The sequence below is a fragment of the Microcoleus sp. FACHB-68 genome (genome assembly GCF_014695715.1).
Lineage (GTDB): Bacteria > Cyanobacteriota > Cyanobacteriia > Cyanobacteriales > Oscillatoriaceae > FACHB-68.
Window position 1 is genome coordinate 1,038,090 of the sequence record NZ_JACJOT010000008.1, and the last position, 57,671, is coordinate 1,095,760.

Here is a 57,671-nt window from a genome sequence, read left to right on the forward strand (position 1 = left end):
CCGGCGATAGCCTTGCCCGTTGCGGTAACGAGAATCGGCTTCAATCAAAATAGCTTCTTCAGAACCGTGCAGTAAAATGTGCTGTTGTTCAGTGGTTAGTTGCTTCCAAGGCGTGTTAATATCAAAGCCAAAAGCTTTACCGGCACTGTAAAGTAAAGATAGATAATAAGAGTTATCTTTGTCTGACCAAGGGGCAATTGCACTGTAAACCGGCGCTTCTAGATCCGGCACCACCATCTCAGGAGAAAATCTTCGCAAACTCCCCAAACCGTGACAACTTGGGCAGGCACCATAAGGCGAATTAAACGAGAACAATCGGGGCGAAAGTTCTTCCATTACCGCCCCATGTTCTGGACAAGCAAAGTTTTCAGAAAATACTAATTCTTGGTCGTTATTTGCCGGCTTTTCTTCTCCATTCTGATTCGAGGGAGTTAAAGGTGAATCGGCTGCCGGCTCATTAATTAAAATTATGGCAATGCCATTAGAGTGTCGCAAACAAGTTGTCAGAGAATCTGTAAGACGTTCTTGTATCCCGGATTTTTTTACGAGCCGGTCAATGACAATTTCAATCGTATGAGTGTAATTTTTATCTAATTCAATCGTGTCAGAAAGTTCGCGCACTTCTCCATTAACGCGGACGCGAACAAATCCTTCTGAAGCGAGACTTGACAAAAGTTTCTTATGGGTGCCTTTTTTGCCACGGACAACGGGGGCAAGAATTTGAAATTTCGTGCGATCTGGCAAGTCCATGATCCGATCGCACATCTCATCAATCGTTTGGGGGGCAATGCTGCGATCACAATGAGGACAATGAGGTTCGCCGGCACGCCCAAATAGCAATCTAAAATAATCGTAAATCTCTGTTACAGTGCCAACTGTTGAGCGGGGGTTGTGGGAAGTAGACTTTTGATCAATCGAAATCGCCGGACTTAAACCCTCAATCGCATCGACATCGGGCTTATCCAACTGTCCCAAGAATTGCCGTGCATAAGCGCTGAGAGATTCCACATAGCGGCGCTGTCCCTCTGCAAAGATGGTATCGAAAGCGAGGGAAGATTTGCCGGAACCAGAGACGCCTGTGAACACAATTAGCTGATCTCGCGGCAACTCCAGATCAATATTTTTCAGGTTGTGCTGCCTCGCACCCCGAATGCGAATCGTGTTTCCACCCCCCTGTTGAGGATCGGGGTTGTGGCCATTTTTAGATACACCAAGCAGGGCGTCTGATTTTTCAGCAGGGTGGGACATGGAGGCATCACGTAACAGTGCTTAATAATTTTAGCGCTGCCTCTCACAGACCTACCTGCATTCACCGATAGAGATTTGGACTAGATGCCTACTTGTGTTGTGTACCATCCGGCATGATTGCTTTATGGAGGTTGGCACCCCTCAGATTGGCACCCTCCAGATTGGCGCTCCTCAGATCGGCAACTGCCAAGTTGGCACCCTCTAGGTTGGCACTCGTCAGGTTGGCATTGCTCAGTCTGGCACCCACCAAGGTAGTATTCGTTAGGTTAGCATTCGTCAGGTTAGCACCCTCCAGGTTCGCATCCCTCAGATTTGCACCCTCCAGATCAACATCCTGTAGGTTGGTATCCCTTAGATCAGCACGATATAGGTCGGCATCTTTTAAAGACGCTTCTCTCAGGTTAGTACCCCTCAATTTGGCACCTATCAGATTGGCCTTCATTAGCCTAACATCCTCCAGATTGGCACCTATCAGGTTGGCACCCATTAGTTTGGCACCTATCAGGTTGGCACCTCTCAAGTCAGCATAGTCCAACTGGGCAAAGTCCAAGTAGGCATCCTCCAGATTGGCACGCATCAGGTTGGCACCCATCAAGTAGGCTTCCATCAGATTGGCACCCATCAAGTAGGCTTCCATCAGATTGGCATCCCTCAGATTGGCACGCATCAAGTAGGCATTCTTCAGATCGGCACCCCTCAATTCAGCATTTCTGAGATCGCAAAGTATACATTCCTTCCTCTCCAGCAATCGGCTGACCAGATGGGCCGGCATGGAAGTTATGAAATTTTTTATAATACCGGCACCACCAACAAGGGTGATAGTTGCTACCCCAATAATAGTGATAGCTAGTTTTCTTTGTTGTAGGGTTCTTCCCAGAATTTCTAGGGCAGTGGCTGTGCCTTTCACCGGCTTTAATGCTTTTAAGGCAGCGCCGGCATTGGCATAACGCTGTTTGAGATTCGGGGCAACCATCTTTTCCAACCAATCAGTGAAGCGGGGATTGATTTGGGAAGTTTTGCTTTTAAAGTTAAAGCGATAGTTGTCATCCATTAAATCGCCAATATCAACGGAACGGGTGCCGGTGAGCAGGCAAATTAAGGTTGCTCCTAAGCTGTAGAGGTCTGATGCTTCTGTGAGACTGCGACCAAATTGTTCTTCTGGCGGCATGAAACCAGGGGTACCGGCAGCTACACTACTCATCGCCAATTCCCCGCCGCGAATCCTGGCAAATCCAAAATCAATGAGATAAGCATTAAATTGCTCGTCAACCAAGATATTTTCGGGTTTAATATCTCGATGGATAACTGAGGGGACACGCTTTTGCAGATAAACTAAAATTTCTAATACAGACTCGGCAATTTGCTTAACTTCTTCGGGTGTAAAGCTATGTCTTTCGGCTAAAGACGGTGCGTTTTTATATTCCTGCACCAGGCAAAAACCGGCTGATGTTTCAAAGGAATTGAGATACTTAGGGATGCGGGGATGATCAAGCTGTTGCAAAACTTCGATTTCGCGCTGATAGGCTTTATAACCCGACCAATCAGAGCCGGTCATTGCAAAGCGGAATTCTTTGATTACAACTTGTTGGTTGTGATTAAGCGCAGTCGCCAAGTAGGTAATGCGTCCTGCTTCCCGGTTGCGCCCTAATTCTCGGATAACCTGATAGCCGTGGTTGGAAAAGTCTGGATGCTCGCCCATGTTGATTTATTATTTTACAGTCTAAAGGGCACGATAACTGGTACAACAGAAGAAGGGATGCTGCCGGCCCTCTTTGGGTGAATGACTTGGTTTGATACTGGCACAGAGTTTTTGAGCTTCAGGGAAATTGCTACTTTTCTTCATAAAGCGTGGGCGATTAGGCATTGGGGTGCGATCGCCACTTTGACACACGCACAAACAAGCGATATTTTCAATGCCAGATGAGATGCCGGTGACAAAGCTGTGCATTATTTAAATCGCCATACAGGGTTTGGAGGCAGCAAATGCTTGTTTTTCCTTCTGCATTTCTACGATTACTTGCCAAAAAATTTCAAAAATTTTAGAGGTAACTTTTATGAGAAAACGGCTGCTTCTTGGATTGTTAGTTTTTACGTTACTTTTAGGCTTAGTGTTTGTTTTATTCAGTTCAAATGAAAATTCAAAACGACCCTTTGCTTTGCCGGCATCTGCTTTAGAAGAACCTTGGCCGGTTCAAAGTGGCCTCCGTATTGCGACACTGAACAGTAAAATTTCAACAGTAAATCGTGTTGTATTAGTTCCTGATGAAGCCACATTCCTTGCTGCAATTAGGCAGTGGAGTCTCGAAGGGCGTTGGCCGGTTTTGATTGAAGATAACAAGTATACACCGATGTTTTTGCAGCGATTTGAGCCGGCTGAGGTGATTCGGGTGCCGGCAGTTAAAGATTCTTTACCAAAGGGTGAAACTTTGCAAAATTCTATGCTTCAAGCTGTCGCGGCTGCTTGGAATGCAACGGATATGGAATCGCTGAAACAAGCCTGGAAGCGTTTAGGATGGGAACCCCCAGGCGTTGTTATTACTTCACAAAATGACCCTGCATGGCCGGCAGCCGTCGCTTTGGCTGCGGATCGTGGTCAACCTTTAGTATTTCTAGAAGATAATTTTGGACAACCGAATGATACCCTAAGTGCTGAACAAATGCAGCGTTTAGAAACGAGTATTGAAAATACTGTTAAACAAACAGGCTATCCTTACAAAAAACTTGGGGATTCTATTGATACGATTACCCTTGTCCGCGATCTTGGTGTGAAATATCAATCTCTTAAAAATGCCAAAGATCAGTTAGCCGTAACGGACGGTTTAGCCAGAAACAAAAATGGTGAACGCTGGGCGGTTGCTGGTTGGATTGCCGGTTCGCCGGCGCGGGCTGTTTATCAAGCAATGTGTGCTATTTTTCTTGAACCTAAAACAGCAATGCTGTATAATAGCTATCAGCAAAAAGGCTCATGGCTCGAATATGAAATGAGTTTAGCAGCCAGTGAGTTAAAAAACATAGGCGTGAAAATTCAAGCGGTGCAGCAACCTCAAGCTGATCTTGAGAAATGGCGGGATTTAACAGCTAGGGAATGGGAATTTGATTTAGTATTTGTCAATTCTAGTGGGGATAAAGCCTCATTCAATGTCGGTAAAGGTCAAGCTGTTGTTGATGATGTTCCCAAATTGAAATTTCCCGCAGCCGTTCACTTTATCCATAGTTGGTCTGCAACCACTCCAGATGACCCCGAAACCGTCGGCGGACGATGGCTAGAAAATGGGGCGTATCTGTATGCCGGCAGCGTTCACGAACCTTTTTTATCTGCGTTTATTCCACCCAAATTAATGGTCAAGCGCATGATGCGTTCGGCCCCATTTTTACTGTCCGCCCGTCAGCTAGAATCACCCCCTTGGAAGGTGACAACAATTGGCGATCCTCTCACAATTTTTACGAAGCAAAGACGCAAAATTCCGCCGACTTATCTCCCCATACCGAAGTAATTACTTGAATTTAACTAGAACTTAAGCGCCTGATTATTATCCACCGGCTCATCTTTCTTATCTTTTTCTTTCAACTCATCTTTCTTATCTTTTTCTTCCAAAATAGTCCGCTTGCTTGCTTCCAACTGTCTTTCTGCCTCTTTTTGTGCCTTGACAGCTTCTTGAAAATTCGGTTTTAACTGCACCGCTTTTTCATAAGAAACAATTGCATCTTCGTATCGTTTCAAGTTAAATAAAGCATTACCCCGGCTGTACCAAGCTTCATAGTTATCTGGCTTGATATACACTGCGCTGTCATAAGAATTAACCGCTTGTTCGTACCGCTTTAAGTTATACAGCGCATTGCCTCGGTTGTACCAAGCTTGGGCATCATTTGGCTGCAACTGAATCACTTTATCATAAGATCCAAAAGCTTCTTCATACCGGCGCAATTGATGCAGTGACCAGCCTAAGTTGTACCAAGCTTCATAAGAATCGGGGTTTAACTGAACTGCTTTTTGATACGGTTCAATTGCGTCTTGATACCGTTTCAAATTATTCAGTGCATTGCCTTTACTATACCAGGCTTGAAAATAGTCTGGTTTTAAGCGAACTGCTTTATCATAAGATTCAACCGCGTCTTTATAGCGATTTAATTTGAGGAGTGAATTACCGCGATTATACCAGGCTTTGTAATAATCAGATTTGAATTCAACCGCTTTATCGTAGGAAGCAACGGCATCTTCATATCGCTGTAAATTATGCAACGCCCATCCCCGATTGTACCAAGCTTCATAATAGTCTGGTTTATTTTCAATCGCCTTTTCATAAGAAGTAATCGCTTCTTCATATCGCGGAACTTTCAGCAGCACTTCGCCTCTTCCATTCCAGGCTTCTGAATAAGCCGGCTGAATTTTTAACGCCTCATTAAAGGAAGCAATCGCTTCTTCATACCGTTTTAAATTATCTAAAAGATAGCTTCTTCCGATCCAGGCTTCTAAATAATCAGGCTTAATTTGAATTGCTTTCTCGTAAGCTTCTAAGGCTTCTTTTTGTTGTTTTAAACTCGACAATGCGTTAGCTTTATCTTTCCACGCTTCCGCATAATCAGGTTTAATTTTAATCGCTTTTGTGTAAGACTCAAGCGCTTCTTCATAACGCTTCAAATTATAAAGGGTGTTTCCTCGACTATATAAATCATTCGCATTGGATGAATGGATAGAATTAACAATAGAAACCGAAGCTAATCCAATGCCTGCTCCTACGACAGCCAGAGAAATTAAAATCATTAACAGCTTCGATTGCGATTTTTTCGCTTTAACCGGCAGCCCCCCGCCTACCGGCTTTGTTGGCAAAACCGGCTTCTTCAACTCTTTAAGTGCTTGCAGCGCTTCCGACGCAGAAGGATAGCGCTGCCGGAAATCATAGCGCACCATTTTATCTAAAACTTCTGCGAGTTCAGGACTAACAGATACCCGTTCTCGCCAAATAATTTCTTCAGTATCGGCGTCTTTTTCAAATTGGTGAGGAAGCAAGCCTGTCAGTGCTTGAATCCCAATAATTCCCACAGCATAAACATCACTGCTTGGTTTAGGGTTCCCATGAGCTTGCTCGCTAGGCATATAACCCGGAGTGCCAATGCTCACACTCACACACGTCTGCCCTGCCGGCTGCACTTGTGTGGTAATTTGTTTAACCGCGCCAAAATCAATTAAAACTAACTTGCTATCTTTATTGCGCCGGATAATATTGCTAGGATTGATATCCCGATGAATTACATTTTGCTGATGGACAAACTCTAAAACTTCAAGAATATCTTGCAATATGCAAATTACCTCATCCTCGCTTAAACTTCCGCCAGTAACTCCATTTTGACCGGGGTTAGAAGGGGAGAGTTCCTTGCCCAAATCGCGCCCTTCAACGAATTCCTGTACTAAATAGAATTCTTGAGCTTCTTCAAAATATGCAAAAAGTTGAGGAATTCGTTCATGTTTCCCCAACTTATACAAAACTTGCGCTTCGGTATCGAATAAACGTCTCGCTGTTTGCAACGTTGCCGGATCGTTTGCCTGCGGCTTGAGTTGCTTGACAACACACTGATGGTTGCCTGGTAGCTGCCGATCTTCAGCTAGATAAGTTTGACCAAATCCCCCGCCTCCCAAATGGCTGATGATGTGGTAACGCCCACTAAGTGTTGTTTTCAGCATGAGATTTGTACAGTATTGGTGGAAGGAAAGCCGATGATTTGCTTGATGGCTGATTTTGATCTTGCCACAAATTACATGAGTGCTGAGTGATGATTTTTGGGCTAAAGGAGTTTTGAGGAATGAGTGCCCATACCTTTAGGTTAGCGAAGCCTTGCCCATACCGTTCTTGTTGGCGAAGCCTCGCCCCATGCCCTATGCCCAATGCCCCATGCCCTATGCCCAATGCCCCATGCCCAATGCCCCATGCCCTATGCCCCATGCCCAAAAAAGCCTACTGCTCTACAATCTCAAATAAATCTTCAATCAGCACATCAAACGCCCGCGCCAGCTTTAGTAAAGCATTCAGATCAGCCATTGTCATCCCAGCAGAGACGGCATAAGTTTTAACCGTACTGTAAGGAACTCCTGAACGCTCAGAAACTTCTTTGAGCGTCCAGCCTTCTTTCGCGGCAAATTCCTTAATTCGCAACTTGACCAATTCGCCTCTTGACATATAGTCGAGATTTCGGCTATTCTAGAAATCATTATAAAAGCAATCACCCTCCGGCCTCGCAAACTGAAGGGCGATCACTTAATCAATACAATTACCCACAAAGTGGGAGTCATCTACAATGATACCAACACCGCTGCAGGAAGCAACGGTTGCTCATGCGCTTTATCGATTTGTTAGCGCCGAAGCCATTGCCCTTCTGCTCAACATTAAACCTGAAAAAATTCTTAAAATCCGCTGCTGGGCGCACGTCATCCTGGTCGTGGGAAAAGGCTTTAGCCGGTTTGTTAGCTACGCAGATTTGCCGCCGGTTGTGGGAGTGAAGCCGCCTACGCCTCAAGATTATCTCCGGTGGCGTAAGCGCTGGCAGAAAAACAATTATCAAGCCCCGGAGTTTTGGGGTGCATTTTACACCCAAAAGCTCAGGCAAACTCGCCGCTTTTCCCAACTCCACGCCTGGTTGCGGTTGATAGAAGCAATCAAATCTTTACTACCGGCATCGGCAGTGCGAGAGCTGCAAAGTATATATACTCAGCAAAATGGTTATTTACAGCCGGCCTAAAATCCCCTTGACCGGCTCACTTACGCCACAAATAAGTTACAATTATTAAGAATATTTAACCCAAACTGCTCCGTCATACCGACAGCAATTCAGTCTCCGACGCAACTATGAGTCTTCCCATTCGCAACGTCGCCATCATCGCCCACGTCGATCACGGCAAAACCACCCTGGTTGATGCCCTGCTTAAACAATCCGGCATCTTCCGCGAAGGGGAAGAGGTACCAGATTGCGTTATGGACTCCAACGCCATTGAACGTGAGCGCGGCATCACAATTCTCTCCAAAAATACAGCCGTCAGATATAAAGACATTCTGATCAACATCGTCGATACACCCGGACACGCCGATTTTGGCGGCGAAGTTGAGCGGGTGCTCGGCATGGTCGATGGTTGTCTGCTCATTGTGGATGCCAACGAAGGCCCAATGCCCCAAACCCGCTTCGTGCTGAAAAAAGCGCTGGAAAAGGGATTGCGCCCGATTGTCTTCGTGAATAAAATCGACCGGGGTCAGGCAGATCCCTACGGCGCGGTTGATAAAGTTTTGGATCTGTTTATCGAATTAGGCGCAGACGAGGATCAGTGTGATTTTCCTTATCTGTTCGGTTCCGGGTTAGGCGGCTACGCCAAAAAAGAGTTGGAAGCCGAAGGGGTGGATATGGAACCCCTATTCGAGGCGATTCTCGATCATGTGCCGCCACCAGTCGCTGACCCCAGCAAGCCGCTGCAATTGCAAGTCACCACCCTCGATTATTCGGAATACCTGGGGCGGATCGTAATCGGTCGCATCCATAACGGCGTGATCAAAGCCGGCCAACAAGCCGCGCTTGTTACGGAAACAGGTGAAATTGTCAAGGGTAAAATCACCAAATTGATGGGCTTTAGCGGGCTGAAGCGGATTGACATGGCAGAAGCATCCGCCGGCTATATCGTCGCAGTTGCCGGTTTTGCGAACGCCAACATTGGCGAAACCATTACCTGCCCCAACGAACCGCTAGCGCTGCCCCTAATTAAGGTCGATGAACCGACCTTGCAAATGACCTTCTCCGTCAACGACTCCCCGTTTGCCGGTCAAGAAGGCACTTTGGTCACCTCGCGGCAAGTGCGTGATCGTCTCTTCCGCGAACTCGAAACCAACGTCGCCCTGCGCGTCGAAGAAACCGACTCCCCCGACAAATTCAAGGTTTCCGGTCGCGGTGAACTGCACTTGGGCATCTTAATCGAAACCATGCGCCGCGAAGGTTACGAGTTCCAAGTTTCGCAGCCGCAAGTCATTTACCGCGAAGTCAGCGGCCAACCTTGCGAACCCTTCGAGTGCTTAGTGCTCGACGTACCCGAAGAAGCCGTTGGCGGTTGCATTGAGCGACTTGGCCAGCGCAAAGGCGAAATGCAGGATATGCGCGTTGGTGGCAACGGTCGCACCCAGCTAGAATTTGTTATCCCCGCCCGTGGCTTAGTGGGTTTCCGGGGTGAATTCATGCGCCTAACTCGCGGCGACGGCATCATGAACCACAGTTTCCTTGACTACCGGCCTCTCAGCGGCGATATTTCTGCCCGTCGGAATGGTGTGTTGATTTCCTTTGAAGAAGGCGTCGCCACCTACTACTCCTTGCAAAATGCTGAGGATCGGGGTGTATTCTTTATCACTCCCGGTACGAGGGTTTACAAAGGCATGATTGTGGGTGAAAACAACCGGCCTCAAGACCTGGAGTTGAATCTCTGCAAGACAAAGCAGTTAACCAACCACCGCGCCTCTGGTGGGGAAGAACTGGTGCAGTTGCAAGCGCCGGTGGACATGAGTTTAGAACGGGCGCTGGAATACATCGGGCCAGATGAACTGGTGGAAGTCACGCCGCAATCAATTCGCCTGCGGAAATTGAGCAAGAAGCTAGCCAGACGCTAAATCAAATAAACGCATCGTAGCCGGTAACTTCAAACCTGCCGCTACATAAACTAAGCCCGCAAATGCGGGCTTTTTTGTTGCGAAGCAACCATTTCACGAGGAAGCTGCTACGCCAATAAGTTTTTCTATTGAAATGCAGAAGTAGTGGCGCAAGAGTGTGTGCGCCCTCTTGACCAGAGAGGGAGAGAGGCATGGGGGATTTCAATTTGCCTCCTTAAAATAGTGAATTAGAGACGCATTAGCTTCACCAGAAACAAGTTCACAGAAAGCTGTGCTTTGCTTCTCTTGTGCTGGAGTAGTAAGTTTTTATACACAGTTAACTGCCGGTTTTTTGCGAGGTTAACGGTTGAGTTAAATCATTGAATACAAACAAGCATAAAACTTTTTTGCGACGTTTTATTCAAGAAATTGTTCCAATTTGTACATTGAAACCCGGCTTTTTGCGTTTGAAGTTGAAAGTGGGAAGTTAAGTGCTTGAAAGATGAGTGATTGCTTCCACTAATTTATTCAATTTCTTTACGTTTGAATCGATCTCTAGCTAGAGAGAGAGGAAGCAAGGTAGATGCTGGGTTAAAAGTACGGAATTGAGATCCAATCAACAGGCAAAAAGTGAAGCCCTATTTCCCTGATTGAATTCAGTATTTTTAAGGTTATTGAGCTTGATAAAGACGGGATTCAGACAAGATTAAATCAGTGAATATACCTGTTATTGAAGGTTCGGCTGCAAATCTCCCTTGGGGCTGATACGGCTGAGCTGGTCGTTAACCTATGATGTTAATCAGCTCAAACAGATAGCTTGCTGAGCAAAGCTTAAAAGTTAAGTTCAGCGTGACTTGAATGTAAAAGGTTCTCAAACTGCTTAATATTAAAGCTGTTCGAGAGGTCGGGGACGATCATCTATAAAACAGAAAAATTTTTTGACGAGTTCTACTAAGGATAATTATGAAACCGAACGATCCAAATAACTACAGCCGTGAAGTTCAGAGAGAAGTTCATACCGATCCTGTAATCCACACACAAAACACCACAACCCGAACCACTGAAACAGTTAACGGTGTAAACCCTGCCAAAAAAGCGGCTTATCACGATGGTTACGTGCATGGGCGAGTTGTTGAGAACTCCCAACAAGCTGAGGTTCAGCGAGTTCGTGAGAACGATACTGCCGCGCGTGGATTGTTACTCGGCATCATCCTCACCTCTCTCATTGGCTTGGCTCTGGGTGCCGTATACTACCAGAATCAGCGCAATGAGGCTCCTAACCCGGCTGTTGCACCCACAACGGCACCTCGCGCCATCGAGCCTTCACCGGCAGAAGCGCCTATTCGCTCTACGGAAAGAGAAACCACAATTATTGAAAGAGCGATTCCCGTTCCTCAGCCGGCTGAGCCACAACCGAGTTCTCCAACAAATATCGATATTACAGTTCCCAATCCCTCAAACCAACAAGCTCCCGTAGAAACACAGCCGGCTCCTAGCACGCCGCCAAACATCAATATCACTGTTCCCAATTCAGTGAACCAAGAAGCTCCCACACAAACTGAGCCGAAAAGCAGCAGTGGAACGGATACAGACACCTCCAGCAATGCTGAGAGTGACGCTTCCCCTAACCGCTCTGGTGCCGCGACCTTAACCCAACCGAGTAACACCTCTGGTGCCGGTGAGCCGGCGAATTCCGGGCAATAAAAGTTTTAACACGCATCCTATCTTGATTACTGCATCTTGATTGTCATCCCAAACTTTAGCCCTTTCTAGAAATAGAGAGGGCTTTTATTTAGCAACAGCGTTTAAGTGTGTAAACTTCTACTTTAAAATCTCAAATTTGCAAGCGCGAACGTCACAGCGAACGCGCCTAAATTTTTACTCCTGGCGCGAGCCACCGGCATCTGTACTGATGCACATTGAAGGACTGTTGAAAGGAGTCAAAGGCAGCGTAACAGTAAAGGTAGTGCCGGCACCCAGTTCACTTGCAACTTCGATCTCTCCCCCGTGCAAATCCACACACCTTTTCACAATTGACAGCCCTAGTCCAGTACCCGGAGTCTTCCCAACATTTTTAGCACGATGGAACGACTCAAACAATCGGGGTAAACTTTCTGGAGGAATGCCAATTCCCCGATCTTGAATTTGAAAAATCACCTTTGCCCCATCACAAACAACATTCAAGCATACATTGCTATCTTGGGGCGAGTATTTAATCGCATTTGAGACTAAATTAGTGAGGATATGTTGCAGCAAGTTTCTATCGAGCATGACAAGGCTGCACTGACCCTCACAAACAAACGTAAATCGGTTTTGGTTCTTAGCAACCGTAGACGGCTCGCTTGCATTGGTGTGCGCCATATCTTCCATCAGAGCAACGCAGAATTCTTGGAGATTGAGCGGTGCTGGGTAGCACTCCATTTTCTCCAAATCAGAACGACTGATAACCAAAACATTGTCTAAAAGTTTGGTCATTCCTTGAGCCGCGTCTTCAATTCGCCGCAAATACCCGATTCTTTTCTCTCGATGCCAGGGTTCATCGTAAATTTCTAGTAACTGTGCACAAGAGTAGATAACGGTAAGCGGGTTGCGAAACTCGTGGGATACCATAGAGCAAAACTGCGACTTAAGAATATTAAGTTCTTCCAGTTGCTTGTTGGCTTCATGAAGTTCTAAAGAAAGCTGTCGGGTTCGCAACATAATTTCCACACGAGCTTGCAATTCTACCTTTTCAATTGGGCTGGTGATCAACTCATCAACGCCTTGCCACAGATGTCGAGTCGCCATTCCCACCTCTGGACGGGAAACGATGAGGAGAACAGGTAGAAAAACCGGCTGCTCAGATGCTTTTCGCTCTTGCAGCCACTGCCTCCACTGCTCCGTTGCCGGCCCGTCCAAAAGGCACAAATCAAAGCGTTCTTCCAGCTGTTGATCCGAATCGGGTAACCCAACCTCGTAAAACGATTCCAGCCACTGTGCCAGCAGCCGGCGGTTTTCTTTGTGTTCTAAGAGCAGTAAAATTCTTGTCATATTTACTCACCCAGCAGGTTGCGAATGAGGCCGAGTAATTGGTTTGCCACGAGTGGTTTTACTAGCATATTACGTGCTCCATGTGCGAAACTCTCCTGCTGAATTGCCGCACTTTGCTTTGGGGAAAGTACCAGAAAAGGAATTTGTGCGGCTTGCAGTTGCTCGCAGTGTTCCCAAATACTCCGGTCAAAACCGGAAATATCTAGTAAAACCACTCCAATTTCTTCTTTGCGCTCTAAAAATTGCTCAAACTCTTCTAAGCTAGTCGCGCAGAGAACTTGGTATCCTTCCTTTCCGAGAAATTTGGCTAGCAGTTCTAAATTACGCCGGTTGCGATCAAGAGCTAAAATCAGCGGAGTTTCTGCCATCATTTATCTCTCTTTTTTGGAAATCCATTCTGGATTACCGCTCAGGAGACCGCGAAGTTCAAGCAGGGGTCTACCGACTTTAATTCCATAGCGTGTGACCTCAATTTCTCGTAAGGCTTTCTCAAAGGAAGACAGTCGTTTTTTGAGTACCCCGATTGCTTTACGCATTTCGCCTTCCATTTCTAGATAACGAAGGAAGACAATGTTATCAGCAATATAGCTCATTCCAATCTCAGTGACGCGAAATTCACCCGTAACAAAGGCCATTTCGTTAACTAAGATGACTGTCACGCCCATATTTTTTAGATATTGGCACAGCGCATGAAGGTGACTAACCAGGTCGTCGCCTCGCAGAGAAATCCGATAGCCTGAGATGCTATCAATCATAACAATGCGTGCCTTTTTCTGCTCTACCTCCCGGCGAACTTGACGGGCGAACTCGTCAGGGGTGTAGTGCATTGGCTCTATGGGGACAATGGAAAGCGTTCCCCGCTTGGTCATGGCGCTGACTGGAATATTAACCGATTCACAGCGCTGCACAAGGGTTTCTTCAGCTTCTTCAAAGGTGTAGACTGCCGAACGCTCGCCTCTGCCGGCAGCTTCTTTCATAAACTGAAGTCCCAGAGTGGTTTTGCCAACGCCGGTCGGGCCGGTGACAATGGTGATGGTTCCCCGTTCCAATCCGCCGTGCAGCAGTTCGTCGAGTTCTGGCACCCCAGACGAAAGTGGCTCCGGTACATAGTCCCTGCTGTAGGCTCCAGGTTGCAAGCGGGGGAATACCGCCATGCCGCCTCCAGTCAAGCGCATTGAGTGCCGGCCTCCTCGGAAGTCCGATCCGCGAAATTTGGTGACGTGAACGGTGCGTCCTTCAGCAGCGTAGTTCAGGTGAATAACGCCATCACTCATAAATTGCAGGTCGTCATCAGGAGCGTTCTCGCTGCCTTCTGAGGTGGACATAATTGTAGCGTTCTGTTCCAAGAGAAAGCGCATAAATGAAAGCACTTGCTTGCGGAACTGAAAGGCATCGCTAGAGAGGAAGCGGAACTGAGTCATGGCATCGAGAAACACCCGATCAGGTTTTAAGCTCTCGACTTCGTCAATAATTTTTTGAGTGGTGGGTTCTCGTTCTACCTCCGCAGGAGAAAAGAGGTCGTAAGTCTGTACCTCAGTAAAAAAGTCTGAGGTTGGACTGAGATCGAGAAAAGCCATGCTTTTCGTATCAACACCCAACTTTTCGGCGTTGCGGCGGATTTGCTCTGCGGGTTCTCCCAGGGTGATATACAGAGCTTTCTCGCCATTTTCAACACCGGCAGCTAGAAAGTGCAGTCCGAGGGTGGTTTTGCCGGCACCAGGGCCACCCCGGACTAGATAGGCTCTGTTGGGGACTAAGCCTCCATAAAGAACTTCGTCTAGACCTGGAATCCCTGTGGATAAGCGGTCTTGAGGCATCTTGGGTTCTTGCTCCTTGTCATATCACACTAATGGTAGCTAAGAACCGGGCTTTCTCAGGTTAGGGGTCATAGCAATTTTTCTAAAGCGCAGCGTGCTACTGGCTAGCGGTAATTAGGCTGCTGTCTTCAATAGAGCGGTTCTCAAATAGACTGGAGGGAAGTCAGAAAGACCTTGGGGACGTTCCCCCCAAACCCCCCATTGGGGAGGCAGTACGGGGTGTGCTGTGCCTTGTTAGCCGGCTGTTGACGATTATCAGGCCGGTCTTTGGCCGGAGTAGACGGCAAAACGATAGTTTTTATACCAGCAGTCAACTTGAACAAAACCCACTTCGGACAACCAATTAAGTTGGTCTTGTAGAGTAGCTGTTTTATCTGCTTTCATGCGCTCGATAGCAACTTCTATATCGCGGTCAGTGCAACCTTTGGCTTTAGCGCCGTTGAGCCAAGCCTGAGCATATTTTTCTTCGTTCTCCGGCGTGGTGCCTAAAGTTTGGTCTGCATTAATGAAATAACCGCCGCTTTGCAACGCACCAAAAATCTTTTGAAACACCCTTTTTAACTGATCTTGCGGTGTATGATGCAGCGCCAAAGCCGAAATGACAACATCGTAGTTCCCGACAATTGGCGCATTGATAAAATCCAAAACCAAGTAATCAATATTGCGATTTGAACCGAAACGCTCTTGTGCCTTGCTCAACATCTGGGATGAAATGTCGGACAAAGTGATGCTGGCTTGTGGAAAGGCAGCCGCAACCAAGCCAGATAGCAGCCCCGTGCCAGCGCCAATGTCAAGTATTTTAATGTGGGCTTGACTGTTGTGAGGAATGAGTTCGAGTGCAGTGCTGTAGAAATCATCAAAACACGGAATGTATTGACGTCGAGTGCGGTCATAATCTTGTGCGGCAGAATCGAAAAGAGCTTTGATGTCCACGATTGTTATTGGCGGTAAATGGGAAGGCGTTCACACTACCCTAATCTTTCTCTCACCACAATAAATTAGCCCTGCCTCCAAAAGGGTTGCGGGCCTAGCGTCAATAGTCTCAAGGGCGATTGTCAATTAGTCATTTATGGGTTTAAACCCTCTTTTTTGTACTGCATTTGCCTTGCTGGGAAGCAATTTGCCTATCTATCTGTGCGAACAACCGTCCAAAATCCTCAATTGCCCCCTATAATTGCGATGGCTTTCCCGCAAACTCCACTCAATTGCGGGGAGACAACGCCAACCGGCCACCCGAAATCGGGGCAGAGAGTGGGTAGAATTCACCTTTACGCTGTTGTTGTGCCATCCCCATCAGGTATGGAATCCCAAACTTTCCTCACCATTGACGATCAACCGATTTCTCTGCGTCAAGCCATTAGTTACCTACGCACCACCGGCGATCTGTCGCGCACGATTCAAATTATTCTGCGGCAACATTTGGTGGAACAACAACTAGAGTCCCGCGCCGGCTTAGAAATCGATCCCCTCCGCATCGAGCAAGCGATCATTAATTTCCGGCTCAAAAATGGCTTAATTGAGCCAGAAAGCTTTGAGGAATGGCTGCAAACCCAGCGCCTCAGCTACAGGGATTTTCGTAAGCAATTGCTCACCGGCATGAAGCTTACTCAGCTCAAGGCGGAAGTGACAGCTTCCAAAGTTGAGGAATACTTTAAGGAAAATAAAACACGACTCGATCAAGTTGTTCTTTCTCGCATCGTTGTCAGCGATCAAAATTTGGCTGAGGAATTGACGCGGCAACTCATTGATGATCACCGGCCCTTTGAAACCTTAGCGAGAGAGCATTCGATTGGCAGTGAACGCCTTATGAATGGGATGATGGGGTTAGTGATGATGGGACAACTGCCAGAGCCAATTCGAGAAGCGATTGAAGGGGCGACGATTGGCGATTTAATTGGGCCGGTGGAAGTTGAAGGGCGCTATCACTTGTTGCGCGTTGAGCAATGGCAGCCGGCCTCCCTAGAAGGGCCGCTAAGACAGGAAATTCAAGAGCAAATGTTTGAGCAATGGGTGCAAGAGCATCTGAAAAATAAAGCGATTAAACTCCACCTTGATGAATCTCCCTCTGGGCTGTCACAACAGAGAATTTAAATGGGAAAATTGTCAGAAAGTGTCGAGGTTGAATGTTGACTCTTGAAAGTTTGGAGCCGGCCATCCAAGCGCCCTTTTCTCACCGCTCATAGAAAAATTTCCCTGTGGAATTTTATATTTAAATACTCACGATCCTCGGTGGAGAAAGCTTAGAATCGGGGATGTTGGGCAGTTGCTCAACACGCGTGTGAGGAGCGCAACCGGAATGAAACTGGCTGAACAAATAGCACAAGATTGGCGATTACGACTGGCGAATGACTGCCCAAACTATGCCACAAGCACCCATGAAAGTATTATCTGTTGGTTAGTGGGTGAAAATGTAGCGCGATTTGAAATCTTAACTCTGCCCGAACTGGCTCTGGCTCAGCAAGCGATGGATTTCCGCTACCGGATTTTGCGCCAGCGCTATCTGGGAGTCACACCGGCTCAGGCATACCGGCATCTCATCCAGCGCTTAGGCAGTTTGGTGCTGCTACGCCAAAAAATTCGCACTTGGGTGGCGCTCAGTCGTGATCGTCAGCGCTCGGTGGTGGATGTGGTGCAAGAGGTTATTCAAGAAATGTTGCAGGGTGATCGCTATATGCAGCAGCAAATTTCTTGGATCGCTCAGTGTACCCAAGAGGCACGTCTGCGTAATGCACTGGTACTCGCGACTACCGAAGAGTATTGTATGCGACCTGTTCGCAACCAACCGCTGCTTGTCTACCGATTTGTTAATTATCTGCGCCGGTGCCAACGCGGCGGCTTAACCCAAGTGCCGGCAGATGAATTGATCCGGCTTGTGTCTGAAGAAGTTTCTCCCTCTGACACAGAGGGTTCTATCAGTTTGTTAGATGTGCAGGCAAGTGTTCAACATCAAGAGGTGCAAGCTTGGGAAGAACAACATCTGCTACGAACCTCTGTTCAGCGAGAGTTTGAAACTTATTTAGCAGAAAATGTCGGCCCAATGGGGGTTCAGTGGCTCAGACTCTATTTGCAGGGTCGTTCTCAAGATGCGATCGCTCAGGAGTTAAAGCTGCCGGTGAAGCAAGTCTACCGGCTGCGAGAAAAAATTAGCTACCATGCGATTCGGGTTTTTGCACTCAAAATTCAGCCTGAGTTGGTGGCGAGTTGGTTAGAGACTTCTTTAAGTGAACACAGTCTGGGTTTAACCTCGGCACAGTGGCAGCAATATTTAAACAGTCTGACTGCAGTGCAGCGCCAATTGCTGGAGTTGCTGAAAGCCGGCGACTCGATTCATGCGATTGCGGAGGCTTTGAAGCTTAAACCTAATCAGGTGATCGGTGAGTGGACTAAGCTATATATTGCGGCTCAAATGCTGCGGAATGTGTCTTAATCGTCACGAATTGCCGGCATTTTGTTCAGTCGCTTTCGGGTGTTTGTTGCAGAGAATCCTAGCTTTGGGAAGGAAGCGTTAAGGTGCATCTCTCCCGTCGCCATCAAGTTTGAGGGGGAAGGGGGTAGAAAAATTTATCAGCTAAGGCACATTTCAATTTGCTCGTTTATACGAACAATTCAACATCGGCGACTTTCTCCCCCCTGTCTTGATTTGGGGGCGCAGATGAATGTGATCCTAGGAACCCTTCTCTGCCTTGATCCGGGCAGATTCATTAAATGCTTCTCTAGCTTAATATTTGGGTGATTCCCAACATTTATATTACAAGCGCCGATTGAAGAGATCGCCTGCCGGCAACACCGATCACTTTTCCTCACAAACCTTCCTCCCCCTAAGCGGACTCGATATTATAAGTGAGAAATCGCAACCCGTTAAGTGAGTTGCTGGCAAAAAATGTATTTTTCACTTCTTTTTTCCATGTTAATTTTCCTTTTCTTTGCTAGATTTTATAACTCTTACATATTAGAATAATAGCAATTTGTCAAGTTAAGTTAATAGTGTTTGAGTGTTCATAGGCCACGTAAAACTCAATTTCAAGATAGCTCGAATCGAAAATACTTCGGGTTAGTGATATTGAAAGCTGAAGTGCGGGGTATCCTAAATGGATAATCCGTAGATTTGGTAAATGCCTTGACAAATGGCAGCTTTTCCTAAAAATCTCTAAAGATTTAAGCCATAAAAACAGCGCCCTGAATTCTTGCAGAAAAGCGTTTTTGAAGGAGATCCGGAAAAGCTGAAACTCCTGGGGAAGTGGTGCTGAACTCGCCCGTTGAATTCAATGCCACCCAACCGGCACCCGCTGGGCGAACCCACAACAAATAGGAATTTCTTCATGGATAATACTCAGGTTTTTAAGTTAATTGACAGTGTTCTTTCCTTAGAGGTTTGCTTGTACCATCAAGTGTTGCCCTTAGCGCGGCAGGAAAAAAGCCTGCTACTGGGGATGGTTGATCCACAAGATGCCTCGGCTTTAAACTATGTCCGCCGAATGCTGAAAAATTTAAATTGCACAGTGGTACCAAGACGGATTTCTGCTGAGGCGCACAAGTCGTTTCTTTCGGCTTACTTGAACTATAAGGGGCAAACGCAAATACAGACTGAACCGGCAAAGGCTTCCGGTTCTGCCACGGTTATTCAAGAACCGCAGCCGGTGGCACCTAAAATGCAAAAGAGTCCTTTACCGCAAAATAGCCAACAAGTGAAGGCGCAAACGCCTGTAGGGCAGCGCCCGCCCGTAATGCCGGCGGCGGCTAAGAAACCGGCAACCACACAGCCGCCATCCGATTTGCCGGTTTTGAAAGTGCAGGCATTTTACTTATCGCGTCCGATTCAGATGCTTGCCAACTTAGGGCCTCAACAATTAATTCAAGAGTTGCTAGGGCGGGTATTATTAGAAGGAATTGGCCGGCTTTATTTAGAGCGACACCCGGAATACGGTCGAGTTCTCTGGACTCAGCAGGGGGTGTTGCAATCCGCAATCGAAAGTTTGCCCTTACCAGTATTTGAGGGGTTAGTTCAAGAATTTAAGCACTTTTTCAATCTTCCCTATATGCCGGTGCAACAAGCCACACAGGTGGAGATAGAACGGCTTTATAACAAAACTCATTTACTGTTGCTATTGCAAGTGACCCCAGGTAAAAATGGTGAAGAGGTAAACCTTCAGGTGTTGCGCGGGGAAGCTTTGAAGTTTTACCAACAGCAAAAAATCGCAGATTTGAGTCAAGATGCGTTAAAGCTGGCGATGCAACTCCAACGTAAGCTGAGTGAAATTGGTAATCGCTTTGATCGAACCCTGACTTCAGAATCGCTTGAGGTGCTACCGGCAATTGATCAGCTGGTTAAAAGCATGGATCGGCAGCTACAGGCACTACATACCTCGCAAGACAATGAAGGGGTGAATGGCGAAGGGTGAGTGCGGATCTCAGTTTTATCCTTGACCCTATGCGCTAGGCGCACACTCCGCTATCACCCTTTACCCTCGTTCGCAATTAAAATGCGCTTCAAATCATCAGGGAATTTGCATCATCAGCTTCGACTGTTGCCAAGCGCCATCGCACAACTAAGCGCTGGCACTCTGTCAAGTTTTTTTCCGGGCTGAGCGCCAAGCCTCGGTCATGCGTCCAAAATTCGTTGTAAACTCGCTCCAGCCTAACTTGCTTCCCGGTATTTCCTCATCCCAAGAGGCGGAGATTACTCCGTAAGTTAGCCCCAAGACGCCTAAGCCAAAGAAGCCCATGCTCACTAACACAACGGCTACATTGGGCAACTCAAACAATTTATTCGTGACAATCCAATAGCTGACAACAAATGTGAACATCCCTAAGAAGGACGGGATGCCACAAAATAGAGCCATGCGAGTGGCCATCCGTTTGCTCACCACCTCTGGGATGGCCGTTTCGTCCCTAGAAACCGGACGCTTTTTGTCAGCTTTTTCAGCGGCGGGTGCTGTGGTTGGGCTGTTTTTATCCGGTTTTTTGCGATTTTTAGCCGGCTCAAACGGGAGGCGATCCCGTGGGGATTCTGATGACATAAGCTGTTTAACCGCGAATGCCCAGGCGAGTGATTAAGGCGCGATAACGATCGTGGTCTTCTTTCAGGATGTATGCCAGCAGACGCTTACGCACGCCGATCATTTTCAGCAAGCCGCGTCTGGAAGAGTGGTCTTTTTGATTTGCTTTTAAATGCTCGCTGAGCCGATTAATCCGGTCGGTGAGCATTGCAACTTGGAGGTCTGCTGAGCCAGTGTCCGTTTCATGACGTTGGTACTCAGACATGAGTTCGTGTTTGCGCTCTTGCGTCAGTGCCATCGATTTCTCGCCAATTTCATATATGCAGCAATTTTTGATTATACCACTGTTTTTTAGGCCGGCAAGGTTATTGCCGGCTCAACCAGGCAATGCTGGCGCGAATCCAGGCTTCGGCATCTGTGTTTTCAGACAAACTGGCGTCTTCAGAGAGGGCAGACAGGGCTTCCATTACCTCTGGACTGGTATATCCCAACGCTAGCAGCGTCATTTCCACATCTTCTTGAAGTGCCGTCGCAACCCCTGCCGGCACCGGCATCGCTAATCCCGATTGCTGCCGCCATTCTGCCAGTTTGGTTTTAAGTTCCAAAGCAATCCGTTCCGCTGTTTTCGCCCCCACTCCCGGCGTTTTCGCTAGCTGGCGGGTATTACTGGTGACAATTGCCTGGACTAAATCTTGCAATCCTAGGGTATCAAGCAAGGCAATCGCTAATTGAGCGCCAATCCCACTGACACTCACTAGCTGGCGAAACAAATCCCGTTCCGCAGCGGAGGCAAATCCGTAGAGTACCTGTTGATCTTCCCGAATTTGTAAGTGAGTGAACACTTGAAATGCTTCTCCGGCTGCCGGCAACTGCTGCACCATGCGCGGCGGGATTTGCAGGTCATATCCCACCTGATTTACCTCTAAAGTGAGGGTAATTCGATTTGCCGTGCTTTTATGAATGCCGGCAACTTTACCTTTGAGATAACTGATCATTCACTCTGTAATTAGATGTCATTAAACTGCTTACAAAACAATAAAAGAGTAGATTTTTCCGGGATTGGAGCTAGAAAATACCCGAATATCGTTTAAACCGAACCTACCCTGAAAATGGTTTGCCTAATCCTTGTAAAATAGTTAAGTTAAAAATTAAATTTTATAATATTTTAACTTTATAAGCTTGTCTTTAGTATAATTTTCCAGATTTTACATTTTCCCATTCTTGAAAAATTTCTAAATTTTCTTCTTTCATAAAACCTCCCTGAATTTCAATAGAGCTATTTCCTAATTGTTTCATTTGCTGATTGGAAATGTTTAGCTCTCTGAAACCGGCATTCTGGGCATCTTCGATGCTGGTTCCGTAGACAATTTTGGAAATATTTGCCCAATGACAAGCACTAAAGCACATGGGACAAGGTTCGCAAGTGGAATAAATCACACAACCAGACAAATCAATCGTATTTAATTTTTTGCACGCTTCTCGAATCGCGTGAACTTCGGCATGAGCGGTAATATCTGTACTTTGCCAAACAACATTATGCACGCAACTGATAACTTCTCCATCTTTGACAATACACGCGCCAAAAGGAGTTGGCCCTTTTGTTAGACCTTCTTTGGCTTTTTCGATTGCCATTTTCATGAATTTTTCATCGGTCATTTTTTAGTTCTCCTCCCTGTTGTTGATGTTAACTATTCCCAAAAGTTGCAATTTTACAAGCTTAAATTAGGGAAAGAATCAGGCAATTTACGAACGCTTCTTACCTTTTTTGCTCAACTGACCGGCTATTGCTAATTCTGCCCTAAGAAAATCAACAAATTGCCGCGCTGTACGCCCAGAACGACCGTTATGGCGAGTTGCCCACTGTAGTGCTTTATAATCTAAATCTTCTTGACTGAGATTAATGCCGGCTTGCGCTGCGAGATGGCGGACAATTTTGAGGTAAGTGTCTTGATTTGCCGGCTCGAATGTTAAAGTTAAACCAAAGCGGTCGCTAAATGAAAGCTTTTCTTGAACCGTATCCCAAGCGTGAACTTCCTCACCGCTACTCGGACGGGGACGATCATCAAAAAATTCTCGAATTAAGTGCCGCCGGTTAGATGTCGCATAGACAATTACATTTTGAGGTCTAGCGGTAATATTTCCTTCCAAAACTACTTTCAGTGCTTTAAAGGCATCGTCATCTTCTTCAAAGGAAAGGTCATCCACAAAAATTATAAATTTTTGCGGTAAATTCCGCAACTGCTCAACAATTGTCGGCAAGTCTTTCATGTCAGATTTTGCCACTTCAACAAGACGCAAACCCCGTTCGCCGCATTCATTCAACAAGGCTTTCACTAACGAAGATTTACCAGAACCACGGCTGCCATAAAGCAAGACGTGCAGCGCTGGAAAACCGGCTAATAAAAATTCTGTATTTTTAAGTAAGGTTTCTCGCTGAAGTTCATAACCCATTAACTCATTAAGTTTGATAGAATCCGGGTGTGGAATTTTGACTAATTTCCCTGAATTCCATCGTACCGCCCGCGCCTCTGCAAACAAGCCAGTGCCGTACTTCTGATAATAATTTGTTAAATTTTCTAGGGCACCTGACCAGTTGTTTTGCGATTGCAAGAATGATACAATTTGCAGCTTAGATGTAGCTTTTTCTTCAGTCTGTTCATAATCCCAAACAACCGGCGCATCGGGTATTGCGGAAGCAGTTTGCACCCACCGGCTTAACTGTTCACCGCTGCAATAATACAGACTTTGCAGGGCTTGTAAATCATGTTGGGCGGCAGCGATGAGTGCCGACGGCAAATTGTCGAATTCAGTTTGCTGCGCGTGTTGGGTAAAGGGATTCTCATCTTTAAGAATTTGAGCGATTAGATAATTTTGCCAGCTTTGATTTTTGGTAGCCAAAGCTTTGAACCAACTGCCATAGGCTTGCAGGCAATTCGTACCACTAGCATCGCTTTGGTGGAGGGCTTGCAAGAGGTTGAGGAAAGTTTGACCAACAGTGCCGGTGAGAACGTTTTGGTAGAGTAGCAGGGAGGCTGCTTGGCGTTGCAGGAACCGGATAGAAGCGATGGTGTGAGTATTGGGAAAAGACATGATTACAATTGTATAGCAGTAAGGGATGCGTTGCTTCCATGTTTAAGGTTATACCTTAGTGAGAGGAGACAACACTTTTCTGAAACGAGAGTCAACCGTACCTAAAATAGGAGTAAGCATGAGTCCAGCTAAAATTCACGGTGCTGAATATTCTATTGGCAAAGTTTTTAGTGATGATTTTGTCTTTACAATTCCTCTCTATCAGCGTCCCTATGCTTGGACAACAGAGCAAGCCGGTGAAATGCTTGAAGACCTCATCGCCTTTTTGGGAGATGGTTACAAATCTATTGAGAATGTCAATCCCTACTTCCTCGGCAGTATTGTACTGATTAAAGGCGATTCGCCTGAAGCGGATGTTGTAGATGGTCAGCAACGCCTCACCACCCTCACAATTTTGCTAGCGGCTTTGCGATCCTTGATGCAGACAGAAAAGGCGAAACACTTGACTCCGTTTCTTTATGAGATTGGGAACCGATTTAAAGGGAGTAAGGACAACTATCGCCTGACTTTACGCGAGCGAGATGCAGAGTTTTTTAAAAAAAATATTCAGAAAGAAGGGGGAATTAATAACCTGGCTGAATTAAACTCTGCTGTCCTGTCCGATAGCCAGAAAAATATTAAAGAGAACGCGCTGCTATTTATTAAACGTTTGCAAGAACTTCCAGAATCTAAACAAGATGACCTCGCTGAATTTATCATCACTCAATGTTTTATGGTTGTCGTTTCCACTCCCGATATGGATTCGGCTTACCGCATCTTTTCGGTGCTGAATGATCGAGGCTTAGATTTGTCGTATACTGACATTTTAAAATCCGAAATTATTGGAAAAATACCTGAAACCGCACAACAAGAAGCCTACACAGCCAAGTGGGAAGCAATTGAAGAGAGGCTAGGGCGCGAGACATTTAAGGATCTTTTCGCTCACATCCGCATGATTTACCGTAAAGCGAAGCAGAGTGAAAGTATTCTTAAGGAATTTCGCAAAGAGGTGCTGCCGGCGAAAACTCCTCAGCAGTTTATCGATGAAACCCTAGAGCCTCTTGCTGATGCTTTTTATGATATTAAAAATTTATCTTATCAAAGTGAAAAGTTTGCTGAGAAAATCAATGGAATGTTTAAATGCTTAAATCAAATTGATAATTCTGATTGGATGCCCCCGGCAATTTTTTATCTATCGCAGAATTATAACAAACCAGACTTGCTCGTGCGCTTTTTTAATGATTTGGAGCGCCTTGCTGCCGGTTTGATGATTCAGCGATTTAATATTAACAAACGCATTGAATCCTACCGCCGGTTATTAATGGCTATCGAACAAGGCGAAGATTTATACACATCGGCATCTCCGCTTCAGCTTACTCCTGAAGCTCAGAATAATATCCTGCAAATTCTCAATGGGGATATTTATTTAGTTCCGAAAATTTGCAGTTATACCTTGCTTCGCTTAGACGCCAAACTTTCTGAAGGTGAAGCATCTTATCATTTCCCTAATGTAACGGTCGAACACGTACTACCTCAATCACCCGCTGCTAACAGCGAGTGGATGCAATGGTTTCCGACTCAGGAAGAAAGACAGAAATATGTACATCGCTTAGGAAATTTGGTTTTGCTGTCCCGCAAAAAAAACAGTCGGGCACAAAACTACCACTTTGATCGTAAAAAACAGCAATATTTCACAACTCAAAGTGGTGTTTCTGCATTTGCGATAACGACCCAAGTGCTGCACGAAAAGGAATGGACAACGGCAGTCATTGAGCGCCGGCAGAAGAATTTAATGGATGTTCTCAAAAACCTTTGGCGTTTATAATCGCAATAACCTTTGGCGTTTATAATCCCAATTGGATCGGAAATCAAATTTATTAGACAGTCGCACTGTAACTAAACAAAACAGTACAGATGAGATTGATTAATCGTTAAAAAGATAAAGATTGCCGGCTGCATTGGAGGTAACAACCGGCATCAAATCTTCTTCCTTTTAAACAGCGGAATCTTCGCTAGAGATTCGCTCATCCGCCGTCTGCCGGTTTGGAACCGTATAGTAACTAGCAACAATCGCCACCATCAGCCACCAAAGCGTACTAACTTCAGGACGATACCAAACCGTATCGACAAAGCCATGAGCGAGCATACCGGCAATCGTGGCAATTGCTGCGATTAACCAATACCCTTCCGCACTACCCAGCCGGCGTAATCTGGCAAGCTGCACCCGTGCTTGGTTAAACGTCACTAACAGCAGCCAAATAAAACAAATTAAGCCAATAAAGCCGGTTTCTACTGCTACTTCCAGCCAAATAGAATAGGCACTCAAGGCAGTAAAACGCGGCTTCATATAAAGCGGGTAAATTTTATTAAAAGCCGAGTTACCTGGGCCAATTCCTAAAATCGGACGATCTCGAATCATCGCTAGTACAGCATCCCAAACATTAATGCGGAAATTATTACTGCTGTCCTTGCGATCCAGAAAAATACTGAACACGCGATCGCGCACCGGCTCAACAAACATCACCGCCACAATTAACGCCGCAACTGCCCCTCCCAACACTGCCGGCATCGCCCAAGTGCGCCAGAAAGGTGGCAACTCAATGCTGATCCAATAAACCAGTAACAGCATCATGATACCCAGGGAAACCACCATGCCGATCCAGCCACCCCGGCTAAACGTCAGAATCAAGCAAGCTGAATGAACAACCGTCATCGTCAGCGCCAAAGCTTTCGCACCCCAACTGCGCCAAGCAAACATCGCCGCAATACTCAATGCCACAGCCGGCAGCAGATACCCAGCTAGAAGATTAGGATTTCCTAAATAGCTGTAAACCCGCGTCATATTCGCACTCGCAGACGTGGGATCTGTCCAAGTTGCCAATGGCGGTGCCCCAAAAAACCACTGCCGCATCCCGTAGACACTGACAATTAGGCAAGTATGTAAATACAACCCAATTAACCAAGCGCGAATCCGAGGCGAACGCAACAGTCGTGATAAGAGGGCAAACAGCAGCAAATAAAGCGTCAGCTTACCCCAGCCCACAAATGCCGCCTTTTTCACCGGCGATAGCGCGGTTGCCACGGTTGCCACACTCCAGTACAGCAACACCATCCAGTGAATCGGAGTCACACCGACTTGCGCCTCATCCGATAGCGTCAGCAGCAACCAAAAGCAAGCGCAGGCGATCAGTAAAACGCCCACCAAATCGTTTGATACAAAAGGAACCAGCGCAAATATCAAGCTCACCAATATTGCGGCAATTGGTTCACCCCACTGCATCAACACGCTACCCTTACGCCAAGCACGTAGGGGATCGCCGATTAAACGATAGAAATAGCTAGCAGTTTGCCACTTGTGTAGCAAAAAGTTTTCCAAAGTTAACTGTTGCCAAACAGAATTCATGAATTGCCTTTCACGTCCCAGAAACAATCGTTGTGGCTTTCGAGACCAAACTCGACTGTGAAATTTGCCAGATTCGAGTTCAGTCTCGAACGGCAAAAGTTATAAGCCATTATCTTGTAAAACGACTTAAAAGGCTCTAAAACAGGAACAAAGATATCCTGCCCATTTTTCTGTTAGCGTCAATTTTTCTTGATATCAGCCGGGATTCGGGCATTGTTTAACGGCTCATTTCCCAGTCCCGGCTTATTTTAGCTACCATAAGGCTCAGTGAAAGAAGCGGTGACTTCTGGCAAACTGACCACATATCGATACCCAGACTCCGGTGAGCCTTGGATTGAGATGTCTCCGTTGTGCATTTCTGCTAATACGCAGCTGAGCAACAGTCCTATGCCTTCACGAGAGCGGTTGCCACCAAATTGCCGCGCCGGCTCTAATCTTTCTGACTCAACCAGTGCCTCCAAATTCGACTCAGCTAGCATTTGCGCGTTCGTTATATGGGGCGTTTCCAGTTCGTCAGGTAGTTTACTGCTCTCATCCGCTGCTAGGGACTGTGAGAGGGTGAGTTCTGATAAAGGACAGGAAGACAGTGCTGCGAGGGGAAGCCCTTCTCCCAGCCAGGGGTGGGATACCCAAACCGCAATATTAAACCCAGAAATTCTGCGAGAGACATGGAGGCGAATAATACTGCCGGCAGTTGCAGATTGAATCACACAGAACAGCAGATTATATAGTAGCTGCTGGATCTTCAGCTTATCAAGCATCCAAATGCGATGACCCGGTTCGACGGATAAACGTATTTCTTGCTCTCGCCGGCTGGCATCTTGTTCTAAAGCGTTAATCACCTGCTGGCACAACATTTCAATATCAATCGCCGTCAGACGCAGTTCCGGCATACTGTCGTCCAGTTCTCCCAGCGCTAAAATTTCATCCACCAGCGAGATTAAATAACGGCCACTGCCGTGGATAATTTCTAGATATTCCTGCTGTTTGTTGTTTAAAGGCCCGTAAATTCCTCGTTCCAGTACACTCGCCATCCCCATCACTGAAGTCAGGGGTGTCCGTAAAGCCTGAGTAACGTGGGTGAGCATTTCGGCTTTAATTTGCTTGAGAGCCGTCTGGAAACCCCTTTGGCTCTGAGAGGCAAAACCGGCCCCAGAGCTAGAAAAACGCTGTGCCGGCTCACCGGCAAGGCGCTGGCGCTCAAATTCACTCATACACCAGCGGGCTGTCAGTTCCAAAAATTGAATTTCTTTAACGGTAAAGGTACGAGGGGCCAGATCCATTACGGCTAGCGTCCCCAAGCAATGGCCGGTCGATGTCAGCAGCGGGACTCCTAAATAAGCACGAATGCCGTACTGCTGCACGAGGGAACGATGAGCAAATAGGGGATGATTGGCTGTATCTCGGATAGCCAAAACCTTTGCACTTTCCACCACTTGGGAACAGAAACATTCATTCCGCAATAAGTGGATCTGAGCTTGCTGTTTCAGCGGCAGCAAATCGCTCAATCCCACCGCAGCTTTTAACCATTGCCGGTCTTTATCCAGCACTCCCAAAATGCAAATCGGGATTTCCAAAAAGTCAGCCGCTGTTTGGACAGCTTCCTCAAACACCGGCACTTTCTGCGCTTCTAACAATCCCAATTCTGCTAAGATCAGCAGGCGCTGCTCCTCCTGTGCTACCGCACTCAAACTATCAAGCGAATCCATTTGTTTGTTTTCGGGGGCTATCATAGCGGTTTTGGGTTGCGATCTAAAAATATTACAAACATTCATGTACGGTTGCAGGGAAGAGAGTTTTAGCTGATTCGCTCCCTGGCACCCTCCGCGATTGCCTTGAGTGCAGGCGATGTGCCGTCAGTTTGCCGAGGCGGTAAGAACTGAGGGGTTATTGGTAGCTGTGTACCTGCTGAGATGTTTGCCAGATGCCATCGCCCTTCACCCCAGGCAGGATCAACGACCTGGAAAGGGTTTCTGACCTCAGGAAAAACTTAGCACGCTACCTCTGTAGGCTGTGGGAGCAATACCTTACACTTATATTTCCCTATCTGCGCTCGTGACGAACACAGCTAGAACACAGATAGTTAGATTTTCCGATTAATCAAATATTTAACGGTGAGGCAGCCACCGCTGCGAGTCTTGAAAAGAGGGTGGCTTTTGGCACCGGCAGCCGCCGCACACAATCCTATATCCTCTGTGCCGGCTGCTCGTCGCCCACCTTGACTGCTGCCGGCATTTCTTCATCCCTCCTAATTCGGACGCGCCTCCCAAGCTGGGTGCGTGAGCAACTTTTCCATCACTCTCACGCCCCGTAGTTGGTTTGTCAGTGGCAAATGCCCCTTCGGTGCACTCAGATCCCAGGTAAATCCTTGGGGGTAGCGAGTCCAGTTATTGCCGGCTTTCCAGTTAATTTTCGGCCACAGTTTGTCCCAGTTTTTGCCGACGGATAGCCAAATTTCTCGCTGTACAGAAAAACCAAACTTGCCTTCTGAGTAAACCCCCCACAAATAATCGAGGGTTTGCAGATCGGGGATGGGGAAGTTGTCTACTTCGGTGAAATACAGCCACTTTCTTTGCAATGCACTGGCACCGGCTAACTCACACATCAATTGCAGTGTCAGCCGATCTGCTTCTTGAAAGTCTTGAGCTGCAAGCATTTTTTGCAGCGGGAGATAGTCGATTCCCCGTTCTGAGCGTAGCGGGACGACTCCGGTGGGAAAGTGAGTGTTCAGGAATTCTGCTGCTTTGGGTGAATCGGATTGGAAAAGCATCTGGTAAGCTTTCCCGATGGCCACAGTTGCCGGCCCAGACCGGCGCTCTATTAAGAATTCCATTAAAATGTCCAAACCGGCCTCACTCGGATCTGCCAGCTGCTGAATCAGTTGCAGTTGGGTTTTCTCTGGTGCCGATCTTAACTGGGAGCCAAAGCCGGTGATATCCATTGAGGCGTTGGGGGCTGAGGAAGTCGTCGAGTCAATCATGAGCAGCTATCAGCGATCAGCTATCAGCTATCCGCTGAAGCATGAGTTTTAACCTATTGTACAATCCTCGTCGCGCTCATCTCACGCTTTGGTTAGCGGTTTAAGCGGGATTGCCTTGGGGATGCAAGATTCGGTTAATAATGGCGGTGGTGGAGGAAGGAATTTCAATGTTAACCAACTCGATGCGACCCCCATAAGCTTGAACCGTTGGGGCTTCGGGCAGAGTTTGAATTTGATAGTCGCCGCCTTTAACGTAGATATCCGGTTTCAAGCCGGCAATCAGGTTGGTTGCAGTGGTTTCGCTAAAGATCACGACTCCGTCCACCGGCTTGAGCGCACATAGCACTTCTGCGCGTTGCATTTCTGGCACTATAGGCCGGTTGGGAAGTCCCTCCCGGTTGGGTTTGATAGCTTGTACAGAGTGATCGCTGTTTAGCCCGACAATGAGTGTTCGTCCGAGGGATTTGGCGGCTTGCAGGTAGCGAACATGACCGGCATGGAGCAGATCAAAGCAGCCGTTGGTAAATACAAGGGTTCTCCAGCGTTCGGGTTCTGAGGCGAGGGCTTGTTGCAGTTCAGTTAAGGTGTAAAGACCAGGAAACATGATTTTTGGGAGAGTGGGGCGCTGTGCCGGTGTGGGAAAGGACAAATTCTATATTTTTCCTCTTTTACCCTACACCGACGTGGCACCCACTCCCTTTGATGGTTGCTTTTAGCGGTTAGCCGGTTCAAAGTTGAGCGACAACTGGGATCTTTGAGCGCTGGGCTGCACGATTGCATTCTGAGGGACAGTGGGCTGCCGGTGCAGTTCTGATTCGGTCTGGGGGGCATAGGGGACTTTTACGCCTGAGAACAGGTTAAGTAAAAATGTGACTGTGGCGGCTAGTAATAATCTTTCAAACATTTCCGTGTCCCCCCATTTACCGCTCAATAGCGTGATCTCTGTTGCCAGATTTGTGTCCTTAGATAGATAGTGCCTTGTCTGGCTGCTGTGGTACGTGATTTCAACCGATGAAAGGGTGTGACAATTGCCAGCAAGCAGGGTGAGGCGGATCACATGGGTGAAATATTGAGGGGAAAGTGGCGATCCGTTGAGTGCCGGTAAAACATATACCGAGAGCGATGTGCCGGCTGTCTCAACGGTTAAGGGTGGATGCTGCCATCCGGCATGGTTGCCCCACTTAAATCTGCGCCGGTTAAGTTGACGCCGTGTAAATTTGCACCCAGTAGGTTGGCTTGACTTAAATCTGCGGCGCTTAAGATGGCTTCGTTAAGATTGGCTCGGATCAGGCCGGCTTCTATCAAATCTGCTCCACCTAAGTCTACTTTAGCCAAATTGGCTCCAATCAGATCGGCTCCTCTGAGGTTGGCACGGCGGAGTTTAACTTCGCACAAGTTAGCGCCATGCAAATCTGCCTGTCGCAAATTGGCTCTCGATAAATTGGCTCCCACCAGGTTTGCTTCTCGCAGTCTGGCTGCTCTTAAGTCTGCCTTGCTTAAGTTTGTGCCAATGAGTTCTGCCCAACTCAAGTTCGCCACAACCAGCACTGCCTCCGTCATATCCGCGCCTGAAAGGTTGGCTCTCCTCAAATCGGCTTTTGCAAGTTTAGCTCCTCTTAAAATTGCGCCGGTGAGGTTGGCGTTGCGTAGGTTTGCCCCACTGAGATCAGCTTCACTCAAGTTGATCCCTTTCAAGTCAGCTTCACCCAAGTCAGCCTTCCGCAGGTTAGCTTTCGTAAAATTTCTGGCTCCTGTGGCGTATTGCTTCAGAATTTCCTCAATGTTCATTCTCGCTCCTCAATGCCGTGCCTTTACAATCGTTTTACGGCGCTTGCTTGAGTCGCTCCCTAAAGAAGCTCAGCGATACAGGTGAGTTTGCCGGTGGCTGTGTGATGAAGGTGCTGCCGGTTTTTGGGGCAGAAGTTTTTTAGGGAGTGATTGCAAGCATGAAGAGGAAGCTTGTTGAAGTTTTGCAAGATTTTGATGGGGTTTGCCCGCAACTGGAGGAGTTGATCTCCCCAAACCCCCCTTAAAAAGGGGGGCTTTTGAACATGAGAAATCAATTCCTTGCTTTAGATACGAGCCAAGGGTTTTTTTGTTCCTATTTCCCTGGCAAATCCATATACAATTCCCATCATTTTATTAGCGGATAGATTAGTTTTCGTAGTGGCAATGATCGAGTGAATGGGATTGTAGCCTTCTACTGAAAATTTCAACACCTTAATCGATATCTATCTGCTAAAAATTAAGCTTTGGGCACTGTAATGAACTTGCTAGGCCATGACAATGTGTTCTGATAGAGTGTGCGAGTGCCGTAGGCTGTGTTATTCCAATTGGATTCAGAAATTAAAATTGATCCATCTGGGTTAATTTGCTCAACCACAGCAACATGACCCCATTGCACCGCTCCTCCAGTATAAGGATCCCATACCGCAATACAGGGAACTTGAGGGGTATATGTTACAGTAGCGCCACGTGCCGCAGTATCGTCCCATGTACCGGCATCCCCTAACATACTATCTAAAGCATATTCGCTATAGCCTAACTGCATCATTCGACCATGAGCGTACCAAGTACAATTTTGACCGGGAGAGGGAAAAGGATTACGAGAAGTGTACTCAGCCCAGTTCGACCAATTGCCAAAGTCTTGTGCTGTAAGGATAGTTGAAGGGGTGTTAGTTGGAGGTATAACGTTTGGTAAATCCCCTTGGTAATAAGCCGTAGCCGTTGAACCATTCCAAATGATGTATCCACCCTCAAAAGTTTGCTGGGTAACTCCATTCCCTATACCAGTTTCTGCACTCGTCGGAGCACCCAGAGGGCCATTTAGTCCTCCTGTATTCAAGTATTCCTGACGAATACCCCCGTAAAGTGGGAAGATGCCATGCTGGCTGCTGACAACCGAGCCTTTATCAAAAAGTTGATAGCTGATGTTACCTGAATAAAGGATGACATCAGATGTAGGATTTCCCATTTGATACTGTTGGGCGATAGAACTGATTGTTGGACTAGATGAATTGTTATTATCAGCCCCCTGAGATCCAGGCACGCCATCAATAATTGCAGCCGAAATCCAATCATCTGTGCCAGCAATCCGATACCAGCGATCACTTGCAGTTCCTAAAGAATCACTGTAGTCAACATAATCTCCAATTTTCCAAGCATCAAACTCCACTGTATCTCTGTAATTCCGAGACCCAACTTCTGCGGAACTTATGGTTGCTTCATCACGAACAATTGCACCGATTGTGGCAATAACAGTGCCAGAAAATATTGAAACTTCATTGCTTCCTGTTGAAGTTAGATTACTTGGAGGTAATAACGAGGGTTGACTAGGTGGATAACCGTTGATATAGACGCTAGGAACCCAGTAATCTGTATCTTTTAGGCGATACCATAAGGCATCGTCGTTGTTATACCAAAAGTCTTGGCCAACTTCACCCCAAGTCCAAGCATCAAATTCAAGTAGTGTATTACTCTCTGCAGCAATTCCCTCTCCCCACCTGTCCTCAAATTCAGGAGATCGGCGGTAAGAGACGCCATAGTAGGGTGCGCCAATGGGTGCAACACTCCCACTAAAAGATTCATTGGTAATGGAATAATTAAACTCCACTGCTCGTTCAGACGGACTAACTTCCCCCTCACCCTGCCAAGTATCAGGGGTTAAGAAAGCTGTCGGCATATACTCTTCCGGCATCGTCAACTTCGCAACTTCCACCGCCTTTTCTGTATTGAGTAAACCGGCACCCGTCTCCTTATCCCAACCGGCAACATTCAAATCAGTTGCACTCGACTTGAGAACCTCAATCACTTGCCGGTAATTTAATTCAGTATTTGCCTCCCACAGTAGAGATGCGGCACCTGTGACTTGTGCGGCGGCAACGGAGGTTCCTGCCATGTTTCCGACATCATCACCGACAGTGGATGTCACCGGCTCGCTTATACTCCCTCCTTCGGCTAAGATATCCAAGCCGTCGCCATAGCTGGAATAAGCCGCCCGCTCAATTCCATTCGCCGCACCGGCAGTAATAATATTGTCAAACTCTTGGGAAGCTTGTCCCAAAACTGACATGACATCCCCATCATTGCCGGCAGCCGCTACAATCAAAACCCCATTTTGTCGTGCATATTCCAGCGCTTCTCGTTCACGAGGTGTAAATTCGTAGCGGGTTTTGATACTGCCATCTGCTTCAACCTGAGTTAAATCCAAACTTAAATTGACGATCGCGTTGGATTGTCCGGTTTGCTTAGCATAATCGACAAATTCCATTAAAGATTCTGCCCACTTGCCAGAACCAATGGCACGCCCTAACCATAATTTTGCATGGTCATTCATCCCATAAATGCCGGTGCCATTATTTTGAATCGCGGCAACTAGTCCTAACATAAATGTGCCGTGTTCGTTGCCTTCTCCAGCTTCAATTAAGGGGTTATCATCACCATCAACCCAGTCTTTCCCTAAAACGAGGCGAGAGTAGTCAAGATCAGGGCTTTTTGCAGCAAATCCAGAATCAATAAAGCCAAGCAACGGCGTTACAAGCGCTGTTTCGCTGACTGTAAAACTCGTAACTGCGGTGTTACTCTTCCCACCGGCTTTGTCGTAGGCAACACCTTTTAATTGATATTCACCGGGCGCTAATCCACTGATTTGATAATTTAACCAGCCCCAGCGATCATCTTTGCTAGACGTTAAAAAATTGGTAGCATTTTCAACTTCCTGACATTCTTTATTATCTTTACGACGCAGAGAAAATTCTACCCGCTCTAAATCGCCGGCACCACTGGCATCAAATGCCCACGCATCATTTAATCGAACAGTTTCTCCGTTTAAATATTCTTCCTTCGTCGTCTTAAATTGGAAATGTTTTGGTGATGGGTTTTTCTTAGAATTCTTCCCACCGGCATTCTCTGGCAACTCCATCGGTGGCGTCGGTTCCGCTTCTAACCCAGATAAGGTTTTCGGTGGTGTCACGGTGGGTGTCAGCTTCTCTCCCACAGGAGTTTCAGTTGCCGGCGGCGTTGCATTGCCTTCATTGATATCAGTTGATGAATTAGACTCAGTTACCGGCACTGTTGGATTATCTTCAACATCGCTAGAAGTCACCGGCACTGTTGCATCATCTTCAACCTGGGTAGAAGTTACCGGCACTGTTGAATTATCTTCAGCATCCCCAGAAATTGCCGACACTGTTGGATTATCTTTAACATCGCTAGAAGTTACCGGCACTGTTGGATCATCTTCAGCATCCCCAGAAATTGCCGGCACTGTTGGATTATCTTCAACATCGCTAGAAGTTACGGGCACTGTTGAATTATCTTCAGCATCCCCAGAAATTGCCGGTGTAGCAGACTCATTTCCTAAATCTGCTGAATTACCCAAATTCACCGGCACCCGAACCCCATTACCTCCCAAAAATTCACCTGAAAGCATATCTGCACTATTTGGGCAGCATTTACGTCCCTCAGCAAATCCATGTTTTTGCCAATGCTCAAAAGCCAGCATTTTGTTGTTTCCAAAAGCGGCAGCTAAATCGGCATTGTTATTTAAATAAAAGTCTAAATCAACTGCCGGTGAAAATTTGCGTCCTTCCGTAACGCCATATTGTTGCAAATGCTCAAGTGCTAGCTTGTAGTTTTCTCCAAATGCTTCTACTAAATCTGGGTTATTTTCTAAATAATATTTGAGATTTACCCACGGCGAAAAATTGCGTCCTTCCCCTACGCCGTAGTTTTGCAAATGATCCAATGCTAGCTTGGTGTCTTCTCCAAACACTTCGGCTAAATCTGGATTATTTTTCAAATAATACTTAAGATCGACAAACGGCGAACAACTGCGTCCTTCAGCGATGCCGTGTTTTTGCCAATGTTCATATAACTGCTGATTACTTGTTATGCCGGCTTCCACTAAATCGGGGTTGCACACTCGATAAAAGTTCAGATTCAGCAACGGTGAGAAATCTCGCCCTTCATTTAAACCGGCATCCTTAAAATGTTCGTAGAGTTGCTGAGGCGTCGTTATGCCGGCTTTCCCCAAATCTGGATTCATCGCTGCATAACAATCTGCATCAAATATTTTGTCAGCGTCTTCTAATTTTAATTCCGAGAGTTCACTGGCGCTTGTTTCAACAGAAGATAACTCGCCGGTGATGGTATCCAGAGCATTTGTGGCTGCAACCGTGCTATCTTTCTCATTGATGCCGGCTGACAAAACTGACACTGTCGCATCGCTGCCGATAACCAATGCTTCATCTGGCATTGCTTCTGGACTCATGCCGGCAGAAGTATCCAGAAAATCTCCATTCTTGTTTAAAATTGCACTGCCACTGCCCGGATCGCTCAACCTGAAGAAATTCTCATCAGGAGGAGTATCTATCAAACCACTGCTGAATTGAGTGCCGATTGAAATTTCAGAATCCAACATTTGTCCCTTTCTCCAAAAATTGACACAACTTCCTGACTTCTGCCGGTAACAAAGCGAAAATGAGACGGCTATACTTAAAAAATAGTTTAAGTATAAAAACTACAAGGTAGATAAATTTACCTACTTGTAAGTAAAGTATTATGAATAACTTCACAAACAGGTGTTTTGATGTGCTCGTTTCTAGCTCAGGTAGCAAAAAGCTTTTTCCAGGAAACGATAAGCTCTATCTGAAGGATAAAAACTGCTCGGACTAGAATGCTTACAGAAATCCTATCTTTGCGTTTTAGGTATGTCCTCTGTGGAATTACAGAGGTTTTCCAGAAAAGACAGTAAATTTATAGACAGACGTTTTTGATGAAACTTTGAACAAATTCAGGCAAACCGTATAATAAGACACAACTTTATGTATAAAATATGATTCAGCCGATCCCAGCCATTAAGCATACAAAGTGTGACTAAAACTGCTAAGCTTCAGCTAGAGGCATTCATAAGTATAGAAAAGTAAAATTACTTAATCAGTTGACTGCCGAACCAAGAATGCCTGTCTTTTTATCCTGAAGAGTGTTAAGGTTCTGGCTTTTCAATCACGGATACGATACGTTGCAACGACTCAGTTAATTGCGTCAGTTGATCCATAGAATCTTGCTGGACTTGCGCGAGAGTTTGCACCGCGTCACTTAAGGCAAAAATTTGATAACCTTGCTGTTGCACCTGTAGCGACTGGTGCTGCACTTGAGCTGCGAGCGCATCAATACGCTCAGCTAAGCGTTCTACGGTAACGGTTGTAGCGAGTACAGCCTCGCCAATTTGCTCAACAACTGACTCCAAACGATTGATTTTAACGTCCACTGCCGGCTCAATCCTTTTATCTACAACCCTGATTCGTGCTCTAAGGGTCAAAATGCCGGCCTTTGGAAATACTAGGCAGCGGCAAACTCTCAGATCACTTTCAGCAAAATTTTATTAGATTGTAGATGCAGACAAGCTTCCTGATGGAAAGGCCCATTAATCGTGCCTTGTGCGCTATCACAAACAACCGTTAATGGTTGTGGTGAATCTCATTTGCTGTAATGTTGCATGATAACAAGCAACGTGCGCGTTCTACAACGAACTTTTATTCTGGGTTATAAGCACCTAATCTTAACTCTCCAATGTTAGACACCCTAGATTTAAACCAATCTTTAGATAAAGACACCTACAAAACTCAGATTGAAGCCCTGATGCGGGAACTGCGGCAACTGCAACAGGCGTGTTGGGAAAAAAAATTGCCGACGATCGTCGTCTTGGAAGGCTGGGCGGCGGCGGGTAAAGGTTCGCTGGTGAAGAAAATGGTGGAATACATGGACCCGCGCGGGTTTGTGGTTCACCCAATTTGGCCGGCCACTGAACAAGAACGACAGTACCCGTTTCTGTGGCGATTTTGGCAAAAACTGCCGGCGCGTGGCAGCATTGGTTTTTTCTATCACAGTTGGTACACTCACGTCTTAGAAGACCGGCTTTTTGGGCGTTTGCCCGAAACAGAGGTTCACTCAGCAATGAGTCAAATTAACGCATTCGAGCGCCAACTCATGGATGATGGCGCGACGGTTGTTAAATTTTGGATTCATGTAAGCAAGAAAGAATTAAAAAGCCGGCTCAAAAAAGCCGGTGCTGATGAATTGAAAGCATGGCGGGTACGCCCAGAAGACTGGCAGCAAGCCAACCGTTATCCAGAATACGCAGCTTTTGCTGAAGAAATGGTGAGCCGCACCAGCACCGGCATCGCCCCTTGGACACTGGTAGAGGGAGACTGTCAGCGCTGGGCACGAGTTAAAGTTTTAACGAAAATGGTAACAAGCCTCAGAGAAGCACTCGACCGGCTACAAAGTCAAGCGCTGCCACCTGTCAGAGATCCACAAGAACAGTTAGACGCGACTGAACCGGATTTCTTAGGGCAAACTGATCTGAGTGTCAGCCTTGACAAAAAAGATTACAAAAAGCAGTTACGCAAAGAACAACTGCAACTGCGAAAACTTCAACTGAGCATTCACGAAAATCAAGTGCCGGTGCTGGTGTTGTTTGAAGGGTGGGATGCTGCCGGCAAAGGAGGAGCGATTAAACGCTTAACCGATGTGCTCGATCCTCGCAGTTATATTGTCAGCGCCTTTGCCGCCCCCACAGATGAAGAAAAAGCCCATCACTATCTCTGGCGGTTTTGGCGCAGGTTGCCCACCGCCGGCACCATTGGCATTTTTGATCGCAGTTGGTACGGGCGAGTGCTGGTTGAGCGTGTTGAAGGATTTGCCACCGAACCTGAATGGCGTCGCGCCTACCAAGAAATTATCGAGTTTGAGGAGCAACTAACCAGCGCCGGCTGCGTGTTGGTAAAGTTCTGGCTGCACATTAGCCCAGAAGAACAATTAAAGCGCTTTCAAGAACGCGAAGAAAATGCCTTTAAGCAACACAAACTCACCGCAGAAGATTGGCGAAATCGGGAGAAATGGCCGCTTTACAATGTGGCAGTCAATCAGATGATTGGGCGTACCAGTACACCCACCGCACCTTGGACAGTGGTTGCCGGCAATGATAAATATTTCGCTCGCGTCAAAGTCATTCAAACTGTTACAGAGGCAATTCGCACTGAGCTGAAACGCCGGTGAAAGCGAGGGGGTAGGGAGAAGCATTTTGTTGGGTTTTCGCTGCGCTCAACCCAACCTACGAAGCTGGGAAGAAGATAGGGGGTGAGAGGGTGAAATATTCCATACCTTTTAGTTGTCGCAGCCATGCCCCATGCCCCATGCCCCATGCCCAATCCCCCATGCCCTAACAACTCAGCGTTTCCCTCGTTTCTTTGCGCGTCCAAGTAGTGGTGCCGGCGGCAATTAAGCAGAGATACCGGCGGGTTGATTCAGGGAGCGTGACGCCGGTAAAGTCAGCTCCCTCGATTTTTGCCCCTAATAAATGCGCTTCACTGAGATCGGCACCGCTTAAATCTGCGTTTGTGAGATTGCTCCAATTTAGATTGGCTTTGCTCAACAGTGCCTTACTCAAGTCGGAGCCGGCCAAATTTGCCCCGGTTAAGCTGCCGCCCCGAAGCTTTGCGGCGCTGAGATTTGAAGCCATTAAATTTGCGTCTTGCAGGTTGATGCCACTCAGTTTGGCTTCCCTCAAATCGACGCCGTTAAGATCGACGCCATTGAGTTCAATCCCATTCAAAAAAGCTTTACTGAGATTCACCCCATTTAAAAACGCTCCATCAAGGATCGCCCCGCTGAGCCTTGCACCTGACAAATTTGCCCAATTCAAATTGGCTCGGCTAAGGTTAGCTCCCCGCAGATTAATATCGGTGAGATTGGCGCTACATAAATTTACACGTTGCAGATTGGCACCGCGCAGATTAACGCCGGTGAGATTAGCACCGCTAAGCTTGGCTTTAGATAAATCTGATTTCACCAAAAAAGCGCCGTTGAGGTTAGCCTTAGTCAAGTCAGCATCAGCCAGATTGCCTTCGCTGAGTTTAACAAAACTTAAATCTGCCCAGTTGAGAAAGGTATCACTCAGATTTGCCTTTGTCAGGAAAGCGCGACTGAGATTGGCTCCCATGAGATTGGCACCTGTGAGGTTAACCCCGATCAAAGTTACCTCACTCAGGTTTGCCCCTTGCAAGTTGACACCGGCAAAGTCCCTCTCTCCCGCATCGTAGAGCCTAAGTAGATGACTGACTTCCATATTGTGAACTCTCCAGTTGCGACCAGTTTGGGGCTAGGCCATTGATGGACAAAGCTAAAATTGTGGAACGTGACATGAACAGCGAGGGTGAGTAGCTGAGTTTTATCATGTCGTTAAAATGCCCTTAGTAGCGAGGAAAATTAACGAATTATCTTTTGGTTTTTGTGAAGATTTTTAAAGTACAATTCAGCAGATGACAAAGCGAAAGACTAGGTAGAAGTAGCCTCACTCAAACGATAGGGTAATCTCACACAATGATTTCAACCAAAATTTTCAGCCTGAAAACACCCAATAAGGATATTAACCTGGTTAGTATTTAATGCATTTTAAGAAACAAATATATTTGTCAAGAATTTTTATGCTTGAATTCAGGCGAGCCGGCAAGAATATCGGTAACAAAGTTGTGGCGACAGTTAAGGAAGTTTGCAAATGTTTTCTTTACTAACCCAAGCGCTGCTATGGCTGCTGGTTCTCACCTTTTTGTGGTATGTCTTGCAGCGATTAGTGCCGAAAAACTATTTGGCTGTGTTGGGCTTCGTAATATTGGTGCTCGCCCTGATACTGCCATTTTTCTACCCAGCTGCTCCATTGAGTGGCAGTGCTTGGAGCATTTTGTCGTTACCGCTGAAGCCGCTGGGTCTGTCTCTGTTGCTGTTGCTGCTAAGTAAGAAGGGAAAAAAGGCGAATTTAGTCATTTGGGCTATGGTGATTTTGGTGTTGTCGAGCAACCCTTGGATCTCTCGGTATTTAGAGCGCCAAGTAGCTTCAGCCGGCGTATCAACGGCTCAACTTTGTAATGCGCCGGCCAGTGTGCGAACAGCCGGCACAGTTGTACTGTTGGGTCGAGGCGTAACCGAGGCGTATCAACCCTACGGGACTCAAATTCCCCAGGTAGATACGAACGAACGCATTCTGGCAGCCGCTGCCGAATATCGGCAGCAAGCCAGGTTTGGCGTTCGTCCCCTCATGATCGTCAGCGCCGGCAAGCAGGCAGTGGGGACGACCAAGCAAACTGAAACAGAATATATCAGGACTATGCTTGGAAATATGGGCGTCCCGGAAGTTACGGAATACAATAGTGTGAGCGTTCACGACAGCGCAGTTAACATCAAACGAATCTTGAACGAGAGACGAGTCAATCAGAATGATCGAGTCGTTGTGGTTGCCTCTCCCATTGATGTCGGTCGTGCCCAGCTGACGTATCAAAAGCAGGGGCTAAACGCAATTTCTAGCGCCAGTAACTTGGAAGAAATCATCTGCGACCCTGCACAAAGACTTTTGACGCTAGCAGACTTTATACCTTCTGCGGAAGCGCTGCTGCGCTCTACACGAGCCATTAATGAATTTTTCACGTTAATTTACTACTTTATGCGCGGCTGGCTGAACCTGAGCTAGAGATTTTGCAATCGAGTGTAACCGGCATTAGGTGGGAGGCAGCACCGGCAGCAATTCGTTTAAACTAAAAAGTCGCCATCGCTCAAGATGAAGTGAATGAGCGTTGAACTTTCTGATAGTTGCGACACAAAAAGCTGTCTCTCCTGCCTAGCCCCTCTCACCTAAAATTAAAAATTGACATGGCTCGCTCTCGATTGCAAAAACTAGCAAATTATTTGCGGCCCCACTGGAAACCAGCGGCTTTGGGCGTTTTAGCATTGCTGATTGTTAACGCTGTGGGAGTTTATATTCCTCTGTTAATTAGCAATAGCATTGATCAACTCAGACTTAGTGTAGAAACAACCGAGCGCACGTCGATACAACCGATTTTGCCCTATGTCGTGCTGATCTTGGTACTGGCGACGGTGATGTGGGGAATTCGCGTCGTCTCGCGGCTGTTGCTGTTTGGAGTGGGCCGGCAAGTAGAATTTGATTTGAAACAAAATATTTTTCAACACCTACTGACCCTTGAACCGTCTTACTTTGCCACCAATACCACCGGCGATCTAATTAACCGCGCGACGTCTGATGTGGATAATATTCGGCGGTTGCTGGGGTTTGCCGTGTTGAGTTTGGCAAATACGGTGTTTGCCTACGCGCTGACGCTGCCGGTGATGCTGTCAATTAATCTTCGCCTGACTGTGTTGGCAATTTCAGTTTATCCCATCATGCTGATTTTGGTACAGCTATTTGCCGATCAACTCCGCAATCAACAATTAGTTGTGCAAGAAGAACTCTCAGGTTTGAGTGAGTTAATTCAGGAGGATATGAGCGGCATCTCCCTGATTAAAATTTACGCACAGGAGGAAAACGAACGCCGTGCTTTTGCCCAGAATAACAATCGGCTTTTAAACGCAAATTTGAAGCTGGCAAGAACTCGAACGTTGCTGTTTCCGATTCTTTCTGGGTTAGCGAGTTTGAGTTTGCTAGTGTTGCTAGCGTTTGGTGCAGGGGCAATTGCAGCCCAAGAAATTACGGTTGGAGATTTTATTGCTTTAATTCTTTATGTTGAGCGTTTGGTATTCCCAACGGCGCTGCTAGGTTTCACGATTACTGCTTATCAGCGAGGTGAAGTCAGTATTGATCGCATCGAGTCGATTCTTACGGTTGAGCCTAAGATTCAGAACTCTGCGAAAGCGATTGAATTACCGAAGCCGGTGCGGGGGACTTTGCAAGCACGGGGGTTGACTTATACTTATCCGGGTGCGAAAGTGCCGGCTTTAAAAAATGTCAGCTTTGAGATTGCTGCCGGCGAAACGGTGGCGGTTGTGGGTCCTATTGGTTCGGGTAAATCGACTTTGGCAAATGCCTTGCCGCGCTTGTTGGATATTGCACCCGGACAGTTATTTTTAGATGGCTGCGATATTACTGAGGTGCGATTGCAGGATTTGCGGGGGGTGATGGCTTACGTTCCGCAAGACAGTTTTTTGTTTAGCACGACGATTAGAAATAATATCCGCTATGGCAATCCTTTAGCTGAACAACCAGAGGTGGAATATGCAGCGAAACAAGCCCAAATTGAGGGAGAAATTCTCAATTTTCCCCAGCAATATGAAACGATTGTGGGTGAGCGCGGAATTACGCTATCTGGGGGGCAACGGCAGCGTGCGGCACTGGCGAGAGCTTTGTTGATGGAGGTGCCGGTGTTGATTTTGGATGATGCGCTTTCGAGTGTGGATAATCAGACGGCGACGGATATTTTAAATAATTTATCCACGGATATCCACCGCAAGACTGTGATTTTTATTTCCCATCAAATGTCCGCAGCAGCAACCGCTGATCGCATTTTTGTGATGGATCAAGGTCAGATTGTAGAAGCCGGCACTCATGCTGAGTTGATGCAAAAAGGGGGTTTATATCGCTCACTTTGGGATCAGCAAAAGTTAAAGGAATTGCTGCGATAAGGAGAAAAGAGAAAGTCAAGGCGCAATTCGTAGTGTGCCCTCTGTGCATCGCATACGAGCGCCATTAGTAAAGGTTTCTAGTCCGAATTCTCTGCCCCTACTGATTAAATCTTTTTAAATTATCAGCGTATGCCAGAGGTCAGGCATACGCTAAAAGCTGCGGTTTCTATCAAAATTTCAACCGCAGATTTGAGGATTTACAGGCAAGCTTTATGCTACATCTCTACAGCAATTAGCGCTTAGTCGTTTTCTAATTTTTGGACGGTTTGAGCGACAACAACTGGCTTATTTTGGTATTCAGCTTCTATCTTTTTCTTAACGTCCAAATCCCACTGCAAATCGTAGTCTTTCTCAAATTCAGCAAGAACAAAGTTGCGGACTGTGCCGGTGACGCTGACCTCATTATCGTCTGTGATAGGTGTCGCGGGGTTGGCATTAATCACCAGCACTTTTTCATTATTAAATAACTGCTGACCTTCCAATCTGAAGGAACGAGGGCCAACAATTTCGTCAACTTCTCCCTCGAGAGTTACAGTTTGACCAACCAGTTTGGTGGGGTTATCAGCCACATTATTGACTGATGTTGTAGGCGGAGGAGCGACTGCTTCTGTTGTTTGCGTGGCTACCGGAGGTGCAGGAGCGACTGCCTCTTTGTTGGGTTCGTTGTTGCAAGCACCCAGAACTGCTGTTAGAAGTCCTAGGGCCATAATTCCCCCAATATTTCCTAATTTTGAGGTGATGCCGCCGGCACGTTCACGGATGCTAGCATCGTTGTTTTTAAATGTATTTTGCATGGAAAACCTCCTCTAACTACTGAGTACGTCCTGGCTATTTTGGCCTACAGTCATGCCGGTGAAGAACATCTTGAAGTGACTGCAATACTCGCTTTTTAACTTTCTAAGCTCACCCTATCGGAGTTCACTGAGCAGCCACATCTTTCTTTGGGCTTGCAATAGTCTCTTTCTTAGGAGGTATATTTCTGTATCTCGGCAATCTTTGTTTTTCAGATAATTTGCATAATTCACGCGCTAACGTGGGAGGGTGAGGCTCCTTTAGCATTGCTTTTTTATCCGTAAGACTCAAACTTTAGAATAAAAGTCGTTTGCCCGTAACTGCTTTCAACGGATATCTTAATTCCTAACTGATCAGCAAATTTTTTCACCAGTGCTAACCCTAGTCCTGTCCCCCCATGTTTCCAGGGGTCATTGTTAGGAATGCGGTAGAACTTATCAAAGATTCGATCACATTCATCTGCTGGAATTTCCACGCCAGAGTTACTGACCAAAATTTCTAAGCCGGTTGGGGTTGCTTGTGCAGATAAAGTGATGGTTTCTCCTGGAGGAGTGTATTTCCAGGCATTATGCAGGAGTTCGGTTAAAATGCGCTCTAGGTAGGAAAGATCCGTGGTTAACGGAGGTAGATTTTCAGGAATTTTGATTTCTAGTTGCTGCTGGTGATTGCGGGTACGTTCAATAAATGGTTCGGCAACATGAGGAATATAAAATTCGAGAATAACATCATCAGTGAGATTGAGCGGTTCAGTCCCTGAATCTAGGCGAGTCATATCGAGGAGATCGTTGATTAAACTAATCTCGCGCTGCCCTTCTTCTTGAAGAATTTTGAAATAGCGGTTAATTGAGCTGGAGTCACTGGCGAATACACCCAAAGGCTCTAAACTAATTTTCAGCATTTGGGTTGCCATTTTGATGCTAGACATGGGCGTCCGCAGTTCATGGGAAACGGTACTAAGAAAATCATCTTTTAGCTGATTCAGTCGTTCCAGTTCTTGTACTTGAAGCTGAGCTGCCTGATACAAACGAGATTGACGCATGGCAATCGCGCAATGATTGGCGACTTGTTGCACTAGCCGAATTTCTAAGTTGTTAAAGCTTCCTTCTTTTTGCCGGAACAGCCACAGATCGCCTAAAATTCCTTGATCGTCATAGATGGGGCAAGCGAGACTGGCTAATTGGCTAGAACTATGAATTAACCAATCTGGGGTGATGGCGCAAAATTGAGAGGCTTCTCCTTGCAATAGGGAGGGATAAATAACTGGACGAGGAGGATTTATTTTCTGGACTTGCCCTAAAGTTGAAGTCGGAGTTTGATTGTATGTGTAAGCAATAGAAACGAGGGTTTGATCAGCATTATAAATAGCGGCATCGCAATATTCGATCCCTAACCCAACTCCCAATTCTTGCACGGCTGTTTGCAAGATTTGTCCCTCATCAAGACTGTCACGAACTTTATCAGTAATTCGTTGCAGTAATGACTCAAAACTCAGTGCTTGTTGCAGTTGAGCAGTGCGTTGCTCAACTTGCTCTTCGAGCTGAGCATTGAGTTCGAGCAGCTCTAGTTGCTTGGCTGCCAATTCTACCTGAACTTGCTCTAGTGCTGCGTTTGCTAGGTTTTGGGCATGAATGGCTGCCTCTGCGGTTTTCTTTGCCTGAAGAATTTCAGCTTCGTACTGAATACGCTGCCGCATCGGCACAAAGATGCAGTCATTGACAAAGTTCCCTGCACGTTCCCGGCGCACGGCATTCACGAGCATGGGGACATCAGTTCCCTGCTTGGATCTGACGGAGATGTAGATCTCCTCTGCTTTGCCGTGCAGTTTTAGCAGTGGGAAGAAATGGGTCTGATAAAAGATGCGGCTGGCAAGTGGTAAAATCGATTCCATCCGCCGGCCCCGCAATGCATCGAACTCGTAACCGAGTAATTCCAGCAGGGTGGCATTGACGATCATAATGGTGCCATCATCGGTAAACGAGAGGAAACCGCAGGGTGCGGTGTTTAGCAGCTCGTCTCCGTGGCCCATCATAAACTGTTGGCAGTGCGCCTCAGGTAGCATGAGCGGCAATCAGATACTCCTTAATCAGATCGATAGTCTCCTGTGGATGGCTCATGTGTGGGCAATGTCCCGTAGCTTTCATCAGTTGCAGGGTGCTTTTAGGCAGGTGGCGGTGGAGGTATTGTCCGACCTCGATGGGAGCGAGCGTATCCTCACAGCATTGCAAGATTAGTGAGGGTGTCGTCACTTTGGGCAAATCACTGCGGTTGTCGGAGAAAAAAGTAACCTGAGCAAAGCGGCTTGCGATCACTGGATCGGTCGAGCAGAAGCTTGTTTCAAGCTCATTAGTTAGCTCTGAGTGCTCCTCATTTTTCATAATAATGGGAGCCATAATGTTTGCCCAACCCATGTAATTTTTCTCCATGATATCAAGCAGCCCCTCAATGTCTCTGCGCTCGAATCCTCCTACATAATTAGGGGGATCATTTATATAGTTGGGTGAAGGACTGACGAGTATGAGTTGATCAAAGTAATTAGGGGATTCTATGGATGACAAGATGCCAATGGCGCTACTGACGGAATGCCCGACGAAAATCACGTCTGTTAAATTTAATGCTTTGCAAATATCAAGGACATCCTGAGAATAACCGTTGAGATCGCTGTAGCGCTCAGCATTATAAGCGAGAAGATCCGATTTCCCAGACCCTACATAGTCGAATAGGATAATTTGGTAGTCGTTCTCAAAGGCCGGCGTTACGAAACGCCACATATTCTGGTCACAACCGAACCCATGTGCAAACAGCATGGGCTGTGACCCTTGCCCGAACATTGTCACGTTGTTCCGTACCAGAATGTTTTGAGCCATTTTACTCCTCAATGAGTAAAGTATTTTACTGACTTTAACTAATCTTCTCAGAGTTTAGCTATTTAATTAAACTCAGTTAAATTAAATAATAACTTTTATTTTTTAAAAATAGTTAATTGCTGATAGAAAACTTGCATATCTTTTGTAAAGATTAGTACAAAGAAGTCTGTAATTTCCGAATAAAGTAGGCTCAGCTTCTATTATGTAAAGTTATTCAAATATTGTGAGCGTCAGTTACTCAGCCGGCACGCAACATCTTTTAAAGAATTGTTAGGAATTTCTGTAATTTAGAGGGGAAAAGGGGGAAGCGAGTTCGCCCTTTTCCGGGAAAGTTAGGAGGAATTAACCAGTCGTGCCGGCCTCAACAATTTAACAATCGCTCAGGCTGGGTTCCAAGTGCCGTGAAATCCCATCGGCACAACGCTGGGTAAAGCCAACCGGCACACCGGCGGCGCATCTAGCTGATCGGCATCAAAAATCCAAACTTCGCTGCTGTTGCGTTCGCCATCAAACACGACTGTGATGATCCAACCGCGATCTGGATTTTCTGCATCCGCACAATAGAGAGGTTCGGTTGGGTAGCGGTTATCTCCTAAATCAGCCTCTGTGAGGGTGCCGGTGTGATAGTCGAAGCGAGCGATCGCGCCATAGAGTTCTGGGCCAATATCAACGCCTTGCCGGTGGAGGGTTAGATAAGTAAAGCGCGACGCTTGGCCCATTTCGGCGGGGGCGACCGTGGGAAACTCGCAACTACGATCAACCACTTCTTGCTGTTGAGTGATTTGACCCGATTGCGGATCGAGACGAAGTTGCCATAGTGTCGCCTTAGCAGCCGTTTCTACATGGCCGGTTGCCACTTGCTTAAGCCGGTGATTGGTCTGAAAATCTTCGTAGCGGGCAAGATCCACCACCACAGATCCACCGGCATCGACATAGCCATTACCGAAGTGCCACTGATACCAGGGTTCCGCTTCACTGCGACTGACCACTTCCAAGGTGTTGCGATCAATGACTAAAATCTGGGTTCCTTTTTCTGGATGCCAAGCAAGTGCGTCGCTGTAGCTTTTTTGCTGAAACAGCACCGGCAGGGGGTTGAGGCGCACCGGCGGGATGAAAAAGACTAAATAGTTGCCGGCGAGAACAAAATCATGAAGTAGGGGCACGCCATCCAGGGTGATACTGTTTTGTTGCACCAGCTTGCCGGCGCTATTTGATCGGTAAACGTGCAAGACGGCATTTTTCCCAGGCGCTACGCCAAAATTATAAATCTCGCCGGTTTCGGGGTCACGTTTCGGGTGGGCGGAGTAGTTCCAAGCGGTTTTTAACCCCTCTAAATCATCCAGTCCAACGGTTTCTAGGGTTTGCAGATCCAGTTGGTGGGGGTGCCCGCCTTCCCAAAGGGCTAGCAGCTTGTCGGGTAACGCCAGTACAGAGGTATTCGCCGCATTTTTTACGGCTTTCGTCAACCGTCGCCAAATTGGCCCTGTTCCTGTCATGCCATAGCCGCCGTAAAGAAGTTTGCCGGCTGCTTCCTCGTCTTGGTAGCCGGTGGTTTTCACGTAGCGGTAAAGTCCGGTAGCCGTTCCCTCTTGTCCCTTTTGGTTAAAATGAACCGCTAAAATTGCCCCATCGCCATCAAACCAATGGCCCATGCGCTGTCCGCCGCGTTCTAAGCGTCCTGGGCCATTGCGGTAGAGGGAACCGCGTAAACCGGCAGGCAGTTTGCCGGCAAGAATTGGCAGGGGTGTGGGGTCAAATTCCGCTGCCGGTGGCATGATTGCTTTTGCCCAAGTCAGGGCCGGTTTCACATCTGTTTTTAAGGGCGTTGTGGAAATATTGCGAACCATTGGTGAATTCTCCTGTTTTAGCTGTGGGCTTCTAAATGCACTTATTCTTTGTTTTGTCAAGTTAAATTTGTGAGCAAACCCTCGGTTGCCGTGATGACCACAGCCTTGCTTGCCAGTGCCGGTGAATAAAGCTTTTTGGTGCCAGACTTCATCTGCAAATTTTGGCTAAGGCAATCAATTGCCAGACTGTTTGGGGTGAAGCACCCCCTAGTTCCCATTTTGCTGTGAGAATTTGAGCCATGCCACACCTTCTGTCTGCTACAATGTCGTGGTTGTTCTGTTCAGCGTTATAGCGTCTTTGAGTCAATCGATAGACATCCCCAAGATAGATACACTGGCGCAAGAACTAGCGACGATCCAGCAAACCGGCGCTAAGCGGATTGCCCTTTTAGGATCGCGCCATGTTCCCATTACCCACCAGCACCTGATTGAGATGATGAGTTACGCCTTGGTTTTATCCGGCAACCGTCTCATCACCTCTGGTGCCACCGGCACGAATGCAGCGGCGATCCGAGGAGCAATGCGGGCTGATCCCAACTTGCTAACGGTAATCTTGCCGCAAAGCTTGGCTCGTCAGCCAGCCGAGTCTCGCGAACCCCTTGAGCACGTGATGCACTTAGTCGAAAATCCTGGTAACGACACGCTGTCGCTTGCAGAAGCAAGTGCTTTGTGCAACCAAGAGATTGTTTCTCGCTGCCAGCAGTTAATCTGCTTTGCATTTCACGACAGCCACACGCTGTTACAGACGTGTCAAGAAGCCGAGGAACAACGGCGAGTTGTGACTCTGTTTTACTTTGATTAACGAGTTCTCATGCAATTACCTGTGTCTGCCATTCTGCTAGATTGCATTGCGGCGGCAGCTGCTTTGATTTATTTTCCATTCCTGGTGGTGGGTTATGCTCGCCTTCAGGTGGGGATGGACATAGCAGCGCCCCGCGCTATGTTTGATAAACTGCCGGCATACGGTCAAAGAGCAACTTGGGCGCACCAAAACTCATTTGAAACGTTTATGGTGTTTGCGGCAGCTGCACTGATGGCTTATGTGACGGGTCAGAATTCTACTTTGGCTGCCGGTGCGGCGATCGCATTTGTGGTAGCGAGGTTGCTGCACTCGGTTTTTTATATTTTGAATGTGCCTTTGGCGAGATCGCTGATGTTTGGCATTGGCTCTCTTTCAACGCTCACATTATTTGCTCTCAGTTTACTGGCTGTTAACAATTCTGTGGCGCTTTGAAGCGATGGGTGTTGTTTAAGGCACTTTTCACTTTTTTTTCGATGCGCTAAGAGCGCCGGCGAGGCGAACACTCTTCACTTTTTACTTTGTTATGGCTTCTACTTATTCATTTGATATTGTCAGCGATTTTGACCGGCAGGAATTGGTGAATGCGGTTGACCAAACTGAACGGGAAATCAAGAGCCGGTATGATCTCAAAGATACGAACACCAGCCTAGAATTAGGCACTGAGTCGATTATCGTTAATACAGATAGTGAATTCACCCTAGAAGCGGTTCACGGTGTTTTACAAACAAAAGCTGTTAAGCGTAATTTGTCGTTAAAAATCTTTGATTACGGCAAGGTTGATTCAGCTAGCGGCAACCGAGTTCGTCAAGAAATTAAGCTACAAAAGGGCATTAGCCAAGAAATCGCCAAGCAAATTAGCAAATTAATCCGCGACGAATTTAAAAAAATTCAAGCCTCAATTCAAGGCGATGTTGTGCGGGTTTCTGCTAAATCTAAAGATGAGTTGCAAGAGGTGATTCAACGCCTCAAGCAAGAAGATTTGCCGGTGGCTTTGCAATTTACCAATTATCGGTAATATTGCTTTAACCGAAATATGTATTATGTCTGTAGGGGCGAAGCATCCGCGCACAAAATATTGTGGGTGACGAAAATATGTAAACGCGGATGCTATGCCTAATGCCGGCTTGTGTTAATTTGGTATCATTTTTGTGAGCGATCAACAAAGAGAAAATGTGCCGAAAATTGACCGGCAACGAGAGCATCAAGCGAATGAAAGAACCTTTCTTGCTTGGCTGAGGACTTCAATTGCATTGATTGGGTTTGGCTTTGCAATTTCACGATTTGGCTTATTTTTAAGGCAACTGCAAATTAGTATCACCGGCAAGGCGATTGTTACCCATTCTTTCCTTAGTTCTGAGACGCTTGGTATCGGCTTATCCATTATCGGAATTATTTTAATAGCATTAGCTGCATGGCGTTACAATCGAGTTTTCTGGCAAATAGAACGTGCTGACTATAAACCAAATCGCCTCCTCGTTTGGATAACTGCCACAATTGTCATGATTTTCGGTGCCATGAGTATTCCGGTCGTTTTATGGAGACAGCCGGTTTCTCCGAGTTCGCCTTCTCCTAAACGCAGTAATGTTAGATATAGAGAATTTACGGTTCGCCGGCTGCCTCCTGGATATGATTGGCACAAGAAGCAGTAGAAGAATAGATTGCTTATAAAAGCTGTGGTTTTTAATTATAACTACAGATAAACACAGAGGGTTTACAAGGATATTTGGCTTTTGCCGGTGGTTTAATTGTTGAGAGAAGAAATGGGGAGAAGAGGAGGCAGGTTTAGATAATTTGTTATAATAAAATTCTGCAAAGGTTACTCAGATTTTAAAGCGCGACGGGCTAATTTTGCATAAGTTTTCACAGTTTCATAAGGCATTTCTAAATCATCAGTATGGCGCAAATTTTCCCAATGTGTAAAATAGGCGCTCAAATTCAGAATGCGCGGTTGCCTCCCGCACTAAACGATATTCTACCGAGCCGGTGAACCCTGTTACCATTCCTTTTTTGCCGGCAGCCACCTTTGCAGACTCTAGCTTGTGGCGAGTGATCAGCACTTTCTCATCCACCCACTCTAAAAACGCCTCCTGATCAACCGGCATTTGGGAAAAGTCATTCCAGCGACGCGAATAACTGTGAAATACATTAACCGGCCAAGGTAAAGGCAAATGATAGCCTTTGCGGCGAAAACTTGTTGGCGAAGTAAAACTCAAGCTGATAGATGCCGGTGAAGGAAAATCTGCCTCATAAAGCGCTTGATAAGTAGTAGGAGGTAATGCAATTTCACAGGAGCGAATCTCTAACGGCGCATTGCGTAATTCTACCTCTGCCGGCAAGTGTTTTCTCCACTCAATCATCCACGCCACTACTCGTGATGAAAGCGCCGTTACATACCACCGATAAGTTTCATCTTCGTGCAATTGAAACTCTTTACCAGAAGTTAACAACGAACCTTCTAAACCCGAAATTGTAAAAGGTTTCTCCGATTCTCCATCATGCAAATAAGCTGAAAGTTCTGGGTCAGTTTGACGCACTTGATCGAGAAACCAAGCGTGTAACCCTATTGTATATTGAGCATAAAGATAATCTGCTGCACGGGGATTTAATTCAAATATCAACCCCACCAGTTCAGTATCAGCCGGCCAGTCAAGCATTGGTTGAGATGGAGCGTCAGATTTACGTTTTTTCGTGCGAGGAGTTGGTTTCACCATAGCCGGCTCACTAAAAAATAGTAGCAATTACAAAAGTTGCTATGAACTTGTCAATGGAAAGATTATGAGGATAACACCCATAACAGAATCCCCGTCAATCGGACTGAAATCATCGTTGTCTGGTGCAGATACGCGTCAGTCAAGTCAGCACTTTCAACTAAGAAAATCCCCGCAAGGGGAGTGAAACTTGAAGTAATAATTTTAAACAACATCCTGCTGTTGGGTGAACCGGCAGGCTTACTTCTAATCACCCATTTGAATGCATCGGACAGATGAGGTGTGAAGAGGCCGGCAGCCCTATCTTGGGAAATGTAGACACTTAACTTAAAGGAAGATTCATTATGTTATCTACCAACCTAGACAATTCTGTTAAAGCCTATGTCAGTAAGCCCCAATTGCAACTCGGATCTCAAGGCGCTGCCGTAATGGAATTGCAAAAGCTATTAAAGCGCTGGGGAGTCTACCGGCAAACCAATACCGGCATATTTGATAAATCAGTGGAATTTGCCGTCAAAATGTTTCAATTTAGCGTTTTTCTCCCAGAGGATGGCATGGTCGGCCCTCTTACCTGGCAAGCACTGGCCACCGGCACCCCAGTTAATATGCCGATGCTGGAACAAGGTTGTTCAGGTCAGGCTGTCAGAACCGTGCAGCAGGTTCTCTGGTTGACGGGTTACTATAACGGCGTCATTGATGGAAACTTTGGGTTCCTGACCCACAAGGCTGTCTGCGTCTTCCAAAAAACCTTTGGTCTAGCAGCCGATGGCATTGTCGGTCAGCAGACTTGGAATGCGCTCAGCCAAGTTCCCCGTGGCTACAACCCGAATTGAGGGGGATTGGGGATTGGGCATGGGGCATTGGGCATGGGGCAAGGCTGCGCCAACCTAAAGGTAGGGGCATTGGGGATTGGGCATTGGGGATTGGGTACTGAAACACTCACTACTCTCCGACTCTCCCACTCAAGACTCAGGACTCAGGACTCAGGACTCAGGACTCTCCTTACCTAAAGAACTGTAACAGTTCGTGACCAAGTTTATAGATAGGGGGAGTCTCGGTGATACGATTCCATAAAAATTGCCTGAAACATTAAGTAAGAGAGAGTCATTCATGGCACAAACTTTAACTGGACAATCTCCGATCTTTGGCGGCGGCACCGGCGGCTTACTGTCAAAAGCAGAAGTCGAAGAAAAATACGCTATCACCTGGACTAGCCCGAAGGAACAGGTCTTTGAATTGCCCACCGGCGGTTCAGCTATCATGCGGCAAGGTGAAAACCTGCTGTACTTAGCCCGTAAGGAATACTGCATTGCCTTGGGTGGCCAGCAATTAAGGGCCAAGTTCAAAATTACGGACTACAAAATTTACCGGATTTACCCGAACGGCGAAATCCAGTACCTACATCCTAAAGATGGCGTCTTCCCTGAAAAGGTGAACGAAGGCCGTCCCTATGTGGGCAAGAATGACCGTAATATCGGCAGCAACCCGGAACCCGCCTCAATCAAATTCAGCGGTAAAAAGACTTACGAAGTTTAGTTTTGGGGTGCTTCCCTTAAAACTGTGCGTCGTTACTTTTTGCAGATAAGGAGGGGGCGGGTTCACAGCCTGCCCTTTCCTTATCGCCTGTCTCAACCCTTGCACCCAAAAGCGTAGATGAGGAGACAGACCAAGAGCAGGTGAATTCAATCACTCTAGAACGGTTAATCTGACGAAACTGCTTCTCAACGATCAACCGATACCGGCAGAGTACGCTGCCCTATCATCTGCGGTTATTATTAAAAACACAGTGCCGGCAACAAGCTTGCTGGACAGTACAGCTCAGACTCTTTTAAATTTTGAATTTCTAAATTTTAAATTAAGCTCTAAGTGCGTGTAATCTGATTAAAAAGTTAGACATCTCAGGCTGAGCAGGTTGTTCTGGTCTTTGCAGCTCTAACGCAAATAAAAGTATTGCTAATGAACTACAGGTCGTTGCGTCCATGATTTTACCGGATTTTTCACAGTTTTCTCAGTTAGCCCAGCAAGGAAATTTTGTGCCGGTGTACCAGGAATGGGCGGCGGATCTTGATACGCCGGTGTCTGCTTGGTACAAAGTTTGCGCCGGCCAACCTTACAGCTTTCTTTTGGAGTCAGTGGAAGGCGGAGAAAAAATTGGCCGCTACAGTTTTCTCGGTTGCGATCCGCTTTGGGTTCTGGAAACAAAAGCCAATCGCACCACCCAAACTCACCGCACCGGCAGCGTAGAAGTATTTGAAGGCGATCCCTTTGAAGTTCTGGCTAACTGCCTAAAACCCTATCAGCCGGTGAATTTGCCGCAACTGCCACCAGGAATCGGGGGTTTATTTGGTTTTTGGGGTTATGAACTCATTCCCTGGATTGAACCGCGTGTGCCGGTTTACCCCGCAGAAGAAACCGACTTGCCGGACGGGTTGTGGATGCAGGTAGATAACCTGCTGATTTTTGACCAAGTGAAGCGCAAGATTTGGGCGATCGCTTATGCGGATTTGCGGGATGCCGGTGGGGATTTAGCCGGCGCTTACCGGCAAGCCTGCGATCGCGTCAAAGCACTGGTGAGCAAACTCCAGATGCCCCTATCGAGTCAAGATACACTTCTCGCTTGGACGCCACCAGAAAGCAAGGGAACCCAAGGGCCGGAATTAACTTATACCAGCAATATTTCCCAAGAGCAGTTTTGCGAGAATGTGCGAAAGGCAAAGGATTATATCAAAGCTGGGGATATTTTTCAAGTCGTTTTATCTCAGCGGCTACAAGCCGAGTACACCGGCGATCCCTTTGCCCTTTATCGCTCACTGCGTTTAGTTAATCCTTCGCCTTACATGGCGTATTTGCACTTCGGGGACTGGCAGATTATTGGTTCAAGTCCAGAAGTCATGGTCAAAGCTGAGCGAACCGCAGATGGCAGTCAACAAGCGCTGCTGCGACCAATTGCCGGGACGCGCCGGCGGGGCCAAACGCCTCAGGAAGATGACGCCCTCGCTGAAGAATTGCTACGAGATCCCAAGGAAATTGCCGAACACGTCATGCTTGTAGACTTGGGCCGCAATGATGTAGGCCGCGCCTGTATCAACGGCACTGTTAAGGTTGACGAATTAATGATTATTGAGCGTTACTCTCATGTGATGCACATTGTCAGTAACGTGATTGGTCAATTAGCGAAGGATAAAACAGCCTGGGATTTACTGAAAGCTTGCTTCCCCGCCGGCACAGTTAGCGGTGCGCCTAAAATTCGGGCGATGGAAATTATTCATGAGTTAGAGGGATGCCGGCGCGGCCCTTATTCCGGTGCTTATGGCTATTACGATTTTGAGGGTCAGCTCAATAGTGCAATCGCCATTCGCACAATGGTGGTTCGCAGCCAAGGCAATGGGCAAAATATTGTATCTGTTCAAGCCGGTGCCGGTTTGGTTGCCGATTCTGAGCCAGAAAAAGAATACGAAGAAACCCTCAACAAAGCCAGAGGGATGCTGGAAGCCATTCGCTGTTTAAGCCGTGTTGATCGCTAATTGCTCTTGGGGCCGGCATCTTGCCGGCCTCAAAGAAGAATAGCGAGTTTGTGGCAAAATAAGCTTTCCCACATCTAATACCTATTCTCTAAAAGTTCACTACAGATAGAGCTGATAAGACATCATGCCGTACAGTAATTGATGCGAGAATTGGTGGCGTTAATTTTTCCAGTTCGACTTTGAGATCTTGCCGCAATTCCTCTAGATTTTTTGGCATCGACCAATGCCAGGGGCGCTTGAGATATTGCCAAACTTGTTCATAGGGCTTCGCCCCGCCGCAGGCGTAAGGATTTAATTGCGTACAGTACGCCGGCTAAAAGAATAAAATGATACTGAAAGAATAAAATGATGTTGTTTGGCAAGAAAGAGCCGTTTCGCTTTATGAAAGGCTCCATTATCCAATTGGATAATTAATAGCGAATCTTCAAACTGTTGAGAAATCAAATTCAAAAAAATTTGAAAACAATCTGTATTTAGGTAAGAAAACTCCCAAAAGAAATTTTCTCCCCTTAACGGTGTTCCTCGAATGATGACACTTGAAAGTTCACGCGAATCAATGGACAAGATGATCGACAGTCACACCGACCAAGCCAATGTTGCTCATGCACTGCTGCAAAGTAATGCTCCAGACGAGCAGGCGATCGGCACCGCAATACAGGGAAACCTTGAACTGCAAAAATAACTCAGGAGATCTTTCACTTCATGTCAGCAAATAATTTCGAGTTTCAAGGGTTGCAAACGACAGCAATTCATGCTGGAGAAAAACCTGATAGCACTACTCGTGCTTCCTCCCCCAATATTGTAATGTCATCATCTTTTGTGACCGATGCAGATACTCCTTTCTCGGCTGAGAATTTACAGGGTCAAACAACGTTCTTTTATACCCGTGAGGGCAATCCAACTGTTCAACAGCTAGAGCAAAAATTGGCAGCTTTAGAAGGCGCTGAGGCTTGTGTGGCATTTGGGAGCGGTATGGCAGCCATTTCAGCCTTGATGTTTCACCAGCTTAAGTCGGGCGACCACTTGGTGATGAGCGACGTTGCTTATGTTGGCGCGGCTGAATTGATGAAGGGATTGATTCCTAGTTTTGGGATTCAGGTAACGCGAGTCAACACAACAGATTTGAAGGCTGTAGAAGCAGCAATCCAAACCAATACCAAGCTGATTCATATTGAAACCCCTTGTAACCCGATTGTTAGATTGTCGGATATTAGGGCAATCGCACAAATAGCTCATGCTGCTGGTGCAAAGCTCTCGGTTGATTCGACCTTTGCCACCCCTGTAGCAACTCAGCCCCTCAGTTTAGGTGCAGATTTTGTCGTCCACTCCCTAAGCAAGTATTTATGTGGACATGGGGATGCAATTGGTGGAGCAGTTCTGGGGGCAAGCGATGAACTATCAGGAATTCGTGATCTGCTGGTTCATCTGGGGGGTGCGCTTAGCCCATTTAACGCTTGGCTGATCATGCGGGGGATCGCTACATTGCCTATCCGCATGAAAGCTCATCAGGAAAAT

48 protein-coding genes (2 of these 48 cut by a window edge) are annotated in these 57,671 nt (G+C 46.7%); 19 read left to right on the forward strand and 29 right to left on the reverse strand.

What is annotated here, in order from left to right; translation table 11 throughout:
- From uvrA to H6F73_RS13190, 3 genes are all read right to left on the reverse strand, one after another.
- Positions 1-1,248, reverse strand: partial view of an excinuclease ABC subunit UvrA gene (gene uvrA, locus H6F73_RS13180; protein ID WP_190759173.1) — the 5' end (the start) only. Its footprint begins 1,755 nt before the window's first position; the window shows 1,248 of its 3,003 coding nt (coding positions 1-1,248); the start codon lies at positions 1,246-1,248; its stop codon lies off the left edge, out of view.
- A gap of 88 nt (positions 1,249-1,336) precedes the next feature.
- Positions 1,337-2,947 (reverse strand): serine/threonine-protein kinase, encoded by a 1,611-nt coding sequence (locus H6F73_RS13185; RefSeq protein ID WP_190759174.1) that lies wholly within the window; start codon positions 2,945-2,947, stop codon positions 1,337-1,339.
- Between the two features lie 21 nt (positions 2,948-2,968).
- On the reverse strand, positions 2,969-3,196 hold the full coding sequence (locus H6F73_RS13190; protein ID WP_190759175.1) for a hypothetical protein: 228 nt from the start codon (positions 3,194-3,196) through the stop codon (positions 2,969-2,971).
- 106 nt (positions 3,197-3,302) lie between these two features.
- On the opposite strand from H6F73_RS13190, the gene H6F73_RS13195 reads away from it, so the two are divergent.
- The gene (locus H6F73_RS13195; protein WP_190759176.1) at positions 3,303-4,742 is read left to right on the forward strand and encodes a hypothetical protein; all 1,440 of its coding nucleotides are present in this window, start codon (positions 3,303-3,305) and stop codon (positions 4,740-4,742) included.
- 14 nt (positions 4,743-4,756) lie between these two features.
- On the opposite strand, the gene H6F73_RS13200 is transcribed toward H6F73_RS13195, so the two are convergent.
- Genes H6F73_RS13200 through H6F73_RS13210 form a run of 3 tightly spaced genes read right to left on the reverse strand, consistent with a single transcriptional unit; the run spans position 4,757 to position 7,421 of the window.
- Positions 4,757-6,928, reverse strand: coding sequence for a serine/threonine-protein kinase (locus H6F73_RS13200; protein ID WP_190759177.1), 2,172 nt, complete (start codon positions 6,926-6,928; stop codon positions 4,757-4,759).
- A complete protein-coding gene (locus H6F73_RS13205; RefSeq protein ID WP_190759178.1) occupies positions 6,909-7,187 on the reverse strand; it encodes a hypothetical protein in 279 nt (92 codons plus the stop codon). Before H6F73_RS13205 ends, H6F73_RS13200 begins: the two co-directional genes overlap by 20 nt.
- 12 nt (positions 7,188-7,199) lie before the next feature.
- Entirely contained in the window at positions 7,200-7,421 is a 222-nt protein-coding gene (locus H6F73_RS13210) for a helix-turn-helix transcriptional regulator (RefSeq protein WP_190759179.1), read from the reverse strand.
- 118 nt (positions 7,422-7,539) lie between these two features.
- Here H6F73_RS13210 and H6F73_RS13215 point away from each other — a divergent pair, with 118 nt between their 5' ends.
- From H6F73_RS13215 to H6F73_RS13225, 3 genes are all read left to right on the forward strand, one after another.
- Positions 7,540-7,980 (forward strand): hypothetical protein, encoded by a 441-nt coding sequence (locus tag H6F73_RS13215; RefSeq protein WP_190759180.1) that lies wholly within the window; start codon positions 7,540-7,542, stop codon positions 7,978-7,980.
- A 107-nt stretch (positions 7,981-8,087) separates the two neighbouring features.
- Positions 8,088-9,878 (forward strand): translational GTPase TypA, encoded by a 1,791-nt coding sequence (gene typA, locus H6F73_RS13220; RefSeq protein WP_190759181.1) that lies wholly within the window; start codon positions 8,088-8,090, stop codon positions 9,876-9,878.
- A gap of 942 nt (positions 9,879-10,820) precedes the next feature.
- Positions 10,821-11,561, forward strand: a complete 741-nt coding sequence (locus tag H6F73_RS13225; protein WP_190759182.1) for a hypothetical protein — start codon at positions 10,821-10,823, stop codon at positions 11,559-11,561.
- Between the two features lie 174 nt (positions 11,562-11,735).
- Here the strand turns inward: H6F73_RS13225 and H6F73_RS13230 are convergent, their stop codons facing one another.
- The 4 genes from H6F73_RS13230 to H6F73_RS13245 form a co-directional block, all read right to left on the reverse strand.
- Complete coding sequence (locus H6F73_RS13230) at positions 11,736-12,887, reverse strand: hybrid sensor histidine kinase/response regulator (RefSeq protein ID WP_190759183.1); 1,152 nt, start codon at positions 12,885-12,887, stop codon at positions 11,736-11,738.
- 2 nt (positions 12,888-12,889) lie between these two features.
- Positions 12,890-13,258, reverse strand: coding sequence for a response regulator (locus H6F73_RS13235; RefSeq protein ID WP_190759184.1), 369 nt, complete (start codon positions 13,256-13,258; stop codon positions 12,890-12,892).
- Positions 13,259-14,704, reverse strand: coding sequence for an ATPase domain-containing protein (locus H6F73_RS13240; protein WP_190759185.1), 1,446 nt, complete (start codon positions 14,702-14,704; stop codon positions 13,259-13,261). It lies immediately after the preceding gene.
- A gap of 255 nt (positions 14,705-14,959) precedes the next feature.
- Positions 14,960-15,637, reverse strand: coding sequence for a class I SAM-dependent methyltransferase (locus H6F73_RS13245; protein WP_190759186.1), 678 nt, complete (start codon positions 15,635-15,637; stop codon positions 14,960-14,962).
- A 201-nt stretch (positions 15,638-15,838) separates the two neighbouring features.
- Between H6F73_RS13245 and H6F73_RS13250 the strand changes: the two genes are divergently transcribed.
- From H6F73_RS13250 to H6F73_RS13260, 3 genes are all read left to right on the forward strand, one after another.
- On the forward strand, positions 15,839-16,795 hold the full coding sequence (locus H6F73_RS13250) for a peptidylprolyl isomerase (protein WP_347239530.1): 957 nt from the start codon (positions 15,839-15,841) through the stop codon (positions 16,793-16,795).
- Positions 16,796-17,000: 205 nt separating this feature from the next.
- A complete protein-coding gene (locus H6F73_RS13255) occupies positions 17,001-18,131 on the forward strand; it encodes a HetZ-related protein 2 (RefSeq protein WP_190759187.1) in 1,131 nt (376 codons plus the stop codon).
- Between the two features lie 892 nt (positions 18,132-19,023).
- On the forward strand, positions 19,024-20,103 hold the full coding sequence (locus H6F73_RS13260) for a hypothetical protein (protein ID WP_190759188.1): 1,080 nt from the start codon (positions 19,024-19,026) through the stop codon (positions 20,101-20,103).
- A gap of 165 nt (positions 20,104-20,268) precedes the next feature.
- On the opposite strand, the gene H6F73_RS13265 is transcribed toward H6F73_RS13260, so the two are convergent.
- The 5 genes from H6F73_RS13265 to H6F73_RS13285 form a co-directional block, all read right to left on the reverse strand.
- A complete protein-coding gene (locus tag H6F73_RS13265) occupies positions 20,269-20,721 on the reverse strand; it encodes a PAM68 family protein (protein ID WP_190759189.1) in 453 nt (150 codons plus the stop codon).
- A 7-nt stretch (positions 20,722-20,728) separates the two neighbouring features.
- Positions 20,729-20,998 (reverse strand): 30S ribosomal protein S15, encoded by a 270-nt coding sequence (gene rpsO / locus H6F73_RS13270; protein WP_190759190.1) that lies wholly within the window; start codon positions 20,996-20,998, stop codon positions 20,729-20,731.
- Positions 20,999-21,065: 67 nt separating this feature from the next.
- Complete coding sequence (gene ruvA / locus H6F73_RS13275) at positions 21,066-21,695, reverse strand: Holliday junction branch migration protein RuvA (protein WP_190759191.1); 630 nt, start codon at positions 21,693-21,695, stop codon at positions 21,066-21,068.
- A 190-nt stretch (positions 21,696-21,885) separates the two neighbouring features.
- On the reverse strand, positions 21,886-22,356 hold the full coding sequence (locus H6F73_RS13280; protein ID WP_190759192.1) for a nucleoside deaminase: 471 nt from the start codon (positions 22,354-22,356) through the stop codon (positions 21,886-21,888).
- An 87-nt stretch (positions 22,357-22,443) separates the two neighbouring features.
- Positions 22,444-23,790, reverse strand: a complete 1,347-nt coding sequence (locus H6F73_RS13285; protein WP_190759193.1) for an ATP-binding protein — start codon at positions 23,788-23,790, stop codon at positions 22,444-22,446.
- 118 nt (positions 23,791-23,908) lie between these two features.
- Between H6F73_RS13285 and H6F73_RS13290 the strand changes: the two genes are divergently transcribed.
- The gene (locus H6F73_RS13290) at positions 23,909-25,594 is read left to right on the forward strand and encodes a DUF262 domain-containing protein (RefSeq protein ID WP_190759194.1); all 1,686 of its coding nucleotides are present in this window, start codon (positions 23,909-23,911) and stop codon (positions 25,592-25,594) included.
- 168 nt (positions 25,595-25,762) lie between these two features.
- Here the strand turns inward: H6F73_RS13290 and H6F73_RS13295 are convergent, their stop codons facing one another.
- The 8 genes from H6F73_RS13295 to H6F73_RS13330 form a co-directional block, all read right to left on the reverse strand.
- Positions 25,763-27,172: an IctB family putative bicarbonate transporter gene (locus H6F73_RS13295; RefSeq protein ID WP_190759195.1), complete on the reverse strand. Its 1,410-nt coding sequence runs from the start codon at positions 27,170-27,172 to the stop codon at positions 25,763-25,765.
- A gap of 248 nt (positions 27,173-27,420) precedes the next feature.
- On the reverse strand, positions 27,421-28,881 hold the full coding sequence (locus H6F73_RS13300; RefSeq protein WP_242072436.1) for a GAF domain-containing sensor histidine kinase: 1,461 nt from the start codon (positions 28,879-28,881) through the stop codon (positions 27,421-27,423).
- 539 nt (positions 28,882-29,420) lie between these two features.
- Positions 29,421-30,152: a GUN4 domain-containing protein gene (locus tag H6F73_RS13305; RefSeq protein ID WP_190759197.1), complete on the reverse strand. Its 732-nt coding sequence runs from the start codon at positions 30,150-30,152 to the stop codon at positions 29,421-29,423.
- A 100-nt stretch (positions 30,153-30,252) separates the two neighbouring features.
- A complete protein-coding gene (gene rfaE2, locus H6F73_RS13310; protein ID WP_190759646.1) occupies positions 30,253-30,756 on the reverse strand; it encodes a D-glycero-beta-D-manno-heptose 1-phosphate adenylyltransferase in 504 nt (167 codons plus the stop codon).
- A gap of 108 nt (positions 30,757-30,864) precedes the next feature.
- Entirely contained in the window at positions 30,865-31,056 is a 192-nt protein-coding gene (locus H6F73_RS13315) for a hypothetical protein (protein WP_190759198.1), read from the reverse strand.
- 239 nt (positions 31,057-31,295) lie between these two features.
- Positions 31,296-31,940 carry a pentapeptide repeat-containing protein gene (locus tag H6F73_RS13320; RefSeq protein ID WP_190759199.1) on the reverse strand — a complete coding sequence of 215 codons (645 nt, stop codon included), beginning with the start codon at positions 31,938-31,940 and terminating at the stop codon, positions 31,296-31,298.
- A gap of 457 nt (positions 31,941-32,397) precedes the next feature.
- Positions 32,398-36,573, reverse strand: coding sequence for a S8 family serine peptidase (locus H6F73_RS13325; RefSeq protein WP_190759200.1), 4,176 nt, complete (start codon positions 36,571-36,573; stop codon positions 32,398-32,400).
- 564 nt (positions 36,574-37,137) lie between these two features.
- On the reverse strand, positions 37,138-37,422 hold the full coding sequence (locus tag H6F73_RS13330) for a hypothetical protein (protein ID WP_190759201.1): 285 nt from the start codon (positions 37,420-37,422) through the stop codon (positions 37,138-37,140).
- Positions 37,423-37,724: 302 nt separating this feature from the next.
- On the opposite strand from H6F73_RS13330, the gene pap reads away from it, so the two are divergent.
- Positions 37,725-39,212 carry a polyphosphate:AMP phosphotransferase gene (gene pap, locus H6F73_RS13335; protein ID WP_190759202.1) on the forward strand — a complete coding sequence of 496 codons (1,488 nt, stop codon included), beginning with the start codon at positions 37,725-37,727 and terminating at the stop codon, positions 39,210-39,212.
- Between the two features lie 163 nt (positions 39,213-39,375).
- On the opposite strand, the gene H6F73_RS13340 is transcribed toward pap, so the two are convergent.
- Positions 39,376-40,281 (reverse strand): pentapeptide repeat-containing protein, encoded by a 906-nt coding sequence (locus H6F73_RS13340; RefSeq protein ID WP_190759203.1) that lies wholly within the window; start codon positions 40,279-40,281, stop codon positions 39,376-39,378.
- Positions 40,282-40,710: 429 nt separating this feature from the next.
- Here H6F73_RS13340 and H6F73_RS13345 point away from each other — a divergent pair, with 429 nt between their 5' ends.
- Both H6F73_RS13345 and H6F73_RS13350 read left to right on the forward strand, forming a co-directional pair.
- Positions 40,711-41,676 (forward strand): YdcF family protein, encoded by a 966-nt coding sequence (locus tag H6F73_RS13345; protein WP_190759204.1) that lies wholly within the window; start codon positions 40,711-40,713, stop codon positions 41,674-41,676.
- 179 nt (positions 41,677-41,855) lie between these two features.
- Positions 41,856-43,619, forward strand: coding sequence for an ABC transporter ATP-binding protein (locus tag H6F73_RS13350; RefSeq protein ID WP_190759205.1), 1,764 nt, complete (start codon positions 41,856-41,858; stop codon positions 43,617-43,619).
- Between the two features lie 239 nt (positions 43,620-43,858).
- Here H6F73_RS13350 and H6F73_RS13355 read toward each other — a convergent pair whose 3' ends face one another.
- From H6F73_RS13355 to H6F73_RS13370, 4 genes are all read right to left on the reverse strand, one after another.
- Positions 43,859-44,413, reverse strand: coding sequence for a hypothetical protein (locus tag H6F73_RS13355; protein WP_190759206.1), 555 nt, complete (start codon positions 44,411-44,413; stop codon positions 43,859-43,861).
- 272 nt (positions 44,414-44,685) lie between these two features.
- Positions 44,686-46,470: an ATP-binding protein gene (locus H6F73_RS13360; RefSeq protein WP_242072484.1), complete on the reverse strand. Its 1,785-nt coding sequence runs from the start codon at positions 46,468-46,470 to the stop codon at positions 44,686-44,688.
- The gene (locus H6F73_RS13365) at positions 46,460-47,275 is read right to left on the reverse strand and encodes an alpha/beta hydrolase (RefSeq protein WP_190759208.1); all 816 of its coding nucleotides are present in this window, start codon (positions 47,273-47,275) and stop codon (positions 46,460-46,462) included. The genes H6F73_RS13360 and H6F73_RS13365 overlap by 11 nt, the downstream gene beginning before the upstream one ends.
- 380 nt (positions 47,276-47,655) lie before the next feature.
- Positions 47,656-49,122: a carotenoid oxygenase family protein gene (locus H6F73_RS13370; RefSeq protein ID WP_190759209.1), complete on the reverse strand. Its 1,467-nt coding sequence runs from the start codon at positions 49,120-49,122 to the stop codon at positions 47,656-47,658.
- A gap of 298 nt (positions 49,123-49,420) precedes the next feature.
- Between H6F73_RS13370 and H6F73_RS13375 the strand changes: the two genes are divergently transcribed.
- From H6F73_RS13375 to H6F73_RS13390, 4 genes are all read left to right on the forward strand, one after another.
- Complete coding sequence (locus tag H6F73_RS13375) at positions 49,421-49,924, forward strand: DNA recombination-mediator protein A (RefSeq protein ID WP_190667134.1); 504 nt, start codon at positions 49,421-49,423, stop codon at positions 49,922-49,924.
- Positions 49,925-49,933: 9 nt separating this feature from the next.
- Complete coding sequence (locus H6F73_RS13380; RefSeq protein WP_190759210.1) at positions 49,934-50,356, forward strand: MAPEG family protein; 423 nt, start codon at positions 49,934-49,936, stop codon at positions 50,354-50,356.
- Positions 50,357-50,447: 91 nt separating this feature from the next.
- Positions 50,448-50,939, forward strand: coding sequence for a YajQ family cyclic di-GMP-binding protein (locus H6F73_RS13385; RefSeq protein ID WP_190759211.1), 492 nt, complete (start codon positions 50,448-50,450; stop codon positions 50,937-50,939).
- Positions 50,940-51,072: 133 nt separating this feature from the next.
- Positions 51,073-51,573, forward strand: a complete 501-nt coding sequence (locus H6F73_RS13390) for a DUF202 domain-containing protein (RefSeq protein ID WP_347239531.1) — start codon at positions 51,073-51,075, stop codon at positions 51,571-51,573.
- A 240-nt stretch (positions 51,574-51,813) separates the two neighbouring features.
- On the opposite strand, the gene cas6 is transcribed toward H6F73_RS13390, so the two are convergent.
- Positions 51,814-52,635: a CRISPR-associated endoribonuclease Cas6 gene (gene cas6, locus H6F73_RS13395; protein WP_347239532.1), complete on the reverse strand. Its 822-nt coding sequence runs from the start codon at positions 52,633-52,635 to the stop codon at positions 51,814-51,816.
- 341 nt (positions 52,636-52,976) lie between these two features.
- On the opposite strand from cas6, the gene H6F73_RS13400 reads away from it, so the two are divergent.
- The 4 genes from H6F73_RS13400 to H6F73_RS13415 all read left to right on the forward strand — a co-directional run.
- On the forward strand, positions 52,977-53,465 hold the full coding sequence (locus H6F73_RS13400; protein WP_190759212.1) for a peptidoglycan-binding protein: 489 nt from the start codon (positions 52,977-52,979) through the stop codon (positions 53,463-53,465).
- Positions 53,466-53,742: 277 nt separating this feature from the next.
- A complete protein-coding gene (locus H6F73_RS13405) occupies positions 53,743-54,168 on the forward strand; it encodes a photosystem I reaction center subunit II PsaD (RefSeq protein WP_190759213.1) in 426 nt (141 codons plus the stop codon).
- A 443-nt stretch (positions 54,169-54,611) separates the two neighbouring features.
- Complete coding sequence (trpE, locus tag H6F73_RS13410; RefSeq protein WP_190759214.1) at positions 54,612-56,156, forward strand: anthranilate synthase component I; 1,545 nt, start codon at positions 54,612-54,614, stop codon at positions 56,154-56,156.
- Positions 56,157-56,858: 702 nt separating this feature from the next.
- Positions 56,859-57,671: the 5' portion of a PLP-dependent aspartate aminotransferase family protein gene (locus tag H6F73_RS13415; RefSeq protein ID WP_190759215.1), read on the forward strand. The gene runs 402 nt beyond the window's last position; the window shows 813 of its 1,215 coding nt (coding positions 1-813); the start codon lies at positions 56,859-56,861; the stop codon falls past the right edge of the window.

What these genes read in the sequence shown, in the direction of transcription:
- H6F73_RS13185 (WP_190759174.1), bottom strand. Translation starts at nt 2,947, where the DNA reads ATGGGCGAGCATCCAGACTTTTCCAACCACGGCTATCAGGTTATCCGA.
- H6F73_RS13190 (WP_190759175.1), bottom strand. Translation starts at nt 3,196, where the DNA reads ATGCACAGCTTTGTCACCGGCATCTCATCTGGCATTGAAAATATCGCT.
- H6F73_RS13195 (WP_190759176.1), top strand. Translation starts at nt 3,303, where the DNA reads ATGAGAAAACGGCTGCTTCTTGGATTGTTAGTTTTTACGTTACTTTTA.
- H6F73_RS13200 (WP_190759177.1), bottom strand. Translation starts at nt 6,928, where the DNA reads ATGCTGAAAACAACACTTAGTGGGCGTTACCACATCATCAGCCATTTG.
- H6F73_RS13205 (WP_190759178.1), bottom strand. Translation starts at nt 7,187, where the DNA reads ATGGGGCATAGGGCATGGGGCATTGGGCATGGGGCATTGGGCATAGGG.
- H6F73_RS13210 (WP_190759179.1), bottom strand. Translation starts at nt 7,421, where the DNA reads ATGTCAAGAGGCGAATTGGTCAAGTTGCGAATTAAGGAATTTGCCGCG.
- H6F73_RS13215 (WP_190759180.1), top strand. Translation starts at nt 7,540, where the DNA reads ATGATACCAACACCGCTGCAGGAAGCAACGGTTGCTCATGCGCTTTAT.
- typA (WP_190759181.1), top strand. Translation starts at nt 8,088, where the DNA reads ATGAGTCTTCCCATTCGCAACGTCGCCATCATCGCCCACGTCGATCAC.
- H6F73_RS13225 (WP_190759182.1), top strand. Translation starts at nt 10,821, where the DNA reads ATGAAACCGAACGATCCAAATAACTACAGCCGTGAAGTTCAGAGAGAA.
- H6F73_RS13230 (WP_190759183.1), bottom strand. Translation starts at nt 12,887, where the DNA reads ATGACAAGAATTTTACTGCTCTTAGAACACAAAGAAAACCGCCGGCTG.
- H6F73_RS13235 (WP_190759184.1), bottom strand. Translation starts at nt 13,258, where the DNA reads ATGATGGCAGAAACTCCGCTGATTTTAGCTCTTGATCGCAACCGGCGT.
- H6F73_RS13240 (WP_190759185.1), bottom strand. Translation starts at nt 14,704, where the DNA reads ATGCCTCAAGACCGCTTATCCACAGGGATTCCAGGTCTAGACGAAGTT.
- H6F73_RS13255 (WP_190759187.1), top strand. Translation starts at nt 17,001, where the DNA reads ATGAAACTGGCTGAACAAATAGCACAAGATTGGCGATTACGACTGGCG.
- H6F73_RS13260 (WP_190759188.1), top strand. Translation starts at nt 19,024, where the DNA reads ATGGATAATACTCAGGTTTTTAAGTTAATTGACAGTGTTCTTTCCTTA.
- H6F73_RS13265 (WP_190759189.1), bottom strand. Translation starts at nt 20,721, where the DNA reads ATGTCATCAGAATCCCCACGGGATCGCCTCCCGTTTGAGCCGGCTAAA.
- rpsO (WP_190759190.1), bottom strand. Translation starts at nt 20,998, where the DNA reads ATGGCACTGACGCAAGAGCGCAAACACGAACTCATGTCTGAGTACCAA.
- ruvA (WP_190759191.1), bottom strand. Translation starts at nt 21,695, where the DNA reads ATGATCAGTTATCTCAAAGGTAAAGTTGCCGGCATTCATAAAAGCACG.
- H6F73_RS13280 (WP_190759192.1), bottom strand. Translation starts at nt 22,356, where the DNA reads ATGACCGATGAAAAATTCATGAAAATGGCAATCGAAAAAGCCAAAGAA.
- H6F73_RS13285 (WP_190759193.1), bottom strand. Translation starts at nt 23,790, where the DNA reads ATGTCTTTTCCCAATACTCACACCATCGCTTCTATCCGGTTCCTGCAA.
- H6F73_RS13290 (WP_190759194.1), top strand. Translation starts at nt 23,909, where the DNA reads ATGAGTCCAGCTAAAATTCACGGTGCTGAATATTCTATTGGCAAAGTT.
- H6F73_RS13295 (WP_190759195.1), bottom strand. Translation starts at nt 27,172, where the DNA reads ATGAATTCTGTTTGGCAACAGTTAACTTTGGAAAACTTTTTGCTACAC.
- H6F73_RS13300 (WP_242072436.1), bottom strand. Translation starts at nt 28,881, where the DNA reads ATGGATTCGCTTGATAGTTTGAGTGCGGTAGCACAGGAGGAGCAGCGC.
- H6F73_RS13305 (WP_190759197.1), bottom strand. Translation starts at nt 30,152, where the DNA reads ATGATTGACTCGACGACTTCCTCAGCCCCCAACGCCTCAATGGATATC.
- rfaE2 (WP_190759646.1), bottom strand. Translation starts at nt 30,756, where the DNA reads ATGTTTCCTGGTCTTTACACCTTAACTGAACTGCAACAAGCCCTCGCC.
- H6F73_RS13315 (WP_190759198.1), bottom strand. Translation starts at nt 31,056, where the DNA reads ATGTTTGAAAGATTATTACTAGCCGCCACAGTCACATTTTTACTTAAC.
- H6F73_RS13320 (WP_190759199.1), bottom strand. Translation starts at nt 31,940, where the DNA reads ATGAACATTGAGGAAATTCTGAAGCAATACGCCACAGGAGCCAGAAAT.
- H6F73_RS13325 (WP_190759200.1), bottom strand. Translation starts at nt 36,573, where the DNA reads ATGTTGGATTCTGAAATTTCAATCGGCACTCAATTCAGCAGTGGTTTG.
- pap (WP_190759202.1), top strand. Translation starts at nt 37,725, where the DNA reads ATGTTAGACACCCTAGATTTAAACCAATCTTTAGATAAAGACACCTAC.
- H6F73_RS13340 (WP_190759203.1), bottom strand. Translation starts at nt 40,281, where the DNA reads ATGGAAGTCAGTCATCTACTTAGGCTCTACGATGCGGGAGAGAGGGAC.
- H6F73_RS13345 (WP_190759204.1), top strand. Translation starts at nt 40,711, where the DNA reads ATGTTTTCTTTACTAACCCAAGCGCTGCTATGGCTGCTGGTTCTCACC.
- H6F73_RS13350 (WP_190759205.1), top strand. Translation starts at nt 41,856, where the DNA reads ATGGCTCGCTCTCGATTGCAAAAACTAGCAAATTATTTGCGGCCCCAC.
- H6F73_RS13355 (WP_190759206.1), bottom strand. Translation starts at nt 44,413, where the DNA reads ATGCAAAATACATTTAAAAACAACGATGCTAGCATCCGTGAACGTGCC.
- H6F73_RS13360 (WP_242072484.1), bottom strand. Translation starts at nt 46,470, where the DNA reads ATGCTACCTGAGGCGCACTGCCAACAGTTTATGATGGGCCACGGAGAC.
- H6F73_RS13365 (WP_190759208.1), bottom strand. Translation starts at nt 47,275, where the DNA reads ATGGCTCAAAACATTCTGGTACGGAACAACGTGACAATGTTCGGGCAA.
- H6F73_RS13370 (WP_190759209.1), bottom strand. Translation starts at nt 49,122, where the DNA reads ATGGTTCGCAATATTTCCACAACGCCCTTAAAAACAGATGTGAAACCG.
- H6F73_RS13380 (WP_190759210.1), top strand. Translation starts at nt 49,934, where the DNA reads ATGCAATTACCTGTGTCTGCCATTCTGCTAGATTGCATTGCGGCGGCA.
- H6F73_RS13385 (WP_190759211.1), top strand. Translation starts at nt 50,448, where the DNA reads ATGGCTTCTACTTATTCATTTGATATTGTCAGCGATTTTGACCGGCAG.
- cas6 (WP_347239532.1), bottom strand. Translation starts at nt 52,635, where the DNA reads ATGGTGAAACCAACTCCTCGCACGAAAAAACGTAAATCTGACGCTCCA.
- H6F73_RS13400 (WP_190759212.1), top strand. Translation starts at nt 52,977, where the DNA reads ATGTTATCTACCAACCTAGACAATTCTGTTAAAGCCTATGTCAGTAAG.
- H6F73_RS13405 (WP_190759213.1), top strand. Translation starts at nt 53,743, where the DNA reads ATGGCACAAACTTTAACTGGACAATCTCCGATCTTTGGCGGCGGCACC.
- trpE (WP_190759214.1), top strand. Translation starts at nt 54,612, where the DNA reads ATGATTTTACCGGATTTTTCACAGTTTTCTCAGTTAGCCCAGCAAGGA.